The organism is Anaerobacillus sp. 1_MG-2023 (genome assembly GCF_030547345.1).
Taxonomy (GTDB): domain Bacteria; phylum Bacillota; class Bacilli; order Bacillales; family Guptibacillaceae; genus Guptibacillus; species Guptibacillus hwajinpoensis_B.
On record NZ_JAUORD010000001.1, the window covers coordinates 518,049 to 575,378 of the forward strand.

Annotated in this window: 59 protein-coding genes and 1 other annotated feature (2 of these 60 running past the window's edge); of the genes, 18 read left to right on the forward strand and 41 right to left on the reverse strand. The window is 41.1% G+C overall.

What is annotated here, in order from left to right:
* The 8 genes from pxpB to Q4550_RS02805 form a co-directional block, all read right to left on the reverse strand.
* On the reverse strand, positions 1-637 hold the 5' portion of the coding sequence (gene pxpB, locus Q4550_RS02770) for a 5-oxoprolinase subunit PxpB (protein ID WP_303530185.1). It extends 110 nt beyond the left edge of the window; only the first 637 of its 747 coding nucleotides appear in the window; its start codon is at positions 635-637; its stop codon lies off the left edge, out of view.
* An 18-nt stretch (positions 638-655) separates the two neighbouring features.
* Positions 656-1,885: an NRAMP family divalent metal transporter gene (locus tag Q4550_RS02775; protein WP_371018118.1), complete on the reverse strand. Its 1,230-nt coding sequence runs from the start codon at positions 1,883-1,885 to the stop codon at positions 656-658.
* Between the two features lie 137 nt (positions 1,886-2,022).
* Positions 2,023-3,399 carry a sigma-54-dependent transcriptional regulator gene (locus tag Q4550_RS02780; protein WP_303530186.1) on the reverse strand — a complete coding sequence of 459 codons (1,377 nt, stop codon included), beginning with the start codon at positions 3,397-3,399 and terminating at the stop codon, positions 2,023-2,025.
* Entirely contained in the window at positions 3,400-5,085 is a 1,686-nt protein-coding gene (locus Q4550_RS02785; protein ID WP_303530188.1) for a sensor histidine kinase, read from the reverse strand. It lies immediately after the preceding gene.
* Entirely contained in the window at positions 5,085-6,494 is a 1,410-nt protein-coding gene (locus tag Q4550_RS02790) for a sodium:solute symporter family protein (protein WP_303530190.1), read from the reverse strand. Before Q4550_RS02790 ends, Q4550_RS02785 begins: the two co-directional genes overlap by 1 nt.
* Positions 6,495-6,668: 174 nt before the next feature.
* Positions 6,669-8,201 (reverse strand): UDP-glucose--hexose-1-phosphate uridylyltransferase, encoded by a 1,533-nt coding sequence (gene galT / locus Q4550_RS02795; protein WP_303530191.1) that lies wholly within the window; start codon positions 8,199-8,201, stop codon positions 6,669-6,671.
* Positions 8,198-9,364 (reverse strand): galactokinase, encoded by a 1,167-nt coding sequence (locus Q4550_RS02800; protein WP_303530193.1) that lies wholly within the window; start codon positions 9,362-9,364, stop codon positions 8,198-8,200. Before Q4550_RS02800 ends, galT begins: the two co-directional genes overlap by 4 nt.
* Positions 9,361-11,616: an alpha-galactosidase gene (locus tag Q4550_RS02805; RefSeq protein ID WP_303530194.1), complete on the reverse strand. Its 2,256-nt coding sequence runs from the start codon at positions 11,614-11,616 to the stop codon at positions 9,361-9,363. Before Q4550_RS02805 ends, Q4550_RS02800 begins: the two co-directional genes overlap by 4 nt.
* A 230-nt stretch (positions 11,617-11,846) precedes the next feature.
* On the opposite strand from Q4550_RS02805, the gene Q4550_RS02810 reads away from it, so the two are divergent.
* Entirely contained in the window at positions 11,847-12,719 is an 873-nt protein-coding gene (locus Q4550_RS02810) for an AraC family transcriptional regulator (RefSeq protein ID WP_303530195.1), read from the forward strand.
* Positions 12,720-12,749: 30 nt separating this feature from the next.
* Here Q4550_RS02810 and Q4550_RS02815 read toward each other — a convergent pair whose 3' ends face one another.
* Together Q4550_RS02815 and Q4550_RS02820 are read right to left on the reverse strand one after the other, a co-directional pair.
* A complete protein-coding gene (locus Q4550_RS02815; protein ID WP_303530196.1) occupies positions 12,750-13,001 on the reverse strand; it encodes a hypothetical protein in 252 nt (83 codons plus the stop codon).
* A gap of 65 nt (positions 13,002-13,066) precedes the next feature.
* Complete coding sequence (locus Q4550_RS02820; RefSeq protein WP_303530198.1) at positions 13,067-14,656, reverse strand: solute:sodium symporter family transporter; 1,590 nt, start codon at positions 14,654-14,656, stop codon at positions 13,067-13,069.
* 402 nt (positions 14,657-15,058) lie between these two features.
* On the opposite strand from Q4550_RS02820, the gene Q4550_RS02825 reads away from it, so the two are divergent.
* Entirely contained in the window at positions 15,059-15,388 is a 330-nt protein-coding gene (locus tag Q4550_RS02825; protein WP_303530201.1) for a YciI family protein, read from the forward strand.
* Positions 15,389-15,401: 13 nt separating this feature from the next.
* Here Q4550_RS02825 and Q4550_RS02830 read toward each other — a convergent pair whose 3' ends face one another.
* Positions 15,402-15,899, reverse strand: a complete 498-nt coding sequence (locus Q4550_RS02830) for a GNAT family N-acetyltransferase (RefSeq protein ID WP_303530202.1) — start codon at positions 15,897-15,899, stop codon at positions 15,402-15,404.
* A 13-nt stretch (positions 15,900-15,912) separates the two neighbouring features.
* Positions 15,913-16,653: an alpha/beta hydrolase gene (locus Q4550_RS02835; RefSeq protein WP_303530203.1), complete on the reverse strand. Its 741-nt coding sequence runs from the start codon at positions 16,651-16,653 to the stop codon at positions 15,913-15,915.
* A 141-nt stretch (positions 16,654-16,794) separates the two neighbouring features.
* Here Q4550_RS02835 and Q4550_RS02840 point away from each other — a divergent pair, with 141 nt between their 5' ends.
* Positions 16,795-16,953, forward strand: a complete 159-nt coding sequence (locus tag Q4550_RS02840) for a Fur-regulated basic protein FbpA (protein WP_303530205.1) — start codon at positions 16,795-16,797, stop codon at positions 16,951-16,953.
* 33 nt (positions 16,954-16,986) lie between these two features.
* On the opposite strand, the gene Q4550_RS02845 is transcribed toward Q4550_RS02840, so the two are convergent.
* The 9 genes from Q4550_RS02845 to Q4550_RS02885 form a co-directional block, all read right to left on the reverse strand.
* Positions 16,987-17,550 (reverse strand): GNAT family N-acetyltransferase, encoded by a 564-nt coding sequence (locus Q4550_RS02845; protein WP_303530207.1) that lies wholly within the window; start codon positions 17,548-17,550, stop codon positions 16,987-16,989.
* Between the two features lie 4 nt (positions 17,551-17,554).
* Positions 17,555-18,451 (reverse strand): alpha/beta fold hydrolase, encoded by an 897-nt coding sequence (locus tag Q4550_RS02850; protein ID WP_303530485.1) that lies wholly within the window; start codon positions 18,449-18,451, stop codon positions 17,555-17,557.
* Between the two features lie 30 nt (positions 18,452-18,481).
* On the reverse strand, positions 18,482-19,006 hold the full coding sequence (locus tag Q4550_RS02855) for a DinB family protein (protein WP_483298549.1): 525 nt from the start codon (positions 19,004-19,006) through the stop codon (positions 18,482-18,484).
* A 204-nt stretch (positions 19,007-19,210) separates the two neighbouring features.
* Positions 19,211-21,211 (reverse strand): penicillin-binding transpeptidase domain-containing protein, encoded by a 2,001-nt coding sequence (locus tag Q4550_RS02860; RefSeq protein WP_303530209.1) that lies wholly within the window; start codon positions 21,209-21,211, stop codon positions 19,211-19,213.
* A gap of 87 nt (positions 21,212-21,298) precedes the next feature.
* On the reverse strand, positions 21,299-22,171 hold the full coding sequence (locus Q4550_RS02865; RefSeq protein WP_303530210.1) for an SMP-30/gluconolactonase/LRE family protein: 873 nt from the start codon (positions 22,169-22,171) through the stop codon (positions 21,299-21,301).
* A gap of 102 nt (positions 22,172-22,273) precedes the next feature.
* Positions 22,274-24,259, reverse strand: a complete 1,986-nt coding sequence (locus tag Q4550_RS02870; RefSeq protein ID WP_303530212.1) for a hypothetical protein — start codon at positions 24,257-24,259, stop codon at positions 22,274-22,276.
* Between the two features lie 276 nt (positions 24,260-24,535).
* Positions 24,536-26,116, reverse strand: a complete 1,581-nt coding sequence (locus Q4550_RS02875) for a glycoside hydrolase family 32 protein (protein WP_303530213.1) — start codon at positions 26,114-26,116, stop codon at positions 24,536-24,538.
* 97 nt (positions 26,117-26,213) lie between these two features.
* Positions 26,214-27,542 carry a glycoside hydrolase family 68 protein gene (locus tag Q4550_RS02880; RefSeq protein ID WP_303530214.1) on the reverse strand — a complete coding sequence of 443 codons (1,329 nt, stop codon included), beginning with the start codon at positions 27,540-27,542 and terminating at the stop codon, positions 26,214-26,216.
* A gap of 34 nt (positions 27,543-27,576) precedes the next feature.
* Positions 27,577-28,887, reverse strand: a complete 1,311-nt coding sequence (locus Q4550_RS02885) for a glycoside hydrolase family 68 protein (protein ID WP_303530216.1) — start codon at positions 28,885-28,887, stop codon at positions 27,577-27,579.
* Positions 28,888-29,286: 399 nt separating this feature from the next.
* On the opposite strand from Q4550_RS02885, the gene Q4550_RS02890 reads away from it, so the two are divergent.
* Positions 29,287-30,636 carry a dipeptidase gene (locus Q4550_RS02890; protein ID WP_303530218.1) on the forward strand — a complete coding sequence of 450 codons (1,350 nt, stop codon included), beginning with the start codon at positions 29,287-29,289 and terminating at the stop codon, positions 30,634-30,636.
* A gap of 48 nt (positions 30,637-30,684) precedes the next feature.
* Here Q4550_RS02890 and Q4550_RS02895 read toward each other — a convergent pair whose 3' ends face one another.
* The 4 genes from Q4550_RS02895 to Q4550_RS02910 all read right to left on the reverse strand — a co-directional run bounded on the left by Q4550_RS02895 (position 30,685) and on the right by Q4550_RS02910 (position 33,065).
* Positions 30,685-31,023 carry a hypothetical protein gene (locus Q4550_RS02895; RefSeq protein ID WP_226616228.1) on the reverse strand — a complete coding sequence of 113 codons (339 nt, stop codon included), beginning with the start codon at positions 31,021-31,023 and terminating at the stop codon, positions 30,685-30,687.
* 16 nt (positions 31,024-31,039) lie between these two features.
* Positions 31,040-31,309, reverse strand: a complete 270-nt coding sequence (gene rpsN / locus Q4550_RS02900) for a 30S ribosomal protein S14 (protein WP_303530219.1) — start codon at positions 31,307-31,309, stop codon at positions 31,040-31,042.
* 242 nt (positions 31,310-31,551) lie between these two features.
* Complete coding sequence (locus Q4550_RS02905; RefSeq protein WP_194220467.1) at positions 31,552-31,884, reverse strand: potassium channel family protein; 333 nt, start codon at positions 31,882-31,884, stop codon at positions 31,552-31,554.
* A gap of 176 nt (positions 31,885-32,060) precedes the next feature.
* Positions 32,061-33,065 (reverse strand): SDR family oxidoreductase, encoded by a 1,005-nt coding sequence (locus tag Q4550_RS02910; RefSeq protein ID WP_303530222.1) that lies wholly within the window; start codon positions 33,063-33,065, stop codon positions 32,061-32,063.
* Positions 33,066-33,240: 175 nt separating this feature from the next.
* Here Q4550_RS02910 and Q4550_RS02915 point away from each other — a divergent pair, with 175 nt between their 5' ends.
* Positions 33,241-33,711 (forward strand): nucleoside deaminase, encoded by a 471-nt coding sequence (locus tag Q4550_RS02915; RefSeq protein WP_303530224.1) that lies wholly within the window; start codon positions 33,241-33,243, stop codon positions 33,709-33,711.
* A 44-nt stretch (positions 33,712-33,755) separates the two neighbouring features.
* Here Q4550_RS02915 and Q4550_RS02920 read toward each other — a convergent pair whose 3' ends face one another.
* Complete coding sequence (locus Q4550_RS02920) at positions 33,756-33,962, reverse strand: DUF6007 family protein (RefSeq protein WP_303530226.1); 207 nt, start codon at positions 33,960-33,962, stop codon at positions 33,756-33,758.
* Between the two features lie 190 nt (positions 33,963-34,152).
* On the opposite strand from Q4550_RS02920, the gene Q4550_RS02925 reads away from it, so the two are divergent.
* Positions 34,153-34,440, forward strand: coding sequence for a hypothetical protein (locus Q4550_RS02925; protein ID WP_303530228.1), 288 nt, complete (start codon positions 34,153-34,155; stop codon positions 34,438-34,440).
* 272 nt (positions 34,441-34,712) lie between these two features.
* Complete coding sequence (locus tag Q4550_RS02930; RefSeq protein WP_303530230.1) at positions 34,713-34,838, forward strand: hypothetical protein; 126 nt, start codon at positions 34,713-34,715, stop codon at positions 34,836-34,838.
* Between the two features lie 113 nt (positions 34,839-34,951).
* Here the strand turns inward: Q4550_RS02930 and Q4550_RS02935 are convergent, their stop codons facing one another.
* Both Q4550_RS02935 and Q4550_RS02940 read right to left on the reverse strand, forming a co-directional pair.
* Entirely contained in the window at positions 34,952-36,157 is a 1,206-nt protein-coding gene (locus tag Q4550_RS02935; RefSeq protein WP_303530232.1) for an MFS transporter, read from the reverse strand.
* Positions 36,158-36,373: 216 nt separating this feature from the next.
* Positions 36,374-36,796 carry a flavoprotein gene (locus tag Q4550_RS02940; RefSeq protein ID WP_303530233.1) on the reverse strand — a complete coding sequence of 141 codons (423 nt, stop codon included), beginning with the start codon at positions 36,794-36,796 and terminating at the stop codon, positions 36,374-36,376.
* A gap of 145 nt (positions 36,797-36,941) precedes the next feature.
* Between Q4550_RS02940 and Q4550_RS02945 the strand changes: the two genes are divergently transcribed.
* The gene (locus Q4550_RS02945) at positions 36,942-38,516 is read left to right on the forward strand and encodes a peptide chain release factor 3 (RefSeq protein ID WP_194220458.1); all 1,575 of its coding nucleotides are present in this window, start codon (positions 36,942-36,944) and stop codon (positions 38,514-38,516) included.
* A gap of 45 nt (positions 38,517-38,561) precedes the next feature.
* Here the strand turns inward: Q4550_RS02945 and Q4550_RS02950 are convergent, their stop codons facing one another.
* On the reverse strand, positions 38,562-38,891 hold the full coding sequence (locus tag Q4550_RS02950; RefSeq protein ID WP_242057336.1) for a winged helix-turn-helix transcriptional regulator: 330 nt from the start codon (positions 38,889-38,891) through the stop codon (positions 38,562-38,564).
* 124 nt (positions 38,892-39,015) lie between these two features.
* Here Q4550_RS02950 and Q4550_RS02955 point away from each other — a divergent pair, with 124 nt between their 5' ends.
* Positions 39,016-39,837 carry an STAS domain-containing protein gene (locus Q4550_RS02955; protein WP_303530235.1) on the forward strand — a complete coding sequence of 274 codons (822 nt, stop codon included), beginning with the start codon at positions 39,016-39,018 and terminating at the stop codon, positions 39,835-39,837.
* Positions 39,838-39,918: 81 nt separating this feature from the next.
* On the opposite strand, the gene Q4550_RS02960 is transcribed toward Q4550_RS02955, so the two are convergent.
* The gene (locus Q4550_RS02960; protein WP_303530238.1) at positions 39,919-40,617 is read right to left on the reverse strand and encodes a Type 1 glutamine amidotransferase-like domain-containing protein; all 699 of its coding nucleotides are present in this window, start codon (positions 40,615-40,617) and stop codon (positions 39,919-39,921) included.
* A 122-nt stretch (positions 40,618-40,739) separates the two neighbouring features.
* Positions 40,740-42,257, reverse strand: coding sequence for a BCCT family transporter (locus Q4550_RS02965; RefSeq protein WP_283152857.1), 1,518 nt, complete (start codon positions 42,255-42,257; stop codon positions 40,740-40,742).
* Positions 42,258-42,634: 377 nt separating this feature from the next.
* On the opposite strand from Q4550_RS02965, the gene Q4550_RS02970 reads away from it, so the two are divergent.
* Both Q4550_RS02970 and Q4550_RS02975 read left to right on the forward strand, forming a co-directional pair.
* Positions 42,635-42,838: a hypothetical protein gene (locus Q4550_RS02970; RefSeq protein WP_194220454.1), complete on the forward strand. Its 204-nt coding sequence runs from the start codon at positions 42,635-42,637 to the stop codon at positions 42,836-42,838.
* A 9-nt stretch (positions 42,839-42,847) separates the two neighbouring features.
* Positions 42,848-43,477: an STAS domain-containing protein gene (locus tag Q4550_RS02975; RefSeq protein ID WP_303530242.1), complete on the forward strand. Its 630-nt coding sequence runs from the start codon at positions 42,848-42,850 to the stop codon at positions 43,475-43,477.
* Positions 43,478-43,726: 249 nt separating this feature from the next.
* Here the strand turns inward: Q4550_RS02975 and Q4550_RS02980 are convergent, their stop codons facing one another.
* Both Q4550_RS02980 and Q4550_RS02985 read right to left on the reverse strand, forming a co-directional pair.
* Positions 43,727-46,153, reverse strand: a complete 2,427-nt coding sequence (locus tag Q4550_RS02980; RefSeq protein WP_303530244.1) for an EAL domain-containing protein — start codon at positions 46,151-46,153, stop codon at positions 43,727-43,729.
* 86 nt (positions 46,154-46,239) lie between these two features.
* Entirely contained in the window at positions 46,240-47,238 is a 999-nt protein-coding gene (locus Q4550_RS02985; RefSeq protein WP_194220452.1) for a tryptophan--tRNA ligase, read from the reverse strand.
* A 46-nt stretch (positions 47,239-47,284) separates the two neighbouring features.
* Positions 47,285-47,530 (reverse strand) — a binding site (T-box leader).
* 163 nt (positions 47,531-47,693) lie between these two features.
* Here Q4550_RS02985 and desB point away from each other — a divergent pair.
* On the forward strand, positions 47,694-48,746 hold the full coding sequence (gene desB / locus Q4550_RS02990) for a Delta(10) desaturase DesB (protein ID WP_303530246.1): 1,053 nt from the start codon (positions 47,694-47,696) through the stop codon (positions 48,744-48,746).
* Positions 48,747-48,876: 130 nt separating this feature from the next.
* Here desB and Q4550_RS02995 read toward each other — a convergent pair whose 3' ends face one another.
* Positions 48,877-48,972: a YjcZ family sporulation protein gene (locus Q4550_RS02995; protein ID WP_142329528.1), complete on the reverse strand. Its 96-nt coding sequence runs from the start codon at positions 48,970-48,972 to the stop codon at positions 48,877-48,879.
* Positions 48,973-49,240: 268 nt separating this feature from the next.
* Between Q4550_RS02995 and Q4550_RS03000 the strand changes: the two genes are divergently transcribed.
* From Q4550_RS03000 to arsC, 3 genes are read left to right on the forward strand one after another with little or no spacing between them, the layout of a single operon-like run.
* A complete protein-coding gene (locus Q4550_RS03000) occupies positions 49,241-49,585 on the forward strand; it encodes an ArsR/SmtB family transcription factor (RefSeq protein ID WP_194220450.1) in 345 nt (114 codons plus the stop codon).
* Positions 49,586-49,598: 13 nt separating this feature from the next.
* Entirely contained in the window at positions 49,599-50,891 is a 1,293-nt protein-coding gene (locus Q4550_RS03005; protein WP_242057334.1) for an arsenic transporter, read from the forward strand.
* A gap of 27 nt (positions 50,892-50,918) precedes the next feature.
* Positions 50,919-51,341: an arsenate reductase (thioredoxin) gene (gene arsC / locus Q4550_RS03010; RefSeq protein ID WP_194220449.1), complete on the forward strand. Its 423-nt coding sequence runs from the start codon at positions 50,919-50,921 to the stop codon at positions 51,339-51,341.
* A 153-nt stretch (positions 51,342-51,494) separates the two neighbouring features.
* Here the strand turns inward: arsC and Q4550_RS03015 are convergent, their stop codons facing one another.
* Both Q4550_RS03015 and Q4550_RS03020 read right to left on the reverse strand, forming a co-directional pair.
* Positions 51,495-51,779 (reverse strand): putative quinol monooxygenase, encoded by a 285-nt coding sequence (locus Q4550_RS03015; RefSeq protein WP_303530254.1) that lies wholly within the window; start codon positions 51,777-51,779, stop codon positions 51,495-51,497.
* A 79-nt stretch (positions 51,780-51,858) separates the two neighbouring features.
* Entirely contained in the window at positions 51,859-52,155 is a 297-nt protein-coding gene (locus Q4550_RS03020) for a hypothetical protein (protein WP_306558322.1), read from the reverse strand.
* Between the two features lie 179 nt (positions 52,156-52,334).
* Here Q4550_RS03020 and Q4550_RS03025 point away from each other — a divergent pair, with 179 nt between their 5' ends.
* Complete coding sequence (locus Q4550_RS03025; protein WP_194220447.1) at positions 52,335-52,634, forward strand: MTH1187 family thiamine-binding protein; 300 nt, start codon at positions 52,335-52,337, stop codon at positions 52,632-52,634.
* 44 nt (positions 52,635-52,678) lie between these two features.
* Here Q4550_RS03025 and Q4550_RS03030 read toward each other — a convergent pair whose 3' ends face one another.
* The 3 genes from Q4550_RS03030 to bcbE all read right to left on the reverse strand — a co-directional run bounded on the left by Q4550_RS03030 (position 52,679) and on the right by bcbE (position 55,436).
* Entirely contained in the window at positions 52,679-53,806 is a 1,128-nt protein-coding gene (locus Q4550_RS03030; protein WP_303530257.1) for a M14 family metallopeptidase, read from the reverse strand.
* 173 nt (positions 53,807-53,979) lie between these two features.
* The gene (locus tag Q4550_RS03035; protein WP_194220445.1) at positions 53,980-54,147 is read right to left on the reverse strand and encodes a hypothetical protein; all 168 of its coding nucleotides are present in this window, start codon (positions 54,145-54,147) and stop codon (positions 53,980-53,982) included.
* Positions 54,148-54,233: 86 nt separating this feature from the next.
* The gene (gene bcbE, locus Q4550_RS03040; protein ID WP_303530259.1) at positions 54,234-55,436 is read right to left on the reverse strand and encodes a bacillibactin exporter BcbE; all 1,203 of its coding nucleotides are present in this window, start codon (positions 55,434-55,436) and stop codon (positions 54,234-54,236) included.
* A 260-nt stretch (positions 55,437-55,696) separates the two neighbouring features.
* Between bcbE and spxA the strand changes: the two genes are divergently transcribed.
* Positions 55,697-56,092 carry a transcriptional regulator SpxA gene (gene spxA / locus Q4550_RS03045; protein ID WP_194220443.1) on the forward strand — a complete coding sequence of 132 codons (396 nt, stop codon included), beginning with the start codon at positions 55,697-55,699 and terminating at the stop codon, positions 56,090-56,092.
* Positions 56,093-56,160: 68 nt separating this feature from the next.
* Here the strand turns inward: spxA and lspA are convergent, their stop codons facing one another.
* On the reverse strand, positions 56,161-56,622 hold the full coding sequence (gene lspA, locus Q4550_RS03050; RefSeq protein ID WP_303530487.1) for a signal peptidase II: 462 nt from the start codon (positions 56,620-56,622) through the stop codon (positions 56,161-56,163).
* Between the two features lie 165 nt (positions 56,623-56,787).
* Between lspA and Q4550_RS03055 the strand changes: the two genes are divergently transcribed.
* Positions 56,788-57,204, forward strand: a complete 417-nt coding sequence (locus Q4550_RS03055) for a universal stress protein (protein WP_303530261.1) — start codon at positions 56,788-56,790, stop codon at positions 57,202-57,204.
* A gap of 29 nt (positions 57,205-57,233) precedes the next feature.
* Here the strand turns inward: Q4550_RS03055 and Q4550_RS03060 are convergent, their stop codons facing one another.
* Positions 57,234-57,330: the 3' portion of an NUDIX hydrolase gene (locus tag Q4550_RS03060; protein ID WP_303530262.1), read on the reverse strand. It continues 302 nt past the right edge of the window; 97 of the gene's 399 nt are visible here — the last part of the coding sequence; its start codon lies off the right edge, out of view; its stop codon occupies positions 57,234-57,236.

The window sequence follows — 57,330 nt, forward strand, 5'->3', positions numbered from 1 at the left end:
AACGTAAGTAATGTCCTGATTCTAATAAAATCGGAGACTCACTTGTCGGGTCATACAGCTTAACAGGCGTTTGTCCAATAAGCTGCCAGCCACCTGGTGACTCTAGCGGATAGACGCCCGTTTGAGCTCCAGCAATACCAACAGATCCAGGTTCTATCTCAGCACGTGGGTTTTCACGTCTTGGCGTTGCGATTTCTTCAGACATTCCTCCCAAATAAGGAAATCCAGGGACAAAGCCCATCATGTAAATGAGGTAATCTTTATCTGCGTGAATTGAGATGACTTCTTCTTTACTTAATCCGTTATGCTCCGCTACAAATTCTAAATCGGATCCTACTTCATCCCCATAATAGGTTGGGATGATATAAACAAGAGAAGCAGATTCTGCTTCTCTTCCATGTTGTTGTTCGTTCATTTCCTCAAGCTTTTCTTTCAGTGTACTGTAAGAAATTTTGCTTGGAAGATAATAGATCGTTAATGTTGTGTAAGCAGGCACCCATTCTTCCACTCCATTAATAGGGTGCTGCGCTAGTTCGTCTGCAAACATTCTTATTTTCTGATTCGTTTCTTCTGATATTTCGGTCCCAAATACAAGCTGAATGCCCGTATCACCTAGGGGATAATATTCAAGTTTCACACATGTTCCTCCTAACAATTAAGAAAAAAGCTGTGGCACTTTATCAATAAGCGTAACAATCGCTAAATAGGCTGTAATAAGGAAGACGAACCCCCCAAAGATCGTTAACCAAAGCGGATGCTTGTAATCTCCTACGATTGATTTCTTATAAGCAGCTACTAGCAGTGTTCCAAGAGCAACAGGTAAAATCAATCCGTTAAAGGCTCCAGCAAGGATCAGTAACAGAACCGGCTTTCCAATGAAGGTGAAAATGATCGTCGATACGGCAATAAATCCAATCGTTACTCCGGAATGATGACGATCCACTTTCTTCGATAGCGTTCTTAGGAATGATACAGATGTATACGCCGCACCAACGACTGACGTAATCCCCGCAGCCCAAAGAACAATACCAAACATTTTATAACCAATTGCCCCTGCAGCTTGTTGGAAAACAGAAGCAGGCGGGTTAGCTGGATCTAGTTTAAATCCTGTTGCAACAACACCTAACACCGCAAGGAATAGAAAGACGCGCATAATCGACGCAATTAAAATTCCTGAAACGGAACTTTTCGTCACCTGGTGGAGGTTTTCTTTACCTGAAATCCCCGCATCAAGCAAGCGATGTCCCCCTGCAAACGTAATATAACCGCCAACTGTTCCACCTACTAATGTAATAATCGCAAACACATCAATTTTATCTGGGGCAAATGTATGTGTAATCGCATCTCCGACTGGTGGATTACTTTGGAACGCCACGTACAATGTAAGTAAAATCATAATTCCACCGAGGATTCGCGCGATTTTATCCATCGCTACGCCAGCTTCCTTCGAAAGGAAAATCCCGATCGTAATCACGCCTGTAATCGCCGCACCGATACGTGGATCAATGCCAAACAAAACATTCATCCCAAGTCCGGCACCACCGACGTTCCCGATATTAAAGGCCAGTCCACCAAGCGCTACGGCGAAGGCAAGGAAATAGCCAAGTCCAGGGACAACCATATTGGCAATGTCCTGTCCTTTCTTCTTAGAGACAGCAATGATTCGCCAAATATTAGCTTGTACACCAATATCTAAAATAATGGACATTAGAATAACAAATCCAAAGCTTGCTAGAAGTTGTTCGGTAAAGACAGCCGTCTGGGTTAGAAAACCTGGTCCAATAGCTGATGAACCCATTAAGAAAGCCGCGCCAAGAATAACGCCCCACTTGCTTTTCGTTGGACGATTCTCTATTGATAATGGTTCTTTATTTTTCGAAGCCATCAAATTCCCCCTTTTTTATATGATTCATCCGTTACATGAATCGATGCATTTTTCTCTTATCTCTACGATATCACGTAATTTTCAGATAATTTTATAAGATTCCGCACAAAAAAACCGCCCATATCGGGCGATTTCGCTCATGTTATATCATATTTATCGATTCGACGCTGTAGAGCATACCGACTGATGCCTAGCAGCTTACTTGCCTGCGTTATATTCCACTTCGCATCTTGAATCGCTTTCTCAATATATTTCTTTTCGATTGATTCAATATGATCTTCTAATGAAAAATCTCGATCGAAGACGACCTCTTCAATTGATTTCGATCCTTCTACTTGTCCTTCAACTGGGTTCAAGAAGTCAAAATGATGAGCGGCAAGCTCATCTTCTCGATGTAAAATGGCAATGCGCTCGATCGTATTTTTGAGCTCTCTAACATTCCCCGGCCAATCATAGTTCAACAGTCGCTTTTTCGCATCCGCTCGGAGCATTGGCGTTTCTTTCCTCATTTGCTGACAAAATTCATTTAGGAAATAGTCTGTTAGCATGACAATATCATTCTCACGTTCACGTAAGGGAGGTAGCTTCACCGGTACGACGTTCAATCGATAATAAAGATCGGACCTGAACTCCTTCTCTTGTATCATTTTTTCAAGGGAACGGTTCGTTGCGGCAATCACACGAACATCCATTTCAATATCGTGCACACTGCCAATTCGCTTAATCTTCTTATCTTCTAAAAAGCGCAAAAGCTTTACCTGAATATCGAGTGATAAATCACCGATTTCATCAAGAAATAGTGTTCCGCCATCTGCCCATTCCATTAACCCGATCTTCGGTTGAGATTGATCTGGTGCACTATTTTTTTCTCGACCGAAAAGTTCCATTTCAATGAGATCTGAAGGTATACTCGCACAGTTCACCGCAACAAACGGTCCTTCATGACGATGACTTTGTTGATGAATGCTTCTTGCCACAAGCTCCTTGCCTGTCCCGGTCTCTCCTCTAACGAGCACGGTCGTATCATTGCTTTCTGCAATAAGAGAAATTTTGTCTTTCAACTCATTCATTTGGTCACTTTCGCCGATCATTCGAACGAGCTTGGTTCTTCTCTCCTCTTCTCTATATCGCTCTACTTCTTTTTCAAGATGGTGCTGCTTCATCCATTTTTCCAGGGTGATTTTCAGTTCTTCGAGCTCAAAAGGTTTTGTTAAATAATCAAAAGCTCCTTCTTTGATCGCACGAACGGCCGTCTTTGCATCACCATACGCCGTCAGCATCATCACAGCCATTTCGGGGTAATGCTCTTTCCACTTGTTCAGGGAATCAAGACCATTCCCATCAGGTAAGCGAATATCTAATAGCAGCACTTGAGGACTAAATTCATCCACTAGCGTCCAGCCTTCTTCAAGCGTTGAGGCGACTCGCACTTCATAACCTTCATCTTCAAGAAACATCTGGAGTGTAAGACGAAGCGTTGTTTCGTCGTCAATAATCCCTACTTTCACAGCCATCTAAACCTCCCCCTTCCTCGTTGGAAATGTGATAAAGAACGTCGTGCCTTTTCCAAGGGTACTTCTTACATCCATTTCCCCGTTATTCTGAACGACTAGCTGATGGACGATCGACAAACCAAGCCCTGTTCCTTCAGAACGAGTAGTAAAGAATGGATCAAAGATCTTCTCCATCACAGAATCTTCCATACCTACGCCATTATCTGACACCGTCATCGTTACATTCGCTCCGCTCTTGTAACTTGAAAGCATCAGTTTGCCGCCATCAGGCATAGCGTTGATACCATTTAGAATTAAATTCAATAGAATTTGACGAACATGATCGCGGTCTACGATGATTTCATCTTCGTTTCGTTCAATCTCTAGCGTGACATTCTTTTCGCTCGCCATTGTCTTCATCAGTAAGACAAGTGAATGAAACGTATCATCTACATGAATGACAGAAGGATTCGTGTCCATTGGCCTTGAGAATTGGAGAATATTCGTGATGATTTTATTCACACGATCAATATCCAACATCATGTTCTCTGTCAACGCAAGCTGATCTTCTGACAACTCAAGTCTTCGTGTTAATAGCTCTGTCGTCGTTTTAATGCCAGCTAGTGGATTCCGAATTTCATGAGCAATTCCGGATGCCATTTCACCTAATGAAGCAAGGCGAGACATTCGCTCCACGCGCTGCTCTAATTTTCTTCTATGTGTAATGTCTTCAAATGTAATAATGGACCGCTGCTTTTCTGTTGTGTTTAAGACTTTATAACTCACCGCATAGAACACTTTCTCTTCATGTCGTTTATGATTCCAAATTTCTTCACTTCTTTTTTTCGTTTCGTGAATCGTTAATTTCTCAAACCGCTCTCTTAAAAGAGGGTCTTCTTTCATCATCGTCTGAGCCGCTTCATTGTAGACAGAGCTAGCTCCTTCTATAACAAGAACGATGCCTACGTGAACACTATCCAAAATCGTTTCATTCAACTTCTTTATTTTCTCAATTTGGACATTTCTTTCATCAAGTGTTTGCACCATTTCTTTTAAAGAGGTTGAAAGCACGCCAATTTCATCTTTACGATTTTCTTTCATATGAAGATCGTCCTCTCTCTCTCCAAGAGCAATCCTTTTGCAAAAAGCAGCAAGGTTTTTGATTGGTTTTGAAAGATGATAAGAAAGAATAATCGTAAACTGAACGGCAATCACACCTGTAAAAATGCTAATTAACAGCGTATATTTTTGAATATTCGGGAGTGATCCGGAATAGAAAGAGAATGTTAGCGGATGATAAAGTGTCCAGTTCCACTGCTCTAGCTGCTCTGTTAGCACGGTGTTTTCTGTCCATAAATTGGAGTTAGCTTCTCCATTGTACCAATCTATTTCATTAGGTTGAACGACTTCCCCCTCTGAAGATAGGGTGCCATCCTCTTCTTCTATATACAAACCTTTCGTTTCATTTATCATGATTTTGATCAATGACTTCGCATCTTCTTCACTCATACTTCCGTTCTGAACACGTTCATCCAGCTTATCCGCATAGCGATTAAGACTAATCAACTGTTCTTGAGCTGTTGCCTGTTTTAATTGTTTCTCAGACTGATAGCTCGACCACATCGATACAGCACCAATGATAAAGATCGGTAGCAGAACGATAATTAAGAAAGGGACTAATATTTTACGTTCAATAGAATGACGCATTAGGAAGATCTACCCCCTTTCCAAAAGAAGAAAAGTCCTGCTATTGCAAGGGATGGGAGAACGGGATGATAAGTTGACTGAACCTCCTGTGGAATAAGAAGAAAGGCAATAAGATAGGTGATTAAGCCTCCGAAAGATGAACGAAGGGCATTTCGTTTCGCCACTTTCGTGTACAGGCCCCCGTATAAAGGGAAAAACAACGAAACGGCAATGATCCCCCATATATGTCCGCTAAATGGAACGATTCCCTCTGGTGGAGTAAATGCGATAATGAGAGAAAACGTCGCAAAAATGAAAATCATCCAGCGTGTCCATGAAATCACCTTTAGATCAATCGCTTTTTTCTTGCGGATCGGAAGCGTGATATCATACACAAAGCTCGTCGCCATTATAAGGAGCTGAGAATTAGCCGTAGAAATAGCAGCAGCGACAACGCTAATAAGCAGAACCCCCTTCAGAGGCGTTTGGAGTAAATACGTAATAATAAAAGGATAAATTTCATCTGTGCTACTAAACGAAACGTTAGGATCCAATACTCTTGAGCCTATACCTATTACAAAAATAGAAAAATAGATTAGAACTAAAAAGACCGTACTCGTGATAACCATACTTAACGCTACTTCTTTCGATCGAGACGAAAGAATCCGAACAGCATATTGAGGATTTGCCGCAACGCCAATGCCGAGTGATAAGAACGCACTTACTAACGCCCAGAACGATAAGCCTCCCTCAGGAAACAGAGTCAAATAAGAATTACCGCTTCGGTCAGCAATGGTTGATAGCCCCGTCACAAATTCAGATAGCCCTCCTATTTCGCTCACAATAAATAGAGCCCCTAGCATCGTTCCAAACAGGATTAAACAGAAATGAAAAATATCCGTGCGTGCAACAGAGTGTAGCCCTCCAAACGTCGTGTAGAGAACAAAAATATAGATCAAAAACACACTTACCGTATAAGGCACTTCAAGCATTTGACTAACCACAATACCGAAGCCTCGGATTTGGATCACAACGTATAAGAGATAACTAACACTAAGAATAATCCCAACCCAAATTTGCAGTAGCTTTGAATCATAGCGTACTAAGAAAAACTCTGGAACCGTTACAACGTTATATGTATAGAGTTTTGTTGAAATAAAAAACAAGCCGATTAATCCAAGCAACCAGGCGATTGCCGTTGTCCAAATAACGGCCATTCCCCCTTCATAAATCAATCCCGGAAGACCAAGAAGCGATGCTGCACTAAACCAAGTCGCGCAGAAGGACGCAATACTCGGAAATAAAGGCAGATTTCTTCCCGCTAGAAAATACCCTTTCAGCTCATCTGTTTTATCGAAACCGTGTTTCCCAAAGATAAGAATAACAATGGTGTAGATGAGGAAAACACCTAGATAAAGTAATTCATCCATTTGGCTCCTCCCTTCAAACGTAGTAAATCTATGGATACCTTAGCGTAAAATGGCTCATTCGTTTCAGGTTTCATTATATACAACATAACGTTGAGACACCAGAAACGAAGGAGTGATGGGGTTCGAACTACAAAAAAGGCCGCTACCTTTATGGTAACGACTTATTTGGTCTATTTAGTTAGTCACTTGGTTTATGAAACGTCTAAACGCTTGCTGACCCGCTTCATCTTGTTTAAATACTCCCGCATGTTCTAGAACAGTCGAGAAGGCGACACCGATTTCATGTCTAAGCGTGTCTCGTAACTGATCCTTCGAAAGGGATCTGTGTTTCTTTATCACCTTTTTAGCCCAGGGTACATGCTTCGCTACCACTTCATCATGTAATGCGCGATCAAGGTGTTGATCTTCTATATAAGAAGCGAGCTTTTCCATTTCGTCTACTAAACGCCCAGGTAGAACAGCGAGACCCATGACTTCAATCAATCCAATGTTTTCTTTCTTAATATGATGCACTTCTTCATGTGGATGAAAAATCCCCATTGGGTGTTTCGCGCTCGTTCGATTATTTCGTAACACAAGATCTAACTCAAATTGATCTCCGCGCATTCTTGCGATTGGGGTGATCGTATTATGAGGTTCTCCATCTGTTTCATGTACTAAAGCGACATCGCGATCAGTATACCCTCTCCACGACGTTAGAATCTTATTCGCTAGCTCCGTTAGACGCTTCCGATTCTTTCCTCGCAAGCGAAGCACGGACATCGGCCAGTTTACAATCCCGATCGTCAAATCCCGATAGCCGTTAATGTGAACTTTTTCCTGAATCTCCGCTTTCGCCATTGGGAATTCATGATGCCCTCCTTGGAAATGATCATGACTTAAGATCGATCCACCGACAATTGGAAGGTCCGCATTGGAACCGATAAAGTAATGAGGGAACTGTTCAGTAAAATGAAGCAAACGATCAAAGCCTTCATGAGAGATTGTCATCGGACGATGGTACTCAGATAAAATGATTGCATGCTCATTGTAATAAACGTAAGGAGAATACTGCATGTACCAATTTTCTCCCTCAAGGTTCACTGGAATGATTCGATGCTGATCGCGCGCTGGATGATCAAGTCTTCCAGCATACCCAACATTTTCTTTGCAAAGCAAGCATTTCGGATAGGCTAAAGATGGATTGGCTTTCGCCGCAGCGATCGCTTTAGGATCTTTCTCAGGCTTTGATAGGTTGATCGTCATCTCAAGGTCACCATACTCAGTCTTACTATACCAATGTACATTCTTCGCAATTCTGTTCGTTCGAATGTATTGCGAATCCTTCGAAAGCTGATAGAAAGTACTTGTCGCTTTAATTGGACTGTCCCTGTAATCTTCATAAAACTGACGTATGACCTCTGACGGTCGTGGAACAATTGTATTCATAATTTTAGAATCGAACAGATCACGCTCAGTAACGGTGTCTTCTTCTATTAAACCTGTTATCACAGCATAATCCAGCATGTTCTCAAGGATAGGTGTTGGTGTGTCGAGCTGCTCTTCAGGTGGATGTGGAAACGATTCAACTCCATTTAATTCAAAAAGATGTAGAAGAGCGTTTCGAGCGTAATCCGCATCAACCATCTCGATTAGCTGTTTTTGCAAACCATATTGAAGAAGACGCTCGATCTCTAAATAAATATTCGGTTTCTTTTGATGCCTCATATTCCTTCCACCACCCTGTGAGCACCGTCGCCGATTTCAACAACATAGAAATCTCCTTCAAGACCTGTTTGATGTTTGTAACTTACACCAACGTTTTTAATGAAGGCCTCGACATTATCCTTCTCCACAATACTAATCGTACAGCCTCCAAAACCAGCGCCTGTCATCCGTGACCCAACGGCCCCTTCCTTCCAAGAAGCTTCCACCATCGCGTCTAATTCATTGCCTGTTACTTCGTAATCATCACGTAATGAGACATGCGATTCATTCATAAGCTTTCCAAATGCCTCAACATCACCTTCGTTTAGAAAATTAACGGCTTTCATCGTGCGACGATTCTCATAAACCGCATGACGCGCACGTTTTCGAGTTTCAGCGTCTATAATCAAATGCTTGTAAGCTTCGAACTGCTCTTCTGTCACATCACCTAACGAGGTAACGTCAAGCTCTTCTTGCAAAGCTTTGAGTGCCTCTTCACACTGCATGCGGCGTTCATTATATTTCGAATCGGCTAGTCCTCTACGCTTATTCGTATTCGCAATAATCAATGCATGATCTTCTAGTCGGATAGGAGTTTGCTTATACGTAAGCGTGTCACAATTCAGAAGAACTGCATGATCCTTTTTCCCCATACCAATTGCAAACTGATCCATAATTCCACAATTAACTCCAACAAACTCATTCTCTGCTTTTTGAGAAAGCTTTACCATTTCAACCATCTCAATTGAAAGATGAAAAAGATCCCTCAGGACAACAGCTGTGGCTAGCTCGATTGATGCAGACGATGATAGACCGGCTCCATTTGGGATATTGCCGTAGTAGGCAATATCAACGCCTTGCGGTATCGAATAGTCCTGTTGAAAAAGAGCGATAACCCCCTTCGGATAATTCGCCCAATCATCCTCGTCGCTATAAATGAGCGAGTCCAATGAAGATTCTATGATTCCATGACTCGGAAAGTTCATGGAATAAAACCTGACCTTCTGATCTTCACGTTTTCTTGCAACAGCATACGTACCAACGCTTAAGGCACATGGAAAGACGTGTCCCCCGTTATAATCCGTATGCTCGCCAATTAAATTCACTCGCCCAGGAGCAAAATAGAGAGCTCTCTCTCCTTCCTCTCCGAATTGTTCAATAAATTCCTGTTCAAGTTTCTTCATACTTCTCCACCTCTATTATTCTGATCCGTCTCGACTAATACAAATACGTGAGAAGAAAAATCTCCTGATTCTTCCAAACCACCCGTTTGTGATCCATCATAACCGCTTGATAATTGAATTCCAGCGTTCATTAATTCATCCCCCAAGTAAGTTCCTTCATAGCCACTTACTTCATATTCTTTCTCTGCAGCAAGCCCCTTCAAATACAAGCGTTTAAATGAGGGGTTAGGCTCCGCAAGTACTTGATAATAACCAACGATAGCTTTCGTTTGATCGCTTGATACACTCATCCAACTAGTGACATTTCCTTTCTGTTCAAACGGACTTCTTAACCGATAGAATGCTCCGTATTGAAGGAGTTGGCGATTCTCTTTATACCAGCGGATTTGCTCCGTCATTTCCTTCAACTCATCTTTATTCATCTTCGTCACGTCGAGCTCATACCCAAACGCGCCAAAGTAAGCGACATTCGCTCTTGTCTCAAGCGACGTAATTCGTTTCACCTGATGATTCGGCACAGCTGATACATGCGCTCCCATACTGCTCAGCGGATAAACCAACGATGTTCCATATTGAATGCTAAGTCGCTCCATTGCATCTGTGTCATCACTCGTCCACGCCTGTGGGGCGTAATAAAGCATACCGGGATCAAATCTTGCCCCGCCGCTTGCACATGATTCAAACAGGACGTGTGGAAAAGCTTCGATTAAACGTTCATACAGCTCATAAACACCTAGAATATAGCGGTGTGGTACTTCCGCCTGCTGATTTTTCAGAAGCGATAGCGAACCGATCTCCGTCATGTAGCGATTCATATCCCACTTCACATAGTTAATGTTCGCTTCATTTAAAATCGTTGCCATCTGTTCATAGATGTAATCCACCACTTCCGGATTCGCAAAATCAAGGACGAGCTGGTGCCGCCCAATAGAATTTGAACGTCCAGGTACTTGAATGACCCAATCTGGATGTTTTTGATAGAGTTCACTTTCTTTCGATACCATTTCAGGTTCAAACCAGAGTCCAAACAGTAGCCCCATATCATTCAGCTTTGATGCAAGATTTGGTAATCCTTCTGGAAGTTTCTTAGAATCCACAAACCAATCGCCAAGAGAGGTCCGATCGTCATTTCGCTTACCAAACCATCCATCATCCAATACAAACAGTTCGACCCCTGTTTCTTTCGCTTTTTCAGCAATGCTCAGTAGTTTTTTCTCATCGAAATCGAAATACGTTGCTTCCCAATTGTTTAGTAAAACAGGACGTTCCGCATCACGCCACTTCCCACGTGCAAGACGAGATTGATAGAGATCATGATACGTTTGACTAAGTTCATTTAACCCATGTTTGGAATAAGCCATCACCACTTCAGGTGTTTGAAAACTAGCGCTACTTCCTAACGTCCATGAGAAATCAAATGGATTAATTCCCATTGTCATTCTTGCAGTTTGATAGTGATCCACTTCAACCTGCGCCTGGAAGTTCCCACTATAGACGAAGCTAAACCCGTAGACTTCTCCAGTATGTTCCGTTGTCATTGGTCTTTTTAATGCAAGAAACGGATTGTGCTGTGCACTACTAGTTCCACGAGTACTTTGAATGCTTTGAATACCTGGGCTAAGCTTCCGTTCGGACATATGACGCTCTCTCGACCACGAACCTGATAGCTGAATCATTTCATAGTCCGCATCTGGAAAATCAACTGAGGCACTATGTGCTCGTTTGATTACGTGAGTCTCTTCTCCATGATTTGTAAACAACGCAGAGCGAGTGATGACATTTCTTCCATGGTAGACAGAGTACATCAAGGAAAGAGACAGATTCGTCACTTTATCGTACATATGAATCACTAACGTATCTGCCTCCCCATCGTCCTCAACATATGTAGCGGGTAAACCTGATAAACGAGGTTTTCCTTTTATTAGTTCATATGATTGATAGGTGAAATCTGAAATACGACTTCCATCTGGATGTTCGATTTGAAAAGCAGGCTCTCGATAGTCTGACGTTCCATACCCTGGATATTCCTGTTTAATTAAATCTAATGAAAAGGTTGAGTCATCATCGTACACGTAAGAGGAAGTCACTCTAGATTCTCGTTTAGATAAATGGCTGAAATCTGATCGATTTCGGATTTTCTTCCCAAAATACAGCTGTCCGAGCTGCCCATTTTTCATAACATGAAATACATAGCTGACGTCTTTTCCTTGTAAGTGAAACTGAAGTGTTTGATCATTAATCATGACTGGCATATACTTACCTCCGTCTTCTAATCGAAAACGTTTTCACATCCTCGTTTTCGTATCCACATCTAGTTTAAAAAAATCCCTATATCTGATCAATGGTAAATAAATTTAAAAATAATGCCTTTTATTGCTTAGACTTCTCTTCCTATATAAGCTAAAATGCTATTTAGAGTATGATTCATCTGTACGTTCTCATTAGACAAATGGTACTATTTTGCTTGTTAAGGAGGGGTCATATGGAAGAAAAGCCATTACAATACGGATCTTACGGCTATCGTTTTTCAGATCCTACACTTCAGAACATCGCCCAAATCTGGTCACTAGGATGGGATGAACAAACCACTTCTCTCTACGATTGGGACGGGACGAATAGACGTGATACCGGAAAATATATATTTCAATATACGATCTCTGGTAAGGGCTGCATCGACATTGATGGACAAAGTCATGAATTAACACCTGGTCAGGGATTTATCGTAAATATTCCAGGTGACTACCGCTACTATTTACCTGAAGATAGTGATCGCTGGGAGTTTATATACCTTACTCTCTACGGAGATGTCGTGAAAAAGTATTGGGATGAAATTCAAAATCAAATTGGACACATTATCCATTTCCAACCAAATTCGGAGCCGGTTCACTACTTACTTAATCTATTAAGTATGGCTTCAAACCGACAGATTTCTAATGCTCACCAAGCTTCCGGTAAGGCTTATCAATTCACAATGATGCTTTATACGTACTGTTCAAATCTAGAAAAACGGCTGTCTGAGTGGCCTGAGGCAATCGTGGAATCTTCGATGTATGCAATGAATCATTATAGTGAAGAAATCGGCCCAGATGAAATGGCGGCTTCATCCGGCATGTCTCGTTATCATTTCACTAGGCAGTTCAAGGAATATACGAACCAAACGCCTATACAGTATTTAACAGATATTCGCATTAAAAAAGCAAAAGAGCTCCTATTGAATACCAAATATTCTTCAGAGGATATCGCCCTTCTTATTGGGTACAAAAATGCCAATTACTTTAATAAAGTGTTTAAAAAGGTGACAGGCACTTCACCAGGAAAATACCGAACGAACACAAATGTTTCGTTACAGAAATGAAAAACAGGACCGCCTAAGCGCGGTCCTGTTCTATTTTGCTACTTCAATTGTAATCGAGCGTTTGTCATAATTAATGGTCATGCTTTTCCCTGAAGCTACGAAATTTTCCAGAACATCCTTTGACAATTGCAGTGCAAACTGTGTGCGATCAAGCTTTTCTATATCAGCTGGGTCCACAAGATCCAGCTTTTCTTCTTGCTCGTTTACTTCCTTTTGAAGCTTTTCTAGAGATTCGTAAACGCTGTGATATAGCGATTCAATTGGCTCATTCGCCTTACTCATCCCACATCATCCTTCACTCCATTTGACATTGTTCCTATTATATCAAATGGAAATCCAATGGAACATTACGAAATGATGCCAATTGGTGAAAGCAACGTATAAATAATAATCATCGCTACTGTCGCTGCAATACCTACAGGATACAGTAGCTTCCATGGAGACATATCCACCTGCGCATTCTCTTCAAGCACAAAGTCCTTATCACGTGGCGCAATTTTTCCAATCACGAGCATCAGAATCGTACAAGCCACAAACAAAATACCAAGAATATGCAAGAAATGAATCCCTGTATCCCAAATAAGTTGAGTTGTCGCATAGACCGATATGAAAACAAACAGGGAAACCTTCGCTGCGATCGAAGGCACGCGTTTTGTTAAATACCCAACAATGAGAATCGTAAAAATCGGCACGTTATAGAAACCGTTTACGATTTGTAAATATTGAAAGAACCCTTGAGGAACTTTATCAATCATTGGAGCGATACACATTGCAAAAATAGCGAGAATAATTCCAACGAATTTTCCTTTTCGTACAACTATTTTGTCTGGCGCTTTTGGATTAAAATAAGGTTTATAAATGTTAAGAGCAATGAGCGTCACCGATGAATTTAGAGCAGAGTTAAAAGATGATAGAATTGCACCGAACAACACTGCTGCAAAGAAGCCAACAAGCGGCTTTGGTAATACTTCATTCACTAGCATCGGATAAGCATCCGTTGGTTCAAGACCCGGTCCAAACATATTAAAGGCAATAATTCCAGGTAAAATAAGAAACACAGGTCCAAGTAGTTTTAAGAAGGCAGCAATCAAGACGCCCTTCTGACCTTCCTTCAAATTCTTAGCTGCAATCGCTCGCTGCATAATGTGCTGAGCCGTTCCCCAGTAAAATAGATTAACAAGAAGCATCCCCGTAAACATCGTTCCAAACGGAACAGGACTGTTGTTATCGCCTACCGAATTTAACTTCTCAGGAGAGTCCTCAACTATTGTGCTAAATCCTCCGAGTATTGATCCATCACCCAGTACATACAATCCGATAATTGGGATCATTAACCCACCGATTAAAAGGCCAATACCATTAATCGTATCTGATACAGCAACGGCTTTAAGACCACCGAAGATCGCATAAATTGCCCCAATAATCCCAATCGCAAAAACGGTTACATAAAGACTTGCCATTCGACCAAGTCCTAACACCTCTGGAATATTGAAAAGCCCATTTAGCGCTACCGCCCCTGAATAAAGAATAGGTGGAAGCAAGTTGAAAACATATCCAAAAAGAAAGAGAATGGTAACAATTTGTTTAGTGCCAAAATCATACCGTTCCTCTAGAAAATCCGGAATCGTCGTAATACCACCTTTAAGATACCGAGGCAATAAGAAGAAAGCGACGATCACAAGCGAGATGGCTGAACCAACTTCCCAACCCATAACCGCAATGGTGTCTGAATACCCCTGAGCATTCAAACCTATTAATTGTTCGGTTGATAGATTCGTCAGCATCAATGAGCCTGCAATGACCCATGCGCCTAGGCTTCTTCCTCCTAGAAAATATCCATCCTGTGTTGCTAAATCTTCCTTTCTCGTTACTAGGTAGGAGATTACGGCTACCATACCTGTAAAAAATAGAAATGAACCGACTGTAAATAAACTCATTGCTGCCTCTCCTTTTTGTAAGCGGAATCAAAGTGATCCGTACAGTTATGTATGCGTTTTAATGTCTGGTTAATATTCTATACTGCGTTCTGTAAGCGTTTCAACGGTAAAAAAAACAGAAAGTTATGCACTTTTTTGCTTTATTCCGTTACCGGAGCACCAAAAAACCACTGCTCTGAAGAAGGAAACAGTGGTTCGACTTAAAACAATTTAAATAGAGGTATAGTTAGTGTTAAACATTTTCTAGCTACGAAGCGTTTCAAGCTATTTTTCTAGTAATTGCGAGCACAACCTTATCCAAAATAGAGGATTTCTTTCTTAAATGGAGAAACAAACTATATATGGTGACTGTTTAATCAGAAGAGCCTATTGCCTCTGATTTGCCAGTGATGGAGGTTACAAATGAAACAATTTCTATACAAGCTAACGCTAATCCCTGAGCTATTGGAAGAAAAGAACTGGACTGACAAAGAGAACAGCATCGTATCAGAGCACTTCCACGCCCTTCAACAGCTATTGAAGAATAATAAGCTCATTATGGCTGGCAGAACGTTAAACAACGACACTTCTTCTTTTGGAATTGTCGTCATTCAGGTTTCTTCTGAAAAAGAAGCAGAAGCGCTTATGAAAAGCGATCCCGCTGTCCGAGATGGGATTATGACAGCTGAGCTCTTTCCCTACAGCGTTGCTCTTTATAATGAAGATTTCACAACAAAGCAGACGTCATCTTGACGTCTGCTAGTCCTTAAAAGTATTGCACCATATGTTCTTCGTTTAGAAATCTTCCCTGAACATAAAGAGCCTTTTCTTCAATGTAAACGGTTTTAAAGCCGTAGCTTTTGTACAGATGCTTCGCCCGTTCATTCGTAGAAACGACCGAAACGCTTAATTTAATAAGAGCATCCTGACTTTTCGCATAATCCATCACCCGGGTTAAAAGAGCTCTCCCTGCCCCTTTGCCACGATATTCTGGCGTCACGTAAACAGCAAATAAATCAGCTTTATGACGAACCTTGATGCCGCTGCCTCTGACAAAAGTGATGACACCAATTAATGTTTCTTGATCAAATGCGCCAAAAGTGGCACCTGATTCCATGTTTCTCGCTGTACTTTTAATCGGATCATCTTTTTGAATCGCCTCTTCATAGCTTGAGGCAAATGCTTCTGGATTTTTCTTTAACGCTTCTAACCGAAGTTCCCAATAAGCTTCAGCGTCATCCGCTGTTAGCTGTCTGACTTCCATCTTAAAACCTCCTTTATAGAAGAGCTTTCACAAATGCTTTACACTTCTCTGCAATTAGCTCTTTATCATGATCGAGCGTCGCTACGTGATAGCTATCTTTTAGTTCGATCACTTCTTTACTCGATGAAGCTATTTCATTATAAATCATCGTCGAATTCTCTGGCGGCACGACATGATCTTCTAGTGATTTAAAAATTAAGGCCGGCACCGATATTGTTTCAAGGCCTTTTCGTGTAATTTCTGTTAAAGCAAGAATCTCTTGAATCGACTTCGTAGGCGTTTTCTCGTATGCCAGCTCATCGACACCTTCCGCTTTAATATCTGATCCAATTGCATCAAGGAAACGCGGCTCTGTTTTTCCTCTCATTTGTTCAAGACCTGGTAAATCAATCGCAGCATTAATCGGCATGATCCCTTTCACTTCAGGATGTTTTTCAGCTAAATAAAGCGTTAGCGTGCCGCCCATCGACAGGCCTGTAATAAAGATTTCCTCACATCGTTCGTTTAACCATTGATAGCCTTCTTCAACAGACTGGATCCATTCTTCATATGTACTCTGCTCCATGTCTTCATAGTGAGTACCGTGACCTTTCAATCTCGGACCACAAACCGTATACCCTTCTGAAGCCAATTGCTCCCCAAGATAACGCATGCTTTGCGTCGAACCTGTAAAACCATGGAGAACAAGCACACCGATGTGATTCCCAGCAAAGTAAAAAGGCTCTGCCCCTAGTAGTACGTCATATTTCGCCATATCGTATCCCTCCTAATCGTTATCATCTAGCATTCGTCACGAAAGCGCTTTATCCTTTTTTGAAAATGTGCTCTTTAAGGTTTGAGCTTGGACCCAAAGTGGAACATATTACCTGGATATACTTAACAGGAGGAATGAAACATGTCACATCTCATATCATCCGAGCAAGACCCTAAACAAAAACAGTCCTTCATTCAACGTCTATTAGACCGTGGAATTTATAAATTAAAAGATAAACAGCTCTATGAATGCACAATGGAAGAACTAGAGTATTTAATAAGGAAAGTTGATCTACCTTAATTCCTCCAGAGGATGTTATCCCCTGGAGTTTTTTTATGCTTCTTTTTCTTTTGTTAACCACTCTCTCGCTAGCATTCCGTACACAATGTGATCATAGAACTGTCCATTAACGAGCTCCGCCTCCCGGACCACTGCTTCTTTCGTAAAACCTAGTCGTTCTGGAACCGCCTGGCTTTTCTTATTTCCTGAGGCAGCACGAATCTCTATCCGGTTGAGCCCGATTTCGTTAAATCCTAGATTAATCATTCCACGACACGCCTCCGTTACGATACCTTTCTTCTGAAACTTTTCGCTCAGCCAGTATCCAATCGTCGCGTACTTATGTGTTCGATTCACTTCATTAAACCCAACCGTACCAGCAAGCTCACCTTTATAAAACATGCCGAGCGTTTTCGGATATCCTCCTGTTTCACTCACGCCTTGTAATGTCCGTTGTATAAAATCACGAGAAGATTCAATATCTGTATTATAATCAACCCACGCTAACCATTCTTTCAAGTAATCTCTTGATTCATCGATTAAATGATAAAGCGCTTCGGCATCGTCTATCGTATACATTCTTAGGTAAAGATCGTCATTGATTTGATATGTAAACATGCGTCTATTCTCCTCTTTTATCACCTATGTATTGGGTTATAACGTGTGCAAAGTGATCGGCTTCTTCATCATGGGGGGTATGGCCGCTGTTTGCAAAATGATAGATTGCCCCATTTTCGACGTCCTTCTTGAAAGCATCGATCTGTTCTTCGGATGTCACGGGATCATGCTCTCCTGTTAATAAGAGAGTTGGCATCGTAAGCTTTGATAGATGTGGAATGAGTGAATGAAAGATCTTTCCTTCTTCTCTTAACAAGTTATAGTGCACTTCTGATCTATCGTAAAGCTCATCCCATTTCGCCTCACTATAATAGCTATAGTCTGTAGGCTCGTTTGTATTGTAAATGTATATTTCCATTCGGTTCTCTTCAAGATAATCACTGTATTTTCCATAAAGCTCTGCTAGCTCTCGATTCTTAATATCAGAATCCTTGGCAATTTCTAAGCTCTCTGTTGCTTTCTGATGCTCCCCATATTTGTCTAAGAGCGCACTCGTTTTTTTCAACAAGCTTCTCGATGTTAACGTAAAATCAAACGTCGGACATTCAAGCAGTAAATGATCAATTGATTCAGGATAAAGACTGGCATAGAGTACACCAAGATAGCCACCAAACGAATGACCGAGCACTGACCACGATTCTAATTCAAACTGTTTCCTGATCGCTTCGCAGTCTTCGATTAAATCCATCAAGCCAAATTCTTCATCATCATTCACCGCTTCTGAACGGCAAACGCCACGCTGATCAATCGCAATCACTCTGAAATTCTCTTTCAGTCGATCCGTCTGATGGTAAGAGAAATCAAAGCAGCTCTCTCCTGGTCCACCGTGTAGATAAAGAAGAGGCGGGTTATTTTTTGAACCATGCACTTCTACATATAATGCTTTGTCTCGTATTGTCATCAGTGTTCCATTATGCACTTTGTTTCACCTCTAACTCTTTATTCTCCTTTTAATTAAGAGCATTTGCCCGCGATGACTAATTTCATCTTCCATCACGTGAAACCATTTGAAATAATGGTTGGCCTTTTCGTCCCAACCAAACGGGGTAACTTTTTCGAGCCATTTGTCGTCCTTCTTCCGCAGGTGTTCCAACGTATGAGCACGCACAAGACTGAGCTCACTCCAATAATCATCCAGATCGCGTCCGCGAATGACTGATCTTGCCTTTTCTCTAAGCTCAATCCCTGTCCCAAATTCCTCCCATTCCTCGTCATTTAACTCTCGCTCTTGAAACGTCATAATTTGAAACGCCTTTTCAACCGAAGCCATATGCTGTAGCAGCATGCCGATTGAATTGCTCTTTTCATCAAGGTGAAAATCGAGCTGTTCGGTAGTTAATCCTTTTATCGTTTCTTCCGTCGTATGCCTGGCGTAATTCATCATCGAAACCAATCTACTAACCTCAGGCATGAATCCTTCTATTCGATCAATCATACAAAGATCGTTATGCTGCACCGTTCGACACCCTCCTTTCAATTGAATCTAGCTTATCCTTATTATTATTTTCCATAGAAGTGACGAGAATTCCTCTTAAGATTCCTTACTTTTCCAGAAAAAAAGCCTCGATTCTGTGGGAGAATCGAGGCTTTTTTATGTTTGGCCAATATATCAGGAATTTGGCCAATAAACGGCGATCAGCCATCCAAAGTCCGCCCAACATCACTGCATTTCAGCGAAAACGTCTTTCACTTTGCCTGTAATATCGTGACTTGAGGCACCTTCGACCATCATCGCGACAAGTAAGTCCCTCTTGTCCGTATTATACGCGACAAACAGTCCATTTTCTGGGCCTTCTTCTTCGCCTGCCGCTTTTAACTCAGCCGTTCCTGTCTTACCAGCGAGCGAAATGCCTTTAACCACCGGATCATAAGCGGTACCCTCAGGATCAGAAACCACCTTCTCAAGATCATCGCTCACAATCGAGGCGATTTCAGGGGAAATCACTTCATATTCCTCCGCTGACTCGTCTTCTCCCGGTCGAAGCGTCGGTTTCAACATCACGCCATCATTCGCAAACGTCGTATAGGTCATCGCTAACTGATAAGGGGAAATCTGTAGCTCCCCCTGTCCATAGGCTGAGTCAGCTAAAAGAATGTCATTATCACCGAGCCCACCGTTTGAGATCGATGAGTTTTCAGTTGGGAAAGGAAGCTCAACTTCCTGACCAACCTGGAACGACTCCAATCCTTTCTGGAACTTATCTGCGCCAAGATCCAGCGCTTTACGTGCAAAATAAATATTGTCCGAATGCATAAGCGCTTCTGCAAGATTTACTTCCGGATCTGCAGGTTTTACGCGCGTCACTTTATATCCACCCCAACTTGAGTCTGGCTGCCACTTCAAACCATCAATTTTCTCAACTGCATTCGGATCTAAATCCCCATCTCGTAGTGCGATTGAAGCAGTAAGTGGCTTAATCGTCGAGCCTGGTGAATACGTTTTGTTAAACTTCGCTGAAAAAGGAAGATCCTTATTATCAGCTAACTTCGCATACTCGCCTTCGTCAAACCCAAGTGTAAAATCATTTGGATTATAGGCAGGGGAGCTTGTTAAAGCGAGCGTCTCACCCGTTGTTGGATGGAGCGCTACCGCAGTTCCCGGATCTTTTCCAAGTTCTTCAAACAACTTCTGTTGGACAGTGCCATCGATCGTAACTTGAATGTTCTCGCCATCAACCTTTTCCTTACTGGCAATCACTTTCTCAGGATCCGCTCCCTTTACTTCAATCGACCAGCCCGTTACACCATGAAGCTCGTCTTCATACACTTGCTCGAGGCCAGCCTTTCCAATGCTTTCATAGCTGGAATACCCTTTTCCTGCATACTTCTCCAGATCTTCCTTTTGCATCTGTCGAATGTAACCTGTTAAGTGCGCGGCGCTTTCACCGTAAGGATAGATTCTTTCAATTGTATTGTTTATCTGAGCGCCAGTAATCTCATTTGCGTCAGCAAGTAACTCTTCTTCTGATTCCATCACGCTTTTGAGCGGAACGAACTGTGTTGGATCAGACTGTACCCAGCCCTGATTAAGCTCTTTCTCAATATCCGCTACGCTCATCTTCAACACATCACTAAGCTCATTCACAATCTTTTCTTGATCAGATTCAAGGGCTTGCGGCACAACGCCAATTTGCTTAACCGTACCATTGATCGCTAAGCCTTCCCCATTCCGATCGGTCAATTCACCACGAACTGGAACAGAAGAACTTATGGCAACCTCATCGCCTTCTTTCAATTCTTTAAAAATAAACGAAGGATTCCAGTTCACACCGTAAGATTCAGCGTCTTCCCCTTCAGTCAGGACTAGCGTTGCTTCGTTATCAAACGAGACTTCGCCAGCTAGTGTCTGCATCGACACTGAAAAAGGAAACGTCACTTCCCCTTCATCGTTTGTTTCAGGCTCTTCTTCCGGTTTCTTAAAAGTAACTTTCAAATCCTCGACTTCGACATCGCCATAAATAGATTTGTAGCGATCAACAAAGTCTTCTTCTGATATTTCTTTTTGCGTAGCAGGTGATAACTTCTTATACATGCTGCTAAATTCTTGTTTATTCCAGTCCTTAACATATGTATCGAACGCATCAACCGCTGACGGTTGATCCGAACAACCCGCAAGCAGCAATAAAAAAAGCCCCATTGCGATGAGTGATTTTAGTTTCACACTCAGCCTCCCCTTCTTTTTTCATTCATTTTCTATTATTTTCCTACTATTATAGAAGACTTTTAAACAAGAAGGAAGGGAAAAGGACTAACCTTTAAATGAGTAGGTTCGACTGCCTATCACATTTGTTTTCACTCGAAACACTCCGCCTGCATACGGAAACTGCTTTAGCTCTTCTTCACTCGTATTTGTTCTAGCGGTAGTAATGTAGAGCTCATTCCGCTCTTTTCCACCAAATACACATGATGTTACATTCAGTGCAGGAACGCTTACTTCTAGCAGTCGCTCACCGGTATCAGGATTCCATCTCGTTACCTTGGACCCACCCCAGTGAGCAATCCATAGATTCCCTTCTTCATCGCTCGTCATCCCATCCGGCATCCCTTCTCCGTCTGGAATGGTGATCACCTCAACGGGATTACGAATATCACCTGTAGAAAAATCATAATCATAGCGGACAACTTTTTTCGTTGGGGTATCAATAAAGTACATGTAGCGCGTATCAGGTGACCATGCCAAACCATTTGATGTACTCACATGATCAACTTTCTTCGTCACCTCAAGGTTTTCATCAAGGCAATAAAGCGCTCCTTCTCCTTTTAACCCTTCTAAGTGCATCGTCCCTGCCCAAAACCTGCCTGCAGGATCACACTTGCCATCATTAAATCGGTTATCTGGTAAATGACTTTCGGGATCGGTGATTGCTTCAACGCTCTCCGTAGAAAGGTTCATCGCATAAAAGCCACCGGCCATCGCCATCACAAGTCCGCCTGATTCACGTGGCGCGATTGTGCCAACCATTTGCTCCTGTTGCGTCTCAATATTGCCTGCGGTCATTGGATTGTAGGCGTGAACTTTCTTTCCTTCAATATCAACCCAATAAAGAAGCTGGCTTTGATCATCCCAGCAAGGACCTTCTCCAAGTATCGCGCGTGCATCAATCACTAGTTTTGCTTCCATTCTATGTACCTCCTAATTAGTGAATCATCTATTCTCTCTACTCTACCCCTTAATAAGAAAAGGGTCCACCTTCTATGTAGACGAAGGGAACCCATCAACTCTTTAAATTAAAAACGGATTCGTTAAATCTGCCCACTGGTATTTCTGTCCCCAGCTTTCTTTTGCGAGTGTTGTCACCCGATCAATTAATTCATCTGGAACGACTGCTAAATCGCCCATCTCATTCGGATTATAGTGATAGGCATAAACACGTGACAGGAATTGATCAAATGGAAGGCTCGCTTCCCCTTCCTCTTCACCGTGATTCCGAACCGTTGACTTAATGCCCTGCCCCCAATCTTGACCGCTATCATTGTTCGGATTATAGAAATAAACTCTCATTTCTCCTGATGAATCCGCAGCAATACGCTGGATCGAAATGGCATGCAATCCGAGTAAGTCTGCATTCGCCGTCGTAACGAAAATTCCGACCGGGTTTGGATAAATGAGCTGATGGCCTGCGTTGTAGTCTGGATGATGCGTCGCGTAAAAAAGCCTTGCAAACTGCTCATAATCTGACACGGCACCAGTAACTGGATTGATAACAGAAGAAAACTCTTTAGATATCCACTGACCGTAAAATTCTGGATTCACAAATTTATGACCATCTTCCCCACGAAAGGCACTGCGCTTCATCATTTCATCGTAAACGCGATCAAGATGCGGAACGAGTATAAGGGAAACGGCATCAAGCTCTTTATGAAGATCCGGAGCTAAACCTCCTAAGATGAGAGAAGAATTGATTTCAGCCCCTTCAAACGAAATATCAACCTCACCATCACGACACGCTCTTGCGACAAGTTCTAGTAGGAATCCAGGGTCATGCTGTGACCAAAGGCTGATTCCACGCGCAGATTGACATGTAGGATTCATCCCCTGCCCAATGCCAAGCGGTTGCCCAAGCACACTCAGTAGACCTGAAAGTAAAATTCCTACAGGCGTCACATCATCAGGATGATTCCGTGAAGCCATCAAATCCTTTTCTACTTCTGCTAGCATATCGATTTCAATGATCCTTTCAAGCCCTGGAATCACCGGAGGAGAAGATAAAACCCCACGCTCAAGCATGCGCGCAAGTCCATAGAGGGACTGAGCTGTGACAGGATAGATGGCTAGTAAAATGAGCTCTTTTACTAAAGAAAAATGCTCATTTAAATTAGCTTCACCTTTTTCAGTTAATCCAAGCGTGAGGACGAGTAGATGAGAAGCATCCTCCTCTGCAAGGGTACGAGCAAGTTGTGCGTGAATGGGAGAAACAAGACCTGTATCACGCATAACATCAGCGAACCGTTCCGCCTCTAACTCTTTCTCCATTTCAGATAACGCATTGAATTGATCGCGATAGTCCATGAAGTCTGGATAGGATTGACTCAGTTCCGTCGGAGCATGCACGCTATCAAGGTAGCGCTGAATGCTCGCGCGTCCTTCTGTGCTTAAGTCCTCTGAAGACAAGAGATTTTCAGCGTAACCGATCATTTCTTTAATTCGCTTTACCATGATCGGGCGCTGTGCGGTTAATCGATCAATTTCATCCACAAACGTAGCCGACAGCGAGCCGAGCGACATCTTTTCGGCTAGAAATTGAAAAAGGGACATGCCCCTCTTTTGTTCTTGACCCTGGTTGATTCTTGCTTCCTCCGTCTCAGCTGGGAAAATCATTTGAAGATTTAGCGCCATCACTTTGTTTAGAAAAGTGCGCACCTGGTCGCTCGTAACATCTGGATGAGTATATTCCTCTTTCGCAATCGCAAGCATACGAAGCTCACTTAGTACTTCAAAGATCGAATAGTTTCCGTCTATTTTAAAAGATCCCCCTACTAGAGGCGGTTGTAATTTACGAGGTTCTTCCCATGGTCCACCTTCAAAAATGCCCGCCTGATCATAGTCACTAGCGAGTTGATAAAGGGATTCGAGATTATTCTGGTCAATGAGAACGGCAGCGTCTGATAATAGTTCTTCTAACACAACGGGATCCTGGCGATTTTCCTTGAATGACTGAAGAGTCCTGACAAACTTTTGCTGTTCTGAATTTGAAAATGATGTTTCCATTTCCATACATCCCCCATTATTTACAAGATAGCTATTTGTACCCCAATCCAGGAAAAGGAAACCACTTCTAAGGACCTATTTATTATCGATTAGCGAGCATTTCGCGGAATTATTAAGAATATCGCTGAATTATCACGTTTTTCGCGGAAAAAAATAAAATATCGCGGATATATTTCAGAATTCGCGGAAATAACGAGGTTCCCCTCTCAACAAGAAGTCTCCGATACGAAAAAGCGGTCATCTCTATCGCAGATGACTGCTCTCAACATGTAACCTTTACTCTTTCCCGCCCGTTTTCCACGAAGAATCAAGCTTATACACTTCTAAAGAATCAAGTGTCACTTTGCCATTCATCGCATAGATCTCAAAACCATCACTATCCTCAGATGGGAAGATCCGATTTGTCATTACTCGCTTTCCATCATTCGCAAACAACTCGACTGAGGAGCGATCGACAAACAGATGGAGCTTCACTTTGCCATCTTCCGTTGGTTCTAGCGGTGCTCGATACACGCCAGGAAACTGTTCATGAAATCCTGTATCGCCACTATTTTGCCGATCAACAAACGCGAGATTATTCTTGGAGTCATAACCGACAATCGTTTCCTCTTCATCTCCCTTTCGAACGCGGAAACCGAATTCACCTGACGTGTCTAAATCAAATTCAGCTATCACCTCATACGTATCTGCTCCAAAATGATCGAGAGGAACCCTTCCTTCAATTTCCTCATTAGATAAATCCACTAGTTTCTCAGAACGGTTTGATTCAACGTCACCCGCAGGCTCTTGAATAAGACGCGTTTCACCATTCACATCTTTCAATGAAACTTCACGAGGAAGTGACATCGCTCCTTTCCATGGATCCGTTGGCAAATCAGACGCATACATCCAATTGCTCATCCACGCCATCCAAATCGGATTGCCTTCATGATTGCTGAAGGCTTGAGCCGCATAGAAATCAGTTCCATAATCGACCCAGTTAATGTCTTCTTTTGCACCTTCTCTCGTGAACGTCTCTCCATCGAAATCACCGATAAAATACTGTCCACCGGATCCGCCGGCGATGCTGCCTGGATTCATATCCACCTGTAGCACCCATTTTTCATTCGACGAATCGCCATCGACAGGTAGTTTAAATAGCTCTGGCGTTTCCCAAACGCCACCCTGCGCTCCCTGATCGACACCAAATTCACTAAGCTGCTGCCAATCGATCAAATTATCCGAACCGTAAAAGATAACTTTATCTCCAGCAGCGAGAAGCATGATCCACTTTTCAGACTCCTCGTGCCAGATCACTTTTGGATCTCGAAAATCTTTGATTCCTGGATTTGGAAGTATAGGGTTACCACCGTACTTTTTCCATGTATCGCCACCATCTTCACTATAAGCAAGCGCCTGGGTTTGTTCTTCTCCAGCGATTGTATAGAACGCTACGAGACCCCCTTTTCCTTCTTCAAAAAGACCGCTCGTATTGTTCTCGTCATAGACAGCACCACCTGAGAAAATCATCCCCTGATCATCCGCCTTTAGCGCCATTGGCTTCTCTTCCCAATGATACAAATCGCTACTAACCGCATGGCCCCAGCCCATGTTGCCAAATTCATTTCCAGAAGGATTATGTTGATAAAATAAATGGTATTGTTCTTCAAAAAAGACCATTCCATTTGGATCATTCATCCAGTTTTGCATCGGCGTATAGTGAAATTGGGGTCGATACGATTGATTGTAGTCTTCTAGGATCCCCGCATCTTTTACTTCATCTTGTCTAGAAGATTCATTGTTTTCATTCAAGTTCATCATGAGTATAATCATGCCGATTACTAAAATAGCTCCGACAGCTAGCGACCATTTTCTCATCGTATCAAGCTCTCCTGTCCATCGTGTTTACGAATAAGGTATCTCTGAATAAAAAAGTAACTGCCGAAGTGTGTCCCCCGACAGTTACCATAAAAGATTATTTAAATACGCCAGCATCCATTTCTTTCACAATCTTCGTTTCATCATTATGAATGGAAAGTTTAAGAGATGGTGCTAGTGTGCCACCAAAGTGGTCAAATTGGTACTGCTCTGATTGCGCTCCAAGTTCATCGATCGTTAATCCATTTAAGTCATAGAAGTTCGCAAAGCTAACTACTGTGCCATTCGGCATAACCATCCATGAATATGTTTGATATGGTTCATTCTCTGGATTCGCTACAACAAGACCACTACCGTTAAGAGGTTCATAGTCTGCTGTTAGGGAGTTCGATACGAAGCCATAGAGACCATCTGGACCATTCGTTCCAGGAGCGAATTTGTTCTTGTGCGTATCAGTGAAAAGGTAATAGTTATTCCCTTTTGTCACGATATGCGGACGCTCAAGTTCCTGATTTAGGCTGTTCGCTTCCATCAACGGAGGCATGATTTCAAACTCAGTGTAGTCATCGTTCTCTGCTTTTGCGATCCCAATGCTACCGTTAAAGAGCTTTGATACTTCTGGTACTTCATCTACAGTAGCGAAGTCTTCAGAACCGATGTGCTCTTGTTCAACAGAACGTTCTGCAGGTGTACCACCAGAATTCCCTTCAAACAAAATGTAATCTTCACCTGTTTTAGGATCTTCGAAGAACCACGGATCGCGGAATGCATAAGCGATGTCTCCCTGCTTACTTTGTTCCATTGTCTGGTAGTATTCGCCATCCGGCTCAAGAATAACTTCATGATCAGACCAGTTTGTAAATTCGACTCCTTTTTTCGATGCACCCACATCAGCAGAAGCTTTTACAAGACGCTGTTCATAAGTCAATTGCTCTTCCCCTTTACGACCTGTTGCCGTATAGAAGAAATTGATTTCGCCGTCTTCAATCATGGCAGAACCTGCCCATTGACGTGAACCTAGTGCCTGTTCTTCATTGAAAACCGTTCCACCAAGCTCCCAGTCCTTACCGTTCTTAGAAACGAAATAGCGGATTTCAGCGATATCATGACGCTTACCAGGCAATACATCACTTGGTGCTGTCAGTGAGAAGATCACTTTATATCCGTTCACAGTTGCGATGGAGCCATCCTTTTTTCGAAGAGGCCACGTATCCCAGATATGATAATCTGGCGCAATTTGCTCAAGATCTTTTGTATTAATTTCAGGTGCTGTATTATCCTTGTTTTGCACAATCTTTGCTGCATCTTCTCTTGTCCAGTTCGACGTTTCGCTCTCAGCCGCAAAGCCTGTTGCCGGAGCAAAGCTTGAAAACAGGGTAGCGAATCCGAGTACGGAAGTCGCTACTGTTTTTGAAAACTTATTCATGTTTGTAAGTCTCCTTTAGTCTGGTTTCCCAGTTTTAGTGTGATGGCATGATTTGCCCTGGCTTAAGTGCGCCGTTTACTTTTGTTTCGTTACCATGGATCGAAAGTTTAAGCGTTGGTGCAAATGTACCGCCATATTGAAGCTCACCATTTTCATCACGATACTCATTGACAAAGCTAATAACTGTACCGTTCGGCATAACTGCATGAGAGTATGTCATGAAAGGGTCATCTTCAGGATTTGCTACAACAAGACCATTGCCGTTAAGTGGCTCGTAGTCACCGCGAAGAGAATCATTCGTAAAGCCATAAAGACCATCTGGACCAGTTAATCCAGGAGCAAATGTAAATTTATGTGTGATTGTAAAGAGATAGTACTCTCCACCTTTAACAAGAAGGTGTGGACGCTCAAGCTGCTGGTTAACACCGTTTGATTCAAGTAGTGGTGGAAGCAATTCAAAGTCTGTTAGATCTTCATTCTGTGCTTCAGCAATCCCAACGTTCCCGTTGTAATCTTCAGCGCCAACTGGTACATCGTGCGTTTCACGGAAATCAGCATCACCAATGTTTTCTGGGTCTAGTGATTTGTCGTCTCCAGCTGTATTTCCTTCAAAGATTAAGTATTCTTTTCCTGTCTTAGGATCCTGGAAGAACCATGGGTCACGGAATGAATAAATGATATTACCAGTTTTTTGTTCTTGCGTTTCATAGTACTCACCGTCTGCTTCAGCAAGGATTTCGTGCTCACCAAAGTTGCTTAGCTCAACAGATTTGGATTTTTTATCTGCTTCGATATCAAAGGTTGTTTTCGCAAGACGTTGTTCAAATGTAGTTTGCTCTTCACCTTTACGACCTGAAGCTGTATAGAAAAGATGTACCTTACCATCATCATCCATCATCGCTGAACCAGCCCATTGACGAGAACCTAGGGCATCTTCGGAATCATAAGCGAGCCCGCCCATTTTCCAATCTTTCCCGTTCTTCGAGTAGAAGTAGCGAATTTGAGCTTCGTCATGTCGGCCACCCCATGTATATTCTCTAGATGCCGTAAGGGCAAAAACAACCTGATAACCTTTTACTTGAGCAATTGATCCATCACGGTTACGTAGCGGCCATGTATCCCAAACCCAATAGTCTGGAGCCACTTCCTCTACGTTGTCAATGTTAGGTGCAGTGTTATCTTTTGATAAGTCATAGTCTTGCGCATCTTGACGTGACCATACAGCTGTTTCAGCTTCATTTTCAGCTGCATTCGTTGTTAATGGCGTACCTGCAAATCCACTTACTAGCATAATTGTCGATAGTGCAATCCCCTTAAATACAGAAGACTTTTTCACGTTCCCCATCTGCCACACTCCTCAAAATATTAGTTGATTGTTTCGTTCGCCATAACTGTATGGAAAATATGTGAACACGTCAATAAGCTCGAAAAGTCACATTTCATACACAACTTTTGATACGTAAACCCTAATCCCTCAGAAAAGAAAGCGGTTTGCAATCGTAAATTGAAAAGGTTTCCAAACCGAAAATAAATAGTTCTTTCTTATCAGGAATCGATTCCACATGGAGGTATTTAGACTCATTCAATATGACAACTGATTAATATGAATGTAATATTCTTAATCTTATAATCAAGCCAACGTTATCATTTTACCTTTTTTATCCATTGTTATAATACACCCTGATGTGCAAATAAGCCACACTCGACTATAATAAGGACAACATAATAGAGGAGGAAAACCTATATGCAAAAAACCATCGAACAACATAAAAATACGTTCCTTAATGAACTAGAAGAGTTTCTAAAAATCCAAAGCATTTCAGCCTTGCCAGCCCATAAGTCAGACGTCCAAAAAGGGGCTAAGTGGGTCGCCAGTTCTTTAGAAAAAGCTGGTATGGAAAACATTGAAGTCATCGAAACAGACGGCCATCCGATCGTTTACGCCGACTGGCTTCATGCGGAAGGTCAACCGACGATTCTTATCTATGGCCATTATGATGTACAGCCCGCTGACCCACTCGATCTTTGGGAAACACCGCCATTTGAACCCGTTATTCGTGATAATAAGATCTATGCTCGCGGTGCAACAGATGACAAAGGACAGCTGTTTATTCATATCAAAGCGATGCAACTGTTGATGCAAGAAGATGGCAGGCTACCCGTCAATGTGAAGTTCTGTATAGAAGGTGAGGAAGAAATCGCAAGTCCACATCTTGGACCTTTTATTGAAGAAAACACTAATAAGCTCGCTGCTGACGCTGTTGTGATTTCAGATACTTCTTTTATAAAAGAAGGATTACCTGCCATTTGTACGTCTCTCCGCGGCGCCCTTGCGATGGAGGTGAAGGTAAAAACAGCGAATACTGATCTCCATTCAGGAGTTTATGGTGGCGGTGTTCCAAACGCGGTTCATTCCCTAGTTCGGCTACTCGATAGTCTTCATAACGAAGATGGATCCATTGCTGTAGATGGATTTTACGAAGGGGTACCAGAACTAACAGAAAAATTAAAAGAAGAGATTGCTCGTATTCCATCTGATGATGAAGCGATGAAGCAAGAGCTCGGACTAACTTCTTTATTTGGTGAGAAAGGATTCACCTTCAAGGAACGGACAGGCATTCGGCCGACGCTCGAATTGAATGGCATTTCAGGTGGCTACCAGGGTGATGGGATTAAGACGATTGTTCCATCAGAAGCAACTGGTAAAATTAGCTGTCGTCTCGTTGGTGATCAGGATCCCCAACATATCTATGATTTAATCGAAAAACACCTACTCGAGCATCAACCTGCTGGTACTACGATGACCGTAAATCAATTTATTCAAGCACGTCCAGTGTCGCTTGATTCAAATGATCCGATGATTCAAAAAGCGGCAGATGCTTATGAAAAAGTATACGGCGAGCGCGCTCTCTTCCCTAAAGAAGGTGGATCAATTCCAATCGTAGAAGTGTTCGCTCGCGTTCTCGAAGCACCCGTCGTCCTTATGGGCTTCGGCTTACCATCAGAAAACTTGCATGCTCCAAATGAACATTTTCACATTGAAAATTTCACAAAAGGAATTGAAACGGTTTGTACCTACTTCAAATCACTGTAGTTCCTAAAAAGACGAGAGGCGGCTCAATTGCGAGCCGCCTCTCTTCATTTAGAACGTGAGATAACCTTTTATGACCCTTTTTCCACTCGAAGGTTGCTCCAACCATTTCATACGCTGAAGCTTTTCATCCAATCTTGCGGCAATCTTCCATTCAATCCGATGCATCATTGTTCTCGCCTTATAAGCTGAGATATCAAACTGATTCGCTGCTTCATGATAAGGGGAATACTTTTTCAGAAGGTTAAGGTATTGATCTGGTGTAGCCGCTGATTGTATTAATCTTACTTCCAGTTCATCGATGAACTGATAGAGGGCTTTCTCCTTCTCAGGAAGCTTCGCCACGATATCACGAACGAGCATCTTCAACAAATGTTCATTGCACTCCATATCTTCCCCTACCCTTTTACCAGCTTGACTTCTTTACCCCAGGGATCTGCCCCTTATGAGCATATTCACGAAACGCAATTCTAGACATTTTAAATTTCCTTAAATATCCCTTAGGACGACCAGTCACTTCACACCGATTATTCAAGCGTGTTGGTGATGAATCACGTGGGAGCTTTCGTAACGCTTCAAAATCTCCTTTTGCCTTCAACTCTTGCCTTAGCTCAGCATACTTCATGACGATCTCCTGGCGCTTTTGTTCTTTTACTACCTTCGACTTCTTAGCCAACCTAATTCATCCCTTCATCTATTCTAATTTATGCTATTCGTTTTGGCACCGTGCATAGGGTACTTATCCACAACCTATACCGATAGCTCGCTTTTTACAAATCGTAAACTTTACGATTTGTATTATATGCTTGTATTCGTTATAACGCAAGGGATGAAACTCCGCATCAAATGCGTCCTAATGAATAATAAAAAAGCCCAACTTCATTTCCAGTTGAGCCCTTTCTTTGTCATCACTACATATTAATCTTGTTTTCTTTTACTTCTCCCCATATGTAAAGCAAGCTTATTAATAAATCCAAGAATAAGACCAACTCCTGTGAACAAATAAATGATCGTGAAAATTTTCCCGAAATCGGTTTGTGGACTAAAATCCCCAAACCCTACAGTTGTTAGCGTGACAACACTAAAGTAAAGCGAATCTAACACGGACCAACTTTCAACAGTGTGATAGAAAATCGTTCCAGAGACGAGTGTAATCGTCGTAAGAAAGAAGAGAACTTGAAATTCTTTATCCTTAATCGCTTTCCATAATGCTGACAACATCCTCTTTAAAGTAAGAAGAAATGATATCATCTTGACCTCCTTCTGTTTCGTTGATAAAATCGAATGTTTTTCCCTCACATCGTTCAACTACATACAATAGATTATTCTAGCATAACAACAAAAACCTGACGGATCGCCGCCAGGCTCTGTCCTTTTCCCTCTATTCACTCAATCAGGTAAGATCGCTACATTTTCGAATGGCAACGTCATCGTGATTCCGCCATACGTAAAAGGGCTTTCTCCTTCTCTCTTGTAAGTCCAGCTTTTAGTGGGGTCTCGTCATTTCGAATGGGTAGCCAATTTATAACATCGTGAATCGTTTCTTCAAGAGGGCGAAGGCTCAATCCTTCACGAAGCGCCCGATCAACATTCGTCTCAGCTGCACTCATTGATTCAGGAAGCCAGAGCGGTAATTCCGTCCACGGCGCTATTTCATTTTCAAGAAGAAATTCTTCGTTTACCCAACGAAAAACCGCATTACTTCCACTCGCCTTTTTACATGAGGCAAGCACTTCCCCCATTGTACTCATTCTTTCTCTCCCGGTCACATTGTACGCGCCCGCAACCCTTTGTTCCGTCATTCGCAATACCCAATCAGCAAGATCTCGCACATCTATGAATTGTACTGGACGCTCAGGATTTCCTGGCGCTAGAACTTCACCACCCTCGTGAATTCGCTTAACCCAGTAAGTAAAACGATCTGAATAATCGTACGGCCCTACAACGAGTCCAGGTCGAATATGAAGAACCCGACCATTCAAATTCTTTTCTGCAACAGCTTCACACTTCGCTTTTAGTGCACCATAATGCTCGTTGTAAATCGGTCCAGCTGTTCCTGCTGTGATACGTTCCGCTTCCGTATCTGAGATTTCCTGAAGAGGCGAACTTTCTGTACATGGCTTTTCTCCGAAATCTTGATAAGCTGAAACACTCGATATATATGTATAATGATTAACCCTATCTTGTAAAAGCTTCGTCGATTTATTCACTGTTCTCGGAATAAACCCTGACGTATCAATTACAGCATCCCACTTTCTTCCCGCTAAACTGGATAAATCTCCATCACGATCTCCGATAATCGTTTCAACTTCCGAAAATTGTTGCTTATTAGTCCCTCTATTAAATAGCGTAACCGTATGTCCCTTCTCTAAAGCTCTCTCTGTTACATATCTTCCAATAAAACGTGTTCCACCAAGGATTAATAGTTCCATTCTCATTCCCCCTTATTTTGGTAATTACATTAATCAAAAATCCCTCCTCCTCGCTCTTTAGTCGTTAAGAAAACACTTCGCCTTAACATCCCAATCTCCTGTATGGAAATTTATTAGATCTTATAGGGAATGCTGTGGAATATGTCTAATTATTAGGGTACAGGAGTGTGATGAAATGACAGAGAAAGATTGGTTAACACATGCAATCCAGCTAGCATCTAAAAGCGTAACTGAACATGACGGTGGGCCATTTGGTGCAATCGTCGTCAAAAATGGCGTTGTTATAGGCGAAGGATTTAATCAAGTGACAACGGATCATGATCCTACTGCCCATGCAGAAGTCGTTGCGATTCGAAACGCATGTCAAAAACTCGGGACGCATCAGCTTGAAGGCTGTGTCGTTTACGCAAGCTGCGAGCCCTGCCCGATGTGCCTTGGAGCGATCTACTGGTCTCGCCCAGACCGCGTATATTTTGCTGCATCGAGAAATGAAGCAGCCGACGCTGGGTTTGATGATGCCGTGATCTATAACGAAATTGAGAAAAAGCCTGAACAAAGAACCATTCCGTTTCACCATATTGAAATGGATGAGAAGAACGAACCTTTTCAAAGCTGGGAAAAGCATAAGAATCGAATAGACTACTAAAAAGAAGGATGTGCACGATGCGCATCCTCCTTTTTAGTAATTTATTATCTTCTCTTCACAAACCGCTGAACATACTTTGATATCGCAAACAGACCAATTGTACAACAAAAGAAAATGATTATGTTAATAAAGATGTCGATCAGTCCATCATCAGGCAGATAAGAAAACAACAAAATAGCTGGAAGAAACAATACTACTTCCCATATGGCAATGCCCTTTAATAAACCTCGTACATCCAACTGATGATTCATCTATCCTTTCACTTCCTTATAGACACAGTCATTCAATAATCCTTCCACTTCTTCCTATCGAATACCTTTTCTTATCGCAATTAGATTGGAGAAATTTCAAATTCAAATGACGTTTTACTTGAAAATCATATTTGTACCCTTCCGTTCATAGCATAATGTTGTATCAAAATTCGCGAAGGAGGGGATTGAGATGTCTGAGGGAAATTCAACAAAAGAAGATAATATTGTGAAGAAGACATCAAAAACCGCAAGTGATCTTGTGAATAAATCCGCTGACACAGCGAACGATATTGTGAAGTCAGTTAGCGGAGAAGGCGGTCTTGTAGGAAAAGCTGCTGACGCTTCTACAGACTTTGTTAAGAATGTGAGTAAAGCAGGAAACAAAGTCGTTGGTAAATCTGTTGATACCGCCTCAAATGTATTTAAAGGAGCGTCTAAAAAAGTTTTCGGTAAGAAAAAAGACAAAGATAAAGAGTAAAAAATATAAACGAAAAGGACTCCGAGATTCGGAGTCCTTTTCGTTTATCTATCTTCTAGGGGATCTTAATCATTAGTGGCTGATTGGGGATTTTGACCAGTAATTAAATTACCGTCTACTTGCATGTGATCTGACCAGTTATCTTCTGTAACAAAATTACACGATATAACATAACCGCCCTAGAAAATAAGGCTAGCCAGTATACATTCACTCCCAAAACGTTAAAAGAAGCGTTTGAAGCTGGCGTTCAAGGAGAAGTTGACAACATAGCCATGTATGAGAAAGTAGCGGATCTATCAGACCTGCCGCAGGATGTCCAAACCGTAATGACAAAACTTGGTGATGCCTCAAAAAATCATCTTGCTGCGTTTCAAAATGGCTTTAGTCAGTATGAATGAATAAACGATCCCTACCACTACATTCGTGAAAGGGATCGCTTTGTTCAGCAACCGTTCAATTGTTTCTTCACTAACTTAGAATTAAACACTAAAGAACTTTCTACATCATCCTCCTATGCTTTTCTCTCCATAGCTCGTAGCCATCCTGTAAGCACGACCGCTCCGACAACCATAATTGCTCCAATCCAAGGCGTGTGAATTAGACCAATGGAATCAACGATGACGCCTCCAACAAATGAGCCAATCGCTATTCCAACGTTAAACGCAGCGATATTAAGTGCAGATGCCACGTTAACGGCAGATGGCACATATTTTTCAGCAAGATTCACTACAAGTACTTGCAAACCAGGAACATTCATAAAGGCAAACAAACCCATGAAGAAAATCGAAATGATGCCGGCCACTTTAAATGGAAGGGCTAACGTCATAATTAAGAGAATGATTGCTTGCATTACGAACATCCAAAACAGTGCTTTTAATGGGTTCTTATCCGACGCTTTCCCACCAATGACATTTCCAATCGCTACGGCAACACCATAAACGAGCAAAATCACACTAACAAATTTCACGCTAAGTCCTGTAACATCTTCAAGAAGTGGGGCTAAATACGTAAAGGCAACGAACGTACCACCGTAACCTAGTGCTGTAATCGCAAATGCTAAGAGTAATTTTCCATTCGTTAAGATCTTCACCTGTTCACTAAATTTCGCTGGCGGTGATTCTTTCAAATCTTTTGGCACGAGAATCGCACTTGCGATAATCCCAATCACACCAAGTAGGGCGACACCAAGGAACGTTGCTCTCCAACCAAAGGCTTGTCCAATAAATGTTCCAAGCGGAACCCCGGTTACGGTCGCGACAGTTAATCCTGTAAACATAAAGGCAATCGCACTTGCTCGCTTATTTTCTGGAACAAGGTCTGCCGCAATCGTTGATCCGATTGAGAAGAAAATCCCGTGTGAAAATGCTGTAATAAATCGGGCAACGAGTAGTAAACCGAATGATGTGGATATTCCAGCTACAAGGTTACCAATGATAAAAACGACCATTAATGACATGAGGAGCGTCTTCCGATTCATTTTTCCCGTTAAAGCAGTTAGAACCGGAGCACCAATTGCTACTCCGATGGCGTAACCTGAAATCAATAGGCCAGCAAGTGTAATCGAAATCGATAGGTCATCTGCAATAGAAGAAAGAAGGCCAACAGGAACAAATTCGGTTGTTCCAATTCCAAATGCACTAATCGCGAGCGCTAAAAGGGCAAGAGTACCACTGGATTTTTCTTTCGAATGTGACATTGTATGTGTTTGAGAACTCATAAAGCGAATTCCTCCTTGAAATTTTTTAAGTGCCAAGCAGAAAGACGTCTTCTCTCTCGGCTGTACAACTGATTATGCAGTCTTCCAAGCCGATATGTAAGTACGCACTTTACTGTAATATAGGTACCTTGAAGTGCCTAATGAGTCATAACAAGCTCTCTGCACAAAAAAATCCTGATAAACGGATCCGTTTATCAGGAGCTTCAAATGTATTAACTATTTTTCTTCCGTCTGAAACGCTGTGATGTGTTCAATCGGAACCCCAGCTTCAATGTAACTTCTCACAAGCTTCCAATTCCCTTGTACCCCTTTTCGAAAAGTATCAAAAAAGACACTCCCAGTTTCACTTTGTTTGCCATCTACCTCAATAGAAGCAAAAATAATTGCAAGCATTTCATTTCTTCGAACCGGTGTAACAGCGAGCTTCTTTAGTACCCATTTCGTTCCGTTTTTTTGAAAAGCCGAAAACGCTTGATCCCAGCCTTGAATCGATTCCTCATACCCAAAATCATATAGCTCAGATTGACTTGAGATTTCTCTCGCCTGATAAGTATCGCTTATTTTATACTTTATTTCATCTAACGAAGACTTCCGCCAGCTTGATAGAAAATCATCTAAATATTCTTCAAATCCACTCATATCGCTCATTCCCCTTTCGCTATTCATTTCGATCTATTTTCACCGAATCCTTTCTCACTATTTTCGTACCCTTCATGCAATAGGAACAACCGTAAGAATATGTTATATTACATAAGAAGTGATATTGAAAGGACTAATTGACATAATGAGTAACCATAAAGAATTACAAGAAGAAATAAAGAAGAGACGGACCTTTGCGATCATCTCTCACCCTGATGCTGGTAAAACGACTTTGACTGAAAAACTTTTGTTCCTTGGCGGCCAGATCCGTTCAACAGGAACAGTTAAATCAAGAAAATCTTCCAAGTACGCGACATCAGATTGGATGGAAATCGAGAAACAGCGTGGTATATCTGTTACATCGAGTGTGATGAATTTTAACTATAAGGGACATACGATTAACATTCTGGATACACCAGGACACGAAGATTTCAGTGAAGATACGTATCGTACGCTCCTAGCCGTAGACAGCGTTGTAATGATTATTGATGCTGCAAAAGGTGTTGAGTCTCAAACAAAGAAGCTTTTTAAAGTTGTTAGTGAGCATGGTATCCCCATCTTCACGTTCATTAACAAAATGGATCGTCAGGGCCGTGAACCTTTAGAACTACTTGAAGAAATTGAAGAAGTTCTTGGCATCGAGTCTTACCCTATGAACTGGCCAATCGGTATTGGTCAATCGTTCCAGGGCGTTTACGATCGTCATCAGAAAGCCGTTGAATTCTACGATACAGAAGGCGACAATAAACAGGCGATCCAAATCTCAGATTTAGATGATCCCGTCCTTAAAGAAAAAGCTGGCGAAGATCTTGTGAATCAACTTCAAGAAGACGTCTTGCTACTTGATGAAGCAGGTGCAACTTATAGTGAAGAAGCATTGCAATCAGGGAAGCAGACACCAGTATTTTTCGGAAGTGCGATTTCAAGCTTCGGCGTTCCAACTTTCTTAAATCACTTTCTTGAACTTGCTCCTTCCCCAGCTCCTCGTGAGAGTTCTGAAGGCGAAGTGAAGCCAGATGAAGAAACGTTCTCAGGCTTTATCTTTAAAATCCAGGCGAACATGAACCCTGCTCACCGTGACCGCGTTGCGTTTTTACGAATCGTATCGGGTACTTTTGAAAAAGGGATGGAAGCATGGCTTGAGCGCACAGGTAAAAGTTTGAAACTCTCTCAAGGTCAGCTTTTCTTTGCCTCCTCCCGAGGTAATGTTGAAAAAGCGTACCCTGGAGATATTGTCGGTCTTTATGATTCAGGAACATATCAAATTGGCGACACGCTCGTAGGCTCTAAAAACGTTTATTCGTTCGGAGCTCTACCAACCTTCCCACCTGAGCACTTTGCGAAAGTACGTGCCCAAAAAGCGATGAAGCAAAAACACTTCTACAAAGGTGTGCAACAGCTTTCTGAAGAAGGTGCAATTCAAGTTTATCGTACCGCTCACTGGGATGAAATTGTTATTGGCGTTGTCGGTCGTCTCCAATTTGAGATTTTTGAATACCGCATGAAAGGTGAGTACAATGTTGATATTCAGTTCGATACAATGCCTCACCAGCATGCACGTTGGATTGAAACGGATAACCCGGAAGATAAAGTAGATAGCGTTCGTAATATGCTTGTCTATGATCAGCTAAAACGCCCTGTTCTTCTATTCCAAAATGACTTTGCGCTAAGATGGTTCCAGGATAAAAATCCGGATATTCCATTAAGAGAATCAAGATAAGCCATAAGATACAAAAAAAAGGAGCGTGCATCTGCACACTCCTTTTTAGTTTGCAATCGTTTCTTCTGAACGAGTGCGATGGGTCTTTCCCCACTTCTCCATCTCGTGAAGCAGTGGTTCAAGTTCATAGCCATAAGACGTCAATGAGTATTCAACTTTGGGTGGGATATCATCTGATTCCTCACGATTCACTAACCCATCCACTTCAAGTTCTTTCAAATGTTTAATAAGCGTTTGATGAGGTATGCGCGGAATCACCTTTTTGATCTCGCTAAACCGAAGAGGCTTCTCCACTAATTCTAGCAGCAAAACAGCTTTCCACTTCCCACAGACAACATCAAGCGTCGTTTTCATATCTTCTACAGACCTGTTCAACTTAACCCTGCACCTCCAGGTATATAGTAATATACTTCTTCACAAAACAGTGCATTGTAGTAAGATAAGCATATAATAAATTTATTTTACCACAAGTATACCGTATTGCTAGAAGGGAGTTTCTATGTCCGAACAATATTCTCACTCTATCCATCGCTTAGGACAATCTATATTACAAAACATAGATGATATCACAGCCAACACTAGACATTTAATTGATATGAACACTCAATTACGGAGCCTACCAGGCAACTCTTATACTTTCACTGAACGCATTCTAGTTTCTCTAGGTGAGTCCATTGAAGCAGGAGAAATTTCTTATCCATCTGAAGATCTCCAAAGATTTGAAGAGGAAGAAAACTTCCCTGCTTATTTAGATACAATTTTAATGAGCATAACAGCAATGAAAAAGTCCTTATTGACTTACATGGAAGATCACCAACATACATTTTCTTTGACAGTGTCTGATGTTATTACTATATCGAAATTAATAGATCCCTTGATCGATCATTCGATTAACCTTTTTACCGAAAGCTACCTTGATAAAAAAACTCGTAGCCTTCAGAAACAGTATATTCAAGATGATGCACTAACTGTCCCAATCATTAAAATCTCCTCTAACGTAGCCATTTGCCCGATCATTGGTGAAATTGATGAACAACGCGCGAATCTCATTCTTGAACGCACGTTAATGGAATCAAGTGCGAAGAAAATCCGCTCGCTGATTCTTGATTTATCAGGCGTAGCCACACTTGATACGATGATGACCCAGCATCTCTTTAAAATCGTTGATTCTCTCGAAGTGATGGGTGTTGAAATTATTGTGACAGGTGTAAGTTCTGATGTTGCTATAGGTGTAGTATCACTAGGACTTGATTTGCAATCTCTGACTATCGAGCAGAACCTAGAAGGGGCATTAAAGTCACTAGGAATGTTGGAGCGTTAACCTCCAGCCTGTAAACAATCCAGAAAAGCCGCACCTCTATCCGTGAGATGCGGCTTTTCTAAGTACAATCGCCTTTTCTCATCATGACCGATCTGCACCAAGGTAGAGGGTTTCAATCTTTTCTTCAATGGACTCATTTTTATTAACCTTATATGCACTCGCTTCTTTTCTTGAACTAATAGCTACTTTAAGCGATTGGTCAAAAAAATGAGCGGCTACTCCATCATCAAGGGCGATTCCTGGTTGCATTTGCGCATTATCAATCATTTGATGATAGGCAGGTTTTCGTTCTTCTTCTCCATCAAAGTGGGGACAGCAACTCCCCTTTAGAAACCCAAGACACTTCAGTGACTCGAGCTTATCTCCATACGAATCCGTGAGTCCTTCTTCAAACCAACAGATTGCCCCTGCACTAATTCCAGCTAAAATGATGCCTTTCTCCCAGGCTTTCTTCAATATATGATCTAAGCCCCATTCTTTCCAGAGCACCATTAGGTTCTTGGTATTTCCACCACCAACGTATATTATGTCTTGATTTAATAGAAACTTTTCAATATTTTCACGCGGCTTAAATAGAGACAAATGAGAAGGAATACAGAGCTGATTTTCAAAGAAGGCATAGAATTTCGCTATGTATCCTTCCGCATCACCGCTTGCGGTTGGTATAAAACATATCTTAGGTTTCATACACTTTGCTTGATTAAGAATGTATGTATCTAAGAGTGGGTTATCCTGTTCCATCGAAAACCCACCGCCTCCCATGGCTATAATTTGCTTCACGTTGTCTCTTCCTTTCCATACGAACGATAAGACTTACTGTGATCATTAATTCCCGATCCAATAGCTTTATTCCTGCAAAAAAAGCTGTGTACCATTCATCAGGTACACAGCTCTTCAACAAATTACACTGCTTTTTGCTGCATCTTTTCTCGTTTTCTCTTTGATAATACTTCCTTGCTTGCTGCTTTAAAGAAGGAATACCCCATAAGGAGGACAACGATTGAAAATGGCAATGCCGCAAGAATCAGCATATTTTGTAGTCCTTGCGTTCCACCGAAGTACACAATAATGGCAGCCATACCGGAAAGCGTTAAGCCCCAGACAATCTTAATCATCGCAGATGGGTTTAATGACCCCGTCGTACTCAGCATACCTAACACAAACGTTGCTGAATCTGCTGATGTAATGAAGAAGATAGCGATGACGAAAATCGTGATAAAAGACATCAGGGTCCCAAGAGGATACTCTTGTAAAACCGCAAATGTGGCTGTCTCAATCGAATAATCCGAAATCGTTGCAATTCCACTCTGCTGAAGATCGAGCGCCGAGACACCAAAGACTGCAAAGAAAATAAAGCAGACAATAGATGGAACAAATAAAACCCCAAGCATAAACTCTTTTATTGTTCGACCTCTTGAAATTCTCGCAATAAAAATCCCAACAAATGGAGACCAAGAAATCCACCAGGCCCAGTAGAAAATCGTCCAGCTATCGACCCATAAGCGTTGATCATTGTTAATCGGCTCAATGTGGAAACTCATATCAAAAAAGTTTGAGATATAACCGCCTAAAGAACCCGTAAACATGTTCATAATGTAAAGCGTTGGTCCTACAATTAGGAGGAGAATCATAAGGGCAAATCCTAGAAGCATATTAATGTTACTTAAATACTTAATCCCTCTTTTTAATCCTGACCATGCGGAGGCAATAAACAACGCTGTTGAAATAACAAGAATCAGCAGCTGTACAGAGAAGTTTGCTGGTGTGTTAAATAAAAATTTAAGACCCTGATTAATTTGTGCAGACCCGAAGCCTAGGGTAGCTGCAACTCCTACCACTGTAGCGACAACAGCAAGAGTATCGATCATGTACCCAAGCGTCCCCTGCATCCTCTTTTCTCCAAACAAAGGGGTTAGCGTAGCGCTAATTAATCCAGGATATCCTTTATGAAACTTAAAATATGCTAGCACGAGAGCAACGAGCGCGTAGACAGCCCATGCGTGTACACCCCAGTGAAAAAAAGAAAACTGTAGAGATTCCTCAATGGCTCTTTCTGTTCCTAATTCACCACTCGGGCTGCTTTTGAAGGCGTGAGAAATTGGTTCTGCAGTTGTCCAAAACACCATCCCCATTCCCATTCCAGCGCTAAACAACATAGCAAACCACGTTGGCAGGCTGAATTCTGGCTTGTCGTCTTTTCCACCGAGCTTAATATCTTTAAATCTAGAGAAAATCAAATAAATACAGAAGATTAGAATAGCCACAACAATTAGCAGATAGTACCACCCAAATCGACTAGATATGTATGTGGTTGCCGTAGATGTTACTTCCTGTAAATGCTCCGGCCAAATAGCTCCCCATAAAACAACGAGCAAACAGACAATAAGACTATACCAAAAAACTAGTGTAGCATTTTTCATTAACTCACCTCTCGTACTAATATTTACTATGTAAAAGTCCCTATCCTTCTAGAAAACTAAACGCTTTACCTTTATTGATAAAACCATTTAATAGGAGAATAAGACAATACGCATTTTGTTTCCATCTACTTAGATGTCGTGTTTTTTCTGCAATTTCCATGTCCCAATTTTACTGATACCCTAATCATCAAAATCTAATCCAGAAATTGTGAAATGAATGAAAATTTATTTCATATCTTCTATTCTTTCACCTCTATCGAATGTAATCTTTCAACTTACAATCATATTTCATAGTATTTTTTCTATCTATCAGCTTCATGTTAAGTTAGTATAGATATATAAGATTTTTTAGATGAATGAGAAAAGAGGTGTATGAAATGATTCATTCTAATATCCCTACCTATACTTCAATAGAAGATGCATCTCAAGATGTCTTAGAGGTTATGAGTAAATTCGTTGGCGTAAATACATTTTTTGTAGCCAAAAACGATAAGACTGATGTTGACATTATTTCCTCATTCAACCGTGATGAAATTATTCTGGAGTCAGGTTTTGAAACCTTATATCGAGATTCCTACTGACAATTCATCGTGAAAGGCGGTCGTGAACCCCTTATTATTGATGATTTAGCAACTCATGATTCAACCAAAGGTATGGAAGTAACCAAAGATCTCGGTGGTGGCTCATTAATTGGGGTGCCCATTTATTATAGAAACGGAGATAACTACGGTACTTTATGTGGTCTTGATCTTAAACCATTTCACTACACCCAAGATCACGTTGATTTATTTAAAGCGATGGCCAACCTTCTTGGAAATGTCCTTGAATTAGAAAGAGCGAATACGGAAATCGAATCACTTTCTGTGCCCATCGTTCCCATTTCCGACGAAGTAGCCATTCTTCCGATCATCGGAGACGTTAATGAAGTTCGGACAGAGCGATTAATGGAACGCGCTCTCGCTGAGAGTGCAAAGAACAACCTTGATTACCTCATTTTCGATTTATCAGGTCTAGTTAAGATTCACAGCCAAAGTGCGACGAATCTTCTTAAAATAGGAGACTCTCTTAAGCTCGTCGGTGTCCAAATGATCGTAACAGGGATTCGGCCAGATCTCGCTATAAAAGCGGTTCAAGCCTCAAGTGACTTTGACCAAATTGTTGTAAAATCAAATCTTCAACAGGCTTTGCACTGGATCGGATATAGTTTAATCAAAACATAAAAACAAAGACTGCCAATTGGCAGTCTTTGTTTTTATGTTGATTTCCTTGAATAAGAAACTTCTTCAATCATTGTAAAATCATGCTGTAAACATTCTAAACATTTTCGGATGACTCCTCATTATTATAAAGCCCATATTCTCCAGTATTCATGACCAATCGCCTGAGCCAAAAATCGAGAATCCACAGTAAAAGCTAAAATAAAAAGAAGTTTATCCACTTGTTGATAAACTTCCTGTTCGTTAAATCGATTAAGCTGGTGATGGTGCCAAATTCAAATAGGTATCTTCAATTTGTTGAGGTGGAACCGGCTTGCTGTAGTAATAGCCCTGAATACTATCACAGCCTTTTGCGGATAGAAAATCAGCTTGTTCAATCGTTTCTACACCTTCTGCAATGACGTGCAGTTTTAATTGCTTGCTCATAGCAATAATCGCACTCGTAATCTGGTCAGACTTCACATTTTGCGTTAGCTCATCAATAAAGGACTTATCGATTTTCACTTGATTGATCGAAAAATCTTTAAGATAGCTTAACGAACTATGACCTGTGCCAAAATCATCTATTGAGATACTCACTCCAAGGTCGCGAAGGGATGTGATCATCCACGACGAGCGCGTGGAGTTTTCCATTGTCATACTCTCTGTTACTTCAAGCTCTAACAACGCTGGATCGAGAGAATACTTGTGTAGCGTTTCTTTAATCGTGGTAATTAGTTCATCACTTTGAAATTGCTTGGCAGAAAGATTAACTGAAACACGAAGCGGATAACCGCTCTCACACCATTTCTTCGCCTGTTCACAAGCCATATCAAGCACTTGACGACCAAGTTCGACGATAAGTCCCGTCTCTTCCGCCAGTGAGATGAATTCGCCCGGAAATCGTAGTTCTCCATTTCCAGATTTCCAGCGAACGAGAGCTTCGACACCTGAAAGTGAACCATCCGTACATTTCACCTGGGGTTGATAATGTAAAATGAATTCCTTGTTGATCAGACCTGTTCGAAGCGAACTTTCTTCTATTAATCTCAATTCACTTTTTTGTCCCATGGATGTTGAATAGAATTGGTATTTCTTGCGATTCCGGCCTTTTGCGGAATACATCGCAATATCGGCATGCTTCATCAATGATTCAACGTTTGTGCCGTCCCCAGGTGAAGCTGCTATGCCGATACTTGCCGAAGTGGACAGTTCGTGAGAGCTAACCTGAAACGGCTTTTCAAATGCTTCAATAATCTGATTTGCAAGCTCATCAGGATAGATATGTTTAAATCCATCGAGTACAATTACGAATTCATCCCCTCCAAGGCGCGCGAGAAAACCATATGGGTCCACGCATTTTTGCAGACGCTCGGATACTGCACAAAGAAAAAGATCACCTGTGTTATGACCAAGAGCATCATTAATAACTTTAAAACGATCAAGATCCAGCATCATAACAGCAAGATCTGCTGGTTCATCTACTTTCCTAAGGCAGTTCTCTAGGTATTCAACAAATGAACGACGATTTGGTAATGACGTTAATTCATCAAAATATGCCATCTGATGCGTTTTTTGCTCTGCTTTTCTTTGCTTCGTTATATCTTTTGTAATGGCGTAGATTCGATCGAGACGATCATTTAAATAAATGGGAACGAACGTCACATTTAAATCGTTAATCTCTCCGTCAATCGTAAAGACCTTTGTATTGAAACTGACAGCCTGCCTCGTTTCATGCACCGAAAGGAAATAGTGACTCACTCGCTTTAATTCTTCACTTTCGAAAAAATCCATTGGATTCACATGATTTAATTCATCTTTTTTCACACGGAATAGTTTTTCACCTGCAGGGTTGAGCGAACGAATTTTCCCATCTATTGTCAAAGTGAGGATCGCATCAATGCTATATGTAAGCAGTGATCGTAAACGATAATCATTTCCCTTCATCTCAATTGACTGTTTAATCAATTTCCGTTCAGTGACAACACCAAAAATTAAGATCGTTTGAACGCACAACGTACCGACGGCAATAGCAATGGAAAGAGCGGATGTATCTAGCCCCTCTAGAAGGGGTTGATGATGCGCCATGGCCATATAGAAGGTCGCGGCTTCTAGTCCAACATAATGCATCCCTGCAATGGCAATTCCCATAATACTTGCGCTGCCTAACTTTAGTAAAATTAAGTGACGATATTTTTTTGGTCTAGAAAGGGTAAAAGCTAATTTTAACGCTGTAAATGAAGCACCTATTGCGATAAGGGTTGAAAGAATGAGTAGCCATGGATTGTAAACGATAGTGACGTTCTCCATTGCTTCCATACCTATATAATGCATAGCAATAATAGCTCCAGACATAAAGACCGTTCCAACACCTAACCTTTTAATCGTTAGTTCCTTTCCTCCAACTGCGACAAGAGCAATAAAAGATCCAATGAAGGACGCGCAAATAGACAGAGCAACGAGTGGAACATCATAGGTCATTGGCATCGACATTGAAAAAGCAAGCATGCCGATAAAATGCATCGACCATATTCCAATTCCCATTGCGCCTGCCCCACCTATGACCCATACCCACTTGCGAATCCCTTTCGAATAGGAAACTCTACCTGCGAGATCTAGCGCACTATATGAAGCGAAGACGGCGATCACTACCGATAGTAAGACGATCCACCAATTATATTCTCCTGACATTTCAATCATAGTGTTTTGCCTCCGAAGTTATCATAAAAAATTTATATATGACCTTTATCGGCATATGAGAACAATACGTTAAGGTTTTTAGCATACTATCGTCGAATGCCTAGCTTGCTTTTCACATCTTTCAAAAACGGCTCCGCTTTAGCTCTTGCTTTCCTAGCGCCCTCTTCAAGAATTTGATTAAGCTCATCTCTATGAACCATATAGTAATGGTACTTCTCTCGAGGTTCAGCTAAGAAATCATCCATAACATGAAAAAGTTCTTTTTTCGCTTCCCCCCATCCGATCCCTTCTTTGAATTTTTTTCTCATTTCAATCGTTTCGGCATCACTAGCAAATTCTTTATAAAGTGCAAATACCGTTGATGTATCCGGATCCTTTGGTTCTGATGGGTCAGATGAATCCGTTGTAATGCGATTAATTAACTTTTTAAGCTGATCCGGCTCTTCAAACAATGGAATCGTATTGTGATAGCTTTTACTCATTTTTCTTCCGTCAAGTCCAGGAAGTACGGACGTGTTTTTATCGACAATATAGTCTGGCAACGTGAACGTTTCTCCAAATTGAAAATTAAAAGCAGCGGCTATATCCCTTGCGATTTCCACATGCTGAATCTGGTCCTTCCCTACAGGGACGAAATCGGTTTGAAACATAAGAATATCAGACGCCATTAAAATGGGATAAGTGAATACCCCCATATTCACCCCTTCATCCTCCTCTCGATTTCCCTCACGATTTTTCTCCACAATTGCTTTGTAGGCATGCGCCCGATTCATTAATCCTTTAGGGCTAAAACAAGCCAAAATCCACGATAATTCAAAGATTTCTGGTACATCCGATTGACGATAAAGAATCACCTTTGTTGGATCAAGTCCGAGTGCAAGCCACGTAGCTGCAATCCCATACGATAATTCTTCCATCTGCTGCTGATTTCGTATTTTCGTCAATCCGTGGTAATCTGCGACAAAATAAACAGGGTCAAGGTCCTCATTCTTCGCTTGTTTTAAAGCTGGTTTAATCGCTCCAATGTAATTTCCTAAATGAACTCTTCCAGTCGGCTTAATACCTGTTAAGATCGTCTTTTTCATATGGCCCTCCATCATTTTAGACAACACAAAAAGCCTCTCATCCTCTAAAAAGGACGAGAGACCCGTGGTGCCACCTTTGTTCGTTTACAAGCGTAAACGCGCTTACCCTTACAGAATGAAACCTATTTCAATAAGGTGTCTCTTGTATCGGTAAGACGTTCCGCCGAATCCTACTTTACTGTTCAGTTCGGTAGCTCAGAAGCCCATTCATCTGTTGCGCACACTGGTTTCCACCTACCACCAGCTCTCTAAAGTACGGCTCGAGACTACTCTTCTTCTTCATTGCCTGGTTATTTTTTCTTATTCTACCGTGACCCTTATTTGAAATCAATACATTTCCTGATTTTCATTTGAATATTTCTTCTGAATCAGGTACATGATTGACTTATATGCTTATTTCTTCACTTAAATAACATTTACTCTAAAGCATTCTCGCTTTTCGAAAGGAGATCATGATGAACGATCTACACTCATTCAGCTGGTATGCTGCTCGGATTAAGAAACACCTTCCACCTGAAGCATTTAAGCCTGTTCCAGTTCGACTCTTCGGGGGATTTATATATATCGTCATCACATTGACTTGTTTCTTGATCATTGCATCCAACCCATTACCTACCCTCATATCACTTGTCCTTTCATTTATTATTGGCGCTTGCTTTGCCGGACTTGGTTTTCTTGGCCATGAAATTCTACATGGAACCGTTGTAAGAAATGCCTTGCTCCGGGATATTCTAGGCGCAATTGCGTTCTGGCCATTAAGTACTGGCCCAAAACTTTGGAGAAAATGGCACAACCTAAATCACCACGTACATACTCAGCATGATACTAATGATCCAGATGCATGGCCGACCCTTGAACGTATTTCGAGAATGAAAATGTTCAAATGGATTTACGGACTCCCGTTATTTATCCGTTCGTTCTTTGCCTTTATTTCATTAACTGTTCAATTTACCGCCCATTCGATTAAAATGTTTTTTACTTATGTAAAAGAATTTGCGCCCAACAAGCAACGTGACGTTTTTCTACAAATGATTTTGCCCTGGGTAACATGGATCAGCCTTATCTTCGTGTTCGGGATAAGAAATTGGATATTTGCTTATTTCATTCCACTTCTTATCGCAAACTTCATTGTAATGGCATATATTTCAACAAATCACAGATTAAATCCATTAACACCTATTAATGATCCGCTTGCGAACAGTCTCACCGTTACAGTACCAAAAATAGTGGACATTCTTCATTTCAACTTCTCGTATCACACAGAACATCATCTGTTTCCTGGGATGAATCCGAAATATTATCCACTTGTGAAAGAGAAGATTAAAACAATGTGGCCAGATCGATACCACGAGATGCCAATGACAAGAGCCCTCATCACTCTCTGGCATACGCCTCGTGTTTATCATGAACAGACAAATTTAATTGATCCGAGAACGAGTGAGACCTACGGTTCACTAGGTAACAAGCTATACCCAAAATCCATTCTCCCGAAAAAGACAACTGATTAAATGAGCTTGTTCAATCTTTCTATACAAGAAAAGGCTGATTTAAAGTTAATCAGCCTTCTTGCGCATTTATTATTCAACCCGTGCTTCTTCAACAGAAATTCCCTGTTGAATACAGCTTATGTTCCGAGAATTAGTAGCCTCCTCCAACAAAAGCTGCACCTACGATGATAAGGAGAATAAACAGCACTACAATTAGAGCAAACCCACTGCCGTAACCGTATCCCATGGAGTATGACCTCCTTTCCATCTTGGATTACTTCATACTATGCAACTTCCTTTTGAATGGATGGGCATTCGTTTAGTTTTATGGAGACTTTTCTAACCTTATCGTTCAACACAAGACAGTTGGCTATGATAAAGAATGCTAATCGAACAAGGATTTGGAAGCAACGATTACCACAAGCTCTTCCTCCGTTTTCTAAACTTCGTAACTTTTTTAAATGCGCTTGATTATATAAGTATATGCTTATATAATGATTTGTGGAGGTGAAGAAATGGAGAACACAATGATTGAAATCGATCAGGCTGCTTCTGTCCTTAAATTACTTGGTGATAAAACGCGCTTAACGATAGTTGGCCTTTTAAAAGATGGTGAATGCTGCGTCTGTGAGTTTGTAGAAGTATTGCAAATGAGCCAACCTTCTATCAGTCAGCACCTAAGAAAATTGAGAGACTCTGGTTTAGTGAAAGAACGCAAAAAGGGCCAGTGGGTATTCTATTCATTAAATGCAGATCATGAAGCCTTTATAGTGATTCAGAGTATTTTAACCTTCATTCCTGAACAAAAGGATAAACTGTATGAGCTAGAACAAAAAGGACTACGCATATGTTGCGATTAATGGAGGTATTAGATTGACAGTCACACTCGCTATTCTTATTTTCATCCTTACTTTAGTACTCGTTATTTGGCAACCTAAGAACCTGGGTATTGGCTGGTCTGCTTGTGGAGGCGCATTGCTTGCTTTATTAGTCGGTGTTGTAGATTTTCAAGATGTTATCACCGTAACAGGGATTGTATGGAATGCTACCTTTGCTTTTATTGCCATCATTCTAATCTCTCTTATTCTTGATGAGATTGGATTCTTTGAATGGGCGGCGCTTCACATGGCACGAATCGCTAAAGGAAACGGACTTCGCATGTTCATTTACGTCTCGTTACTCGGAGCTGTCGTTGCCGCTTTATTTGCAAATGACGGAGCTGCCCTTATTCTCACGCCAATTGTTCTTGCGATGGTACGTAACTTAAACTTTAAGGAAAAGATGATTTTCCCATTCATTATGGCAAGTGGATTTATTGCCGATACAACCTCACTTCCACTTGTTGTGAGTAACCTTGTGAATATCGTTTCCGCTGACTTCTTTGATATCGGATTTGTTGAGTACGCATCACGTATGATTGTTCCGAACTTATTTTCCTTAGGCGCAAGTATACTTGTCCTTTATCTGTTCTTCCGAAAAGATATTCCTGGAAATTATGATGTTAACCAGCTTCGCGTTCCACATGAAGCGATTAAAGACAGCAGAATGTTTAGGCTCTCCTGGTTTGTCCTTGCGATTCTCCTTGTCGGTTATTTCGCCAGTGAATTTATCGGAGTTCCCGTATCGATTATCGCAGGAATCGTCGCGATCTTCTTTCTACTAATGGGTAGACGCAGTAAAGCGGTTGAAACGATGAACGTCATCAAAGGGGCCCCATGGGCGATTGTTTTCTTCTCAATAGGAATGTATGTGGTCGTTTATGGCCTTCGTAACCAGGGACTAACAGATATTCTTGCAAATGTCATCCAATCAGTAGCAGATCAAGGTTTGCTCGTAGGAACCGTCTCGATGGGCTTCATCGCTGCAATCCTGTCCTCAATTATGAATAACATGCCAACTGTTATGATTGATGCACTAGCGATTGAAGCAACATCAACGACCGGTACAATGCGCGAAGCCCTTATTTACGCGAATATTATTGGATCTGATTTAGGTCCAAAGATTACGCCAATTGGGTCACTTGCAACACTATTATGGCTTCACGTTCTCTCCCAAAAGGGTGTCAAAATATCGTGGGGATACTACTTTAAAATTGGTGTTATTTTAACAGTACCAACTCTACTCATTACGTTACTAGGCCTTTATTTCTGGCTACTAATCATCTAACTATTAATTTAAAAAGGAGAACAATATATGTCTAACAAAAAATCAATTTATTTCTTATGTACAGGTAATTCATGCAGAAGCCAAATGGCTGAAGGATTCGGTAAAAAACACTTAGGTGATGAATACGATGTTTATTCTGCGGGGATTGAAGCCCATGGTCTCAACCCTAATGCTGTTAAAGCAATGAAAGAGTCAGGGATCGACATTTCATCACAAACATCCGACATGATTGATATGGATCTTCTAAACAATGCGGATCTTGTAGTTACGCTTTGTGGTGATGCGAATGATAAATGCCCGAGAACACCAGCGCATGTAAAGCGTGAACATTGGGGATTTGATGACCCAGCTAAAGCAGAAGGCACAGAAGAAGAGAAATGGGCTTTCTTCCAGCGAGTACGTGATGAAATTGAAGAACGTATCGCACGTTTTGCAAAAGAAGGACGTTAATTTATTAGAAAAGCACCTCGGATTCGGGATCCGAGGTGCTTTTCTAATGCTATTATTATGGCTCATTCAGCGATTTTCGTCATTATTCCTACGAAAAACCAACTATATACGCGATATCTCAGTTATTTCCGCGGAAATGAAAAGGAGAATACTTTAAAGTTTCTTCATTTTATAAACTTCTCGGCTATCAATAAGGTCACCGATATCCTTGCGATACTTCTCATAATGCTCTGAGCTAATGTGCGTTTCAATCGCCTGTTGATTTTCCCACACTTCATAGATCACAAACGTTGTATCTTCTATAGATTGATGAACGTCATATTGAATATTCCCTTCTTCATTCCTTGAATCTCTCCGAACTTCTTGAAGGACACTTAAGACATTCTCTTCTTCACCTGTTTTAGACTTTAAAATCGCCGTAACCGCAATTTGTTCCATAAGTTTACTACCTCCAATGCTTATTTAAGAATAGGATAAGCATAGTAGCTTCAACTTATTATAGCAATTGAGGTGCTTGTTATGATTTAAGAACCGGCTTTAAGATAGTGCGCTGAAGTGGAACTCCCCCCATGGTGACATTGCGTTCAATAAACACATATCTCTTTCCATCGATCTTGAATTTACGATTCCCTAAATACTCGACCTCTTTTCCTTGCCCACTCAACTCATTCTTAAGTGCTCTTACGTATTCATTGTAGTCAATATAGCGTTCATCTAGATCAATCTGGATATAATTTTTCCGATAGCCCATTAACCAATTGAATCCAGTTAAAGAGGCAACAAAAACTACCAACATAAGAAAAAAGTTCATCATGCAGCATTCCTCCCGAGCTCTTTTCTATTTATACGAATGAGGTGTCTCTTTCGTTTCGTTTTTTTGAAAATAAAGGAAGTTTCATTAATTCTTTTACATCGTATCCTTCTATTAACGTTTGGATTAGAGAAAATCCGTCAATAGACTACTATGACTACAAGAGAAGGAGAGGATTAAGTATGGCACTATTAGAAATCAGTGTTACACCTGTAGGAACAAGTCAAACGAGCATGAATCATTTTGTAACAGAAGCTGTAAAGTTAGCTGAGAAAGAAGGATTCACTTACCATATTGGACCAACCTCTACTGTCTTTGAAGGAAACGTCGATGAACTCTTTGAATTAGCAAGAGACATTCATACAAGTGCTCTAGGAAAAGGTACAGATCGTGTTATCACAAATATTAAGATTGAACAAAGAGAAGACCGGCCTCTTTCAATTGATGGTCAAGTGAATGAAGTTCGAAGTTCAATTGGGTAATAACAAAAAGGAGGGAGCGAATCATTCGCTCCCTCCTTTTATTTCTAACTTAGAATTTCTTCTTTCTTTAAAACTCCCTCTATTCCATGGCGTGCCTCATTGACAACTGATTCTCTCCATTCGGAATCATCCGGGTAAAACATCGCTTCGAATTCTCCTAGAATCCATTGAATATCATCAACTGATTCTGCCCCTTCAAAATACAAATGATTTTCCAAAATAATCGTCATAAATTCGCGAATTTCAGCCTGTTTATCTGTTCCAAACGTTCCGAACTCAAACAAAGCCGATAGAAGATATGTTTCTGGGTAAGCTTCTTCTTTTAATTTGTAGAAATGATTCGTAGAATCCCCTTTAACTTTTTCAGGAGTATACTTTTCGACGTTGTTAAGATTGTACGCTTCTTGTAACTCCTTCACGTCTCTTCCATCATTCTCTGAGATCACCATTGTTATTTCATTTGTTGGTCCAAGAGCTGTATGCCAATCCATGTGGACAACACCAGGATAAGTTCCTAACAACTTTTCTTGTATATCCTTTAAGAAAAGAGCTGATTCTTCAGCTGTTGAACCTCCGTAATAGACACCGCGCTCAAATTCAAATTGGCCCATTCCCTTTGCTTTTTTTAATCCTGCGTATCCTTCCTTTGCTAGCCCTTTAATTAACTGTGCATATAGCTTGTGCTTCTCTGCTTGCAAATCAGTGATTTTACCATTTGGAAGAAATAAGTCGCTTTCCTTAGCATAATTTTTATTCACGTCTCTACGAATTGAATTTTCGTCATAAAAGTAATTTCTGTTTAGATCAACATTATTTTCTGTAACCCGTCGAAAATGCCGCATACCCCACGGATTAAGGGCATGAATCAGGCAAATCCCTGTCGTTGAAGGATCGATTTGATCAAGATATTCTTCTACAAACATATGGATAACCGCTGCTCCAGCATAGCCTTCTATCCCGTGCTCGCCTGAAGTGAAGAATAAAACACGATCGTTTGATGTAAGGGCTTCAGAGTAAATCATATCGATTGTATTATCTTCTTCTTTCCCAATTGACTTTGTTGATAAGGTCGCGGAAGGCCATTTCTTTTGGATTTTCTCAAGGTGACTGCGAAATGTCTCACGTGACTGTTCGTAATTTTTAGCAAAATAGTGATCTGTTTGAAGTGTCATAACGAATAATCTCCTTTGCATTTTATTGTACCGTTGCTAAATTGGTTAACTAACCTTCTCATACCACTATCCGTAATTATCAAACTTCTAAGAGGTCAAACATCAGGAATCTTTCTACCTTTCCATTAAGCAAGATACAAAAAAAGATGAAAACTCGTTTCAGAGTCTCCATCTTATTTGTTCTTCTCGTATTTTGATACTTGATGCGATTGTTCATATTCAGCAAGCTCTAATTCTAAACGCTTTTGTGTACGCTTTTTATCAACGTTGAGAAATAGTGCTGCTACCGCTATAAAGCCTATACTTAACATTAAGAACTGTAGAATTAATTCTAATGACATTATTCATTCCCTCTTTCTATTTTTCCATTTATTCCTTACTTTTGGTTTTTCGTGGGGGTTATATATTTACCCTATATTTCACCACTCTAAACATCTGTGTTGGTTTCAGGCTTAATGGAAACAAAGCAAAGAAGGATTGCAATTGCTGTTACACCTGCTGAAGCATAGAAAACAACTTCATGAGACTGCTTCATAAACAATGCATATATCGGTGGACCTGCCGCTACGCCAAGAAAGCGAGTCGAGCTATAAAGAGATGTAATTGTTCCACGTTCTTCTTTTTTTACACCTTCTGTGATAAGGGCATCAAGACAAGGTAGAGACATTCCAATCCCAACACCACCCACAAATAAAATCAGTAACATCAACCAGAGTCGTTCCGTAAATGAGACGGTCAATGTCGATGCTGCCAGAATGAATAAACCAATGAAAATACACCATTTCATCGTTTTCTTATTCTCACCAATACGTTTTCCCGTCACATAGGAAGTTAATGAAAGAGCAACAAGCGGAATAGCAATAACCCCTCCTTTTTTTACACCTACAATTTGAAATTCATTTTCCAAAAACCCGGCAAGATAGAAGAGAATGCCAAAAAGAACAAACATAATCACGCCGCCAATTGCAAAAATCGCCGTTAGCCACTTTCCATCTTTTCGAAAAATGTTTTTTAAGCACGACAAAAAACAGGAAAAAGTTTGTGGTTCCTCTTTTTTTTCTGGTGACTTAACAAGGAATATGACAAGTAATATTGAAATAAGTGAGAAAACAGGTATGGACAAGAAAGGCAAGTACCAGAGAAAGGATGCCAGAAGAGCTCCAAGAATGGGACTCAGCACCTTCCCAACTGTATTTGAAGTTTCAATTAAGCCTAATCCCGCACTTACATCTTTATCATTTTTGAATAAATCTCCTACGAGAGGAAGAACAACAGGGGCTGCTCCAGAAGATCCGATCCCTTGAAGTACCCTTCCTATAAGAATCATGACGTATGGATTTTCTAGAGACCATGATGCCCAGCCTGTGACAAGCCCTCCTATCCCAGCGATAAACAAACTTGGGATGATCACTTTTTTTCTTCCGTATCGATCGGACAAATAACCGGCAATTGGAATTAATAAAATGGCTGCAATAGAATAAACCGTAATGATCATCGAAACCTTAAAGGATGTGATGCTGAGCTTCTTTTCAATTATAGGCAATACTGGAATGAGCATTGAGTTCCCTAGCGTCATCACAAGTGGAATTGAAGCAAGTGATATCAAATCCCACTTCTTTTTATCATCCATGAGCATCCTCCAATAAAACTTAACTTCTTACGTAGTTTGCCTGCTCTCGTTAGCGGGTATACCTTAGTAAAAGCTGGCTATTATTATTAATCATTTAGAAGAAATTCCCACTATTTAGATCGAATAACTTTGACCAAGAGGAATTTAACACATAGATAATCGTCGAAAATGTGTAACATAACTTACAGTCAGGCAACGACTTTTTTTAGTATACTTAACATGGAGATGAACCATGTAAAATCCATTTGGAGGTCAAACATATGATTACACTTTACACATCACCAAGCTGTACTTCGTGCAGAAAGGCAAAAGCGTGGCTGGAAGAGCACAACCTTCCTTATGAACAGCGCAACATGTTCGCAAAGCCGCTCACAGAAGATGAGATTAAAGCTATAATTCGTATGACTGAAAAAGGAACCGAAGAAATCATCTCGAAGCGTTCAAAAGCCTTTGATGCGCTTGATAAAGAGGTTGATGAGCTTACACTTCAGGAACTATACAGCTTGATTAAAGAAAATCCCGGCATTTTAAAACGCCCGATTTTACTTGATACTAAACGACTTCAAGTAGGCTTCCACGAGGACGAAATTAGAAGCTTTCTCCCTAGAAAAGTTCGAGCTTTTCAACTTGAGCAAATTCTTCAAGAAGCAAAATAATAAATTGTCCCTTTAGAGTAAGTGAAACAAAAAGCGAGAGAGGCTTATCCTCTCTCGCTTTTGTTTGGCTATTTCTCCTGATCATCAAATCCTTGAATCGTAAATTTTTTCATAAAATAAAGAACGAGGATTAAAATAAAGCCATATCTGATCTCAGTATCAGCAAGATTAAAAATCCCTTCGCTCCAGCTCACTTTCATAAAATCAATCACATAACCATATTGAATACGATCAATTAAGTTCCCAAGTCCACCACTAATGAGTAAGCCAAAAGCTAGCTGCACAGCAAAGCGTTTTGGGGTGGCACGTATGTATCCATAAATAAGGAGAAGCACGATACTCGCTTGTAGAAAAATCAATAAACCTGTGTATCCTTCTAACAATCCTCTTGTAGCTCCGGTATTGTAATAAAGCTGAAAGGTTAAAAATCCATTGATTATGTCAATTTGTTCATTCAAGTTTAAAATCGAGTCAATCCATCGCTTTGTTACAAGATCCATAACAAGCAAAATAGTCACCATCGTGATCATCCGTTTCACCGCGTCCACATCCTTTTTAAATCTTCAACCATTATCCTTTATGACTGCCTTCTCTGACAATCAATTCGCCTTTTATGCTTGATTGAGACACTTCTATACAGGGTAAGGACTTATAGAACCTAGTAACAAGTCAATTACTCTGGAGGTTTTGTAATAATGTATCAACAGATTTTACTTGCATCGGATGGATCCACAGATTCAGTAAAAGCAGCTGAAAAGGCTTTTGAATTAGCCAACTTAACAGGTGGACATGTTGAAATCGTATATGTCATTGATGGTGAAACATCTAAGCACGATGCGTTACGTCATGCTGATTCCTCCGGTCTTGATATGGAGAGAAGAGAGAAACTAAGCTCCACAGAAGCAATTGCTGAAGAAGCTAACGTTTCTTATGACGTGACTATTCTACATGGATCTCCTTCCACTACTCTTATTGATCATGCAAATGAAACGAAAAGTGATCTTGTTGTCATGGGCACAAGAGGACTTAATGTTCTTCAAGAAATGGTGATCGGCAGTGTAAGTCATCAAGTGATTCAAAAGGCAAACTGCCCTGTACTTGTTGTCAAATAATGAACGAAACAAAGAAAAGACTCCTTAACTTAAGGAGTCTTTTCGTATAAATAATTCGTTAAATATGCTGCGTCCTCAGGATAGGCATGTGAAATCCCCTCTACTTCATCAATCGTTTTCCATTCA

What these genes read in the sequence shown, in the direction of transcription:
- Q4550_RS02910 (WP_303530222.1), bottom strand. Translation starts at nt 33,065, where the DNA reads ATGGAACTATTAATCCTTGGTGGAACACGTTTTATTGGAAGATATGTA.
- desB (WP_303530246.1), top strand. Translation starts at nt 47,694, where the DNA reads ATGAACGATCTACACTCATTCAGCTGGTATGCTGCTCGGATTAAGAAA.
- Q4550_RS02790 (WP_303530190.1), bottom strand. Translation starts at nt 6,494, where the DNA reads ATGGATGAATTACTTTATCTAGGTGTTTTCCTCATCTACACCATTGTT.
- Q4550_RS02915 (WP_303530224.1), top strand. Translation starts at nt 33,241, where the DNA reads ATGACAGAGAAAGATTGGTTAACACATGCAATCCAGCTAGCATCTAAA.
- Q4550_RS03025 (WP_194220447.1), top strand. Translation starts at nt 52,335, where the DNA reads ATGGCACTATTAGAAATCAGTGTTACACCTGTAGGAACAAGTCAAACG.
- Q4550_RS02985 (WP_194220452.1), bottom strand. Translation starts at nt 47,238, where the DNA reads ATGAAAAAGACGATCTTAACAGGTATTAAGCCGACTGGAAGAGTTCAT.
- Q4550_RS02875 (WP_303530213.1), bottom strand. Translation starts at nt 26,116, where the DNA reads ATGAGAAAATGGTCGCTAGCTGTCGGAGCTATTTTAGTAATCGGCATG.
- Q4550_RS02835 (WP_303530203.1), bottom strand. Translation starts at nt 16,653, where the DNA reads ATGGCGAAATATGACGTACTACTAGGGGCAGAGCCTTTTTACTTTGCT.
- Q4550_RS03020 (WP_306558322.1), bottom strand. Translation starts at nt 52,155, where the DNA reads ATGATGAACTTTTTTCTTATGTTGGTAGTTTTTGTTGCCTCTTTAACT.
- Q4550_RS03030 (WP_303530257.1), bottom strand. Translation starts at nt 53,806, where the DNA reads ATGACACTTCAAACAGATCACTATTTTGCTAAAAATTACGAACAGTCA.
- Q4550_RS02930 (WP_303530230.1), top strand. Translation starts at nt 34,713, where the DNA reads ATGTATGAGAAAGTAGCGGATCTATCAGACCTGCCGCAGGATGTCCAA.
- Q4550_RS02945 (WP_194220458.1), top strand. Translation starts at nt 36,942, where the DNA reads ATGAGTAACCATAAAGAATTACAAGAAGAAATAAAGAAGAGACGGACC.
- Q4550_RS02940 (WP_303530233.1), bottom strand. Translation starts at nt 36,796, where the DNA reads ATGAGTGGATTTGAAGAATATTTAGATGATTTTCTATCAAGCTGGCGG.
- Q4550_RS02865 (WP_303530210.1), bottom strand. Translation starts at nt 22,171, where the DNA reads ATGGAAGCAAAACTAGTGATTGATGCACGCGCGATACTTGGAGAAGGT.
- Q4550_RS02895 (WP_226616228.1), bottom strand. Translation starts at nt 31,023, where the DNA reads ATGGAGTGCAATGAACATTTGTTGAAGATGCTCGTTCGTGATATCGTG.
- galT (WP_303530191.1), bottom strand. Translation starts at nt 8,201, where the DNA reads ATGAGGCATCAAAAGAAACCGAATATTTATTTAGAGATCGAGCGTCTT.
- Q4550_RS02885 (WP_303530216.1), bottom strand. Translation starts at nt 28,887, where the DNA reads ATGGGGAACGTGAAAAAGTCTTCTGTATTTAAGGGGATTGCACTATCG.
- Q4550_RS03015 (WP_303530254.1), bottom strand. Translation starts at nt 51,779, where the DNA reads ATGGAACAAATTGCGGTTACGGCGATTTTAAAGTCTAAAACAGGTGAA.
- Q4550_RS02780 (WP_303530186.1), bottom strand. Translation starts at nt 3,399, where the DNA reads ATGGCTGTGAAAGTAGGGATTATTGACGACGAAACAACGCTTCGTCTT.
- Q4550_RS02800 (WP_303530193.1), bottom strand. Translation starts at nt 9,364, where the DNA reads ATGAAGAAACTTGAACAGGAATTTATTGAACAATTCGGAGAGGAAGGA.
- Q4550_RS02870 (WP_303530212.1), bottom strand. Translation starts at nt 24,259, where the DNA reads ATGGAAACATCATTTTCAAATTCAGAACAGCAAAAGTTTGTCAGGACT.
- arsC (WP_194220449.1), top strand. Translation starts at nt 50,919, where the DNA reads ATGTCTAACAAAAAATCAATTTATTTCTTATGTACAGGTAATTCATGC.
- Q4550_RS02840 (WP_303530205.1), top strand. Translation starts at nt 16,795, where the DNA reads ATGTCACATCTCATATCATCCGAGCAAGACCCTAAACAAAAACAGTCC.
- Q4550_RS02815 (WP_303530196.1), bottom strand. Translation starts at nt 13,001, where the DNA reads ATGAGTAAGGCGAATGAGCCAATTGAATCGCTATATCACAGCGTTTAC.
- Q4550_RS02955 (WP_303530235.1), top strand. Translation starts at nt 39,016, where the DNA reads ATGTCCGAACAATATTCTCACTCTATCCATCGCTTAGGACAATCTATA.
- Q4550_RS02820 (WP_303530198.1), bottom strand. Translation starts at nt 14,656, where the DNA reads ATGAGTTTATTTACAGTCGGTTCATTTCTATTTTTTACAGGTATGGTA.
- Q4550_RS02890 (WP_303530218.1), top strand. Translation starts at nt 29,287, where the DNA reads ATGCAAAAAACCATCGAACAACATAAAAATACGTTCCTTAATGAACTA.
- Q4550_RS02810 (WP_303530195.1), top strand. Translation starts at nt 11,847, where the DNA reads ATGGAAGAAAAGCCATTACAATACGGATCTTACGGCTATCGTTTTTCA.
- Q4550_RS02965 (WP_283152857.1), bottom strand. Translation starts at nt 42,257, where the DNA reads ATGAAAAATGCTACACTAGTTTTTTGGTATAGTCTTATTGTCTGTTTG.
- Q4550_RS02775 (WP_371018118.1), bottom strand. Translation starts at nt 1,885, where the DNA reads ATGGCTTCGAAAAATAAAGAACCATTATCAATAGAGAATCGTCCAACG.
- Q4550_RS02785 (WP_303530188.1), bottom strand. Translation starts at nt 5,085, where the DNA reads ATGCGTCATTCTATTGAACGTAAAATATTAGTCCCTTTCTTAATTATC.
- Q4550_RS02925 (WP_303530228.1), top strand. Translation starts at nt 34,153, where the DNA reads ATGTCTGAGGGAAATTCAACAAAAGAAGATAATATTGTGAAGAAGACA.
- Q4550_RS03000 (WP_194220450.1), top strand. Translation starts at nt 49,241, where the DNA reads ATGGAGAACACAATGATTGAAATCGATCAGGCTGCTTCTGTCCTTAAA.
- Q4550_RS03035 (WP_194220445.1), bottom strand. Translation starts at nt 54,147, where the DNA reads ATGTCATTAGAATTAATTCTACAGTTCTTAATGTTAAGTATAGGCTTT.
- Q4550_RS02980 (WP_303530244.1), bottom strand. Translation starts at nt 46,153, where the DNA reads ATGATTGAAATGTCAGGAGAATATAATTGGTGGATCGTCTTACTATCG.
- spxA (WP_194220443.1), top strand. Translation starts at nt 55,697, where the DNA reads ATGATTACACTTTACACATCACCAAGCTGTACTTCGTGCAGAAAGGCA.
- Q4550_RS02995 (WP_142329528.1), bottom strand. Translation starts at nt 48,972, where the DNA reads ATGGGATACGGTTACGGCAGTGGGTTTGCTCTAATTGTAGTGCTGTTT.
- Q4550_RS02880 (WP_303530214.1), bottom strand. Translation starts at nt 27,542, where the DNA reads ATGAATAAGTTTTCAAAAACAGTAGCGACTTCCGTACTCGGATTCGCT.
- Q4550_RS02935 (WP_303530232.1), bottom strand. Translation starts at nt 36,157, where the DNA reads ATGAGTTCTCAAACACATACAATGTCACATTCGAAAGAAAAATCCAGT.
- Q4550_RS02805 (WP_303530194.1), bottom strand. Translation starts at nt 11,616, where the DNA reads ATGCCAGTCATGATTAATGATCAAACACTTCAGTTTCACTTACAAGGA.
- Q4550_RS02825 (WP_303530201.1), top strand. Translation starts at nt 15,059, where the DNA reads ATGAAACAATTTCTATACAAGCTAACGCTAATCCCTGAGCTATTGGAA.
- Q4550_RS02920 (WP_303530226.1), bottom strand. Translation starts at nt 33,962, where the DNA reads ATGAATCATCAGTTGGATGTACGAGGTTTATTAAAGGGCATTGCCATA.
- Q4550_RS02850 (WP_303530485.1), bottom strand. Translation starts at nt 18,451, where the DNA reads ATGACAATACGAGACAAAGCATTATATGTAGAAGTGCATGGTTCAAAA.
- lspA (WP_303530487.1), bottom strand. Translation starts at nt 56,622, where the DNA reads ATGATCACGATGGTGACTATTTTGCTTGTTATGGATCTTGTAACAAAG.
- Q4550_RS02845 (WP_303530207.1), bottom strand. Translation starts at nt 17,550, where the DNA reads ATGTTTACATATCAAATCAATGACGATCTTTACCTAAGAATGTATACG.
- Q4550_RS02905 (WP_194220467.1), bottom strand. Translation starts at nt 31,884, where the DNA reads ATGATATCATTTCTTCTTACTTTAAAGAGGATGTTGTCAGCATTATGG.
- bcbE (WP_303530259.1), bottom strand. Translation starts at nt 55,436, where the DNA reads ATGGATGATAAAAAGAAGTGGGATTTGATATCACTTGCTTCAATTCCA.
- Q4550_RS02830 (WP_303530202.1), bottom strand. Translation starts at nt 15,899, where the DNA reads ATGGAAGTCAGACAGCTAACAGCGGATGACGCTGAAGCTTATTGGGAA.
- Q4550_RS02970 (WP_194220454.1), top strand. Translation starts at nt 42,635, where the DNA reads ATGATTCATTCTAATATCCCTACCTATACTTCAATAGAAGATGCATCT.
- Q4550_RS03055 (WP_303530261.1), top strand. Translation starts at nt 56,788, where the DNA reads ATGTATCAACAGATTTTACTTGCATCGGATGGATCCACAGATTCAGTA.